General features: G+C 32.8%; 37 protein-coding genes (1 of these 37 cut by a window edge). 29 read left to right on the top strand and 8 right to left on the bottom strand.

Annotated elements, in window-relative coordinates; translation table 11 throughout:
* On the top strand, positions 1–3767 hold the 3' portion of the coding sequence (gene sasC / locus ACXQH5_RS09705; RefSeq protein WP_001050576.1) for an LPXTG-anchored aggregation protein SasC. The gene continues 2791 nt to the left of window position 1, outside the view; the window shows 3767 of its 6558 coding nt (coding positions 2792–6558); the start codon falls outside the window, past its left edge; the stop codon is at positions 3765–3767.
* Between the two features lie 116 nt (positions 3768–3883).
* Here sasC and ACXQH5_RS09710 read toward each other — a convergent pair whose 3' ends face one another.
* Positions 3884–5152: a BaiN/RdsA family NAD(P)/FAD-dependent oxidoreductase gene (locus ACXQH5_RS09710; protein WP_000285005.1), complete on the bottom strand. Its 1269-nt coding sequence runs from the start codon at positions 5150–5152 to the stop codon at positions 3884–3886.
* A 406-nt stretch (positions 5153–5558) separates the two neighbouring features.
* Between ACXQH5_RS09710 and ACXQH5_RS09715 the strand changes: the two genes are divergently transcribed.
* The 8 genes from ACXQH5_RS09715 to ACXQH5_RS09750 all read left to right on the top strand — a co-directional run bounded on the left by ACXQH5_RS09715 (position 5559) and on the right by ACXQH5_RS09750 (position 14602).
* Positions 5559–7220 (top strand): putative polysaccharide biosynthesis protein, encoded by a 1662-nt coding sequence (locus tag ACXQH5_RS09715; protein ID WP_000004343.1) that lies wholly within the window; start codon positions 5559–5561, stop codon positions 7218–7220.
* The gene (locus ACXQH5_RS09720) at positions 7217–7912 is read left to right on the top strand and encodes a pseudouridine synthase (protein ID WP_001217128.1); all 696 of its coding nucleotides are present in this window, start codon (positions 7217–7219) and stop codon (positions 7910–7912) included. The genes ACXQH5_RS09715 and ACXQH5_RS09720 overlap by 4 nt, the downstream gene beginning before the upstream one ends.
* Before the next feature lie 16 nt (positions 7913–7928).
* Complete coding sequence (locus ACXQH5_RS09725; protein ID WP_001051856.1) at positions 7929–8351, top strand: YtxH domain-containing protein; 423 nt, start codon at positions 7929–7931, stop codon at positions 8349–8351.
* Positions 8352–9027: 676 nt separating this feature from the next.
* On the top strand, positions 9028–10437 hold the full coding sequence (sapep, locus tag ACXQH5_RS09730) for an Mn(2+)-dependent dipeptidase Sapep (protein ID WP_000265417.1): 1410 nt from the start codon (positions 9028–9030) through the stop codon (positions 10435–10437).
* A 3-nt stretch (positions 10438–10440) separates the two neighbouring features.
* Entirely contained in the window at positions 10441–11289 is an 849-nt protein-coding gene (gene dat / locus ACXQH5_RS09735; RefSeq protein WP_000411085.1) for a D-amino-acid transaminase, read from the top strand.
* Between the two features lie 549 nt (positions 11290–11838).
* Complete coding sequence (locus ACXQH5_RS09740; protein WP_000434769.1) at positions 11839–12630, top strand: phosphotransferase family protein; 792 nt, start codon at positions 11839–11841, stop codon at positions 12628–12630.
* Positions 12631–12644: 14 nt separating this feature from the next.
* The gene (gene trmB, locus ACXQH5_RS09745) at positions 12645–13289 is read left to right on the top strand and encodes a tRNA (guanosine(46)-N7)-methyltransferase TrmB (protein ID WP_001266157.1); all 645 of its coding nucleotides are present in this window, start codon (positions 12645–12647) and stop codon (positions 13287–13289) included.
* A 470-nt stretch (positions 13290–13759) separates the two neighbouring features.
* Positions 13760–14602: a YtnP family quorum-quenching lactonase gene (locus ACXQH5_RS09750; protein WP_000689583.1), complete on the top strand. Its 843-nt coding sequence runs from the start codon at positions 13760–13762 to the stop codon at positions 14600–14602.
* Positions 14603–14724: 122 nt separating this feature from the next.
* On the opposite strand, the gene ACXQH5_RS09755 is transcribed toward ACXQH5_RS09750, so the two are convergent.
* Entirely contained in the window at positions 14725–15036 is a 312-nt protein-coding gene (locus ACXQH5_RS09755) for a PepSY domain-containing protein (RefSeq protein ID WP_000163826.1), read from the bottom strand.
* 86 nt (positions 15037–15122) lie between these two features.
* Between ACXQH5_RS09755 and ACXQH5_RS09760 the strand changes: the two genes are divergently transcribed.
* From ACXQH5_RS09760 to ccpA, 12 genes are all read left to right on the top strand, one after another.
* Positions 15123–16199, top strand: a complete 1077-nt coding sequence (locus ACXQH5_RS09760; protein WP_001024572.1) for a M42 family metallopeptidase — start codon at positions 15123–15125, stop codon at positions 16197–16199.
* 64 nt (positions 16200–16263) lie between these two features.
* Entirely contained in the window at positions 16264–16575 is a 312-nt protein-coding gene (locus ACXQH5_RS09765; protein ID WP_000811163.1) for a thioredoxin family protein, read from the top strand.
* Positions 16576–16674: 99 nt separating this feature from the next.
* A complete protein-coding gene (locus ACXQH5_RS09770; RefSeq protein WP_001091379.1) occupies positions 16675–17532 on the top strand; it encodes a DUF1444 domain-containing protein in 858 nt (285 codons plus the stop codon).
* A 28-nt stretch (positions 17533–17560) separates the two neighbouring features.
* The gene (gene ytpR, locus ACXQH5_RS09775; protein WP_001048371.1) at positions 17561–18157 is read left to right on the top strand and encodes a YtpR family tRNA-binding protein; all 597 of its coding nucleotides are present in this window, start codon (positions 17561–17563) and stop codon (positions 18155–18157) included.
* 20 nt (positions 18158–18177) lie between these two features.
* Entirely contained in the window at positions 18178–22002 is a 3825-nt protein-coding gene (locus ACXQH5_RS09780; protein WP_000118319.1) for a DNA translocase FtsK, read from the top strand.
* Positions 22003–22025: 23 nt separating this feature from the next.
* Positions 22026–23339, top strand: coding sequence for a UDP-N-acetylmuramate--L-alanine ligase (gene murC, locus ACXQH5_RS09785; protein ID WP_000150169.1), 1314 nt, complete (start codon positions 22026–22028; stop codon positions 23337–23339).
* A gap of 73 nt (positions 23340–23412) precedes the next feature.
* The gene (locus ACXQH5_RS09790) at positions 23413–23904 is read left to right on the top strand and encodes a DUF948 domain-containing protein (protein WP_000383814.1); all 492 of its coding nucleotides are present in this window, start codon (positions 23413–23415) and stop codon (positions 23902–23904) included.
* A 73-nt stretch (positions 23905–23977) separates the two neighbouring features.
* Positions 23978–25177 (top strand): hypothetical protein, encoded by a 1200-nt coding sequence (locus tag ACXQH5_RS09795; RefSeq protein ID WP_000193964.1) that lies wholly within the window; start codon positions 23978–23980, stop codon positions 25175–25177.
* 155 nt (positions 25178–25332) lie between these two features.
* Entirely contained in the window at positions 25333–25416 is an 84-nt protein-coding gene (locus ACXQH5_RS09800) for a hypothetical protein (RefSeq protein WP_031845115.1), read from the top strand.
* Between the two features lie 456 nt (positions 25417–25872).
* Positions 25873–26964 carry a bifunctional 3-deoxy-7-phosphoheptulonate synthase/chorismate mutase gene (locus tag ACXQH5_RS09805; RefSeq protein ID WP_000066378.1) on the top strand — a complete coding sequence of 364 codons (1092 nt, stop codon included), beginning with the start codon at positions 25873–25875 and terminating at the stop codon, positions 26962–26964.
* A 353-nt stretch (positions 26965–27317) separates the two neighbouring features.
* Positions 27318–27431, top strand: coding sequence for a hypothetical protein (locus tag ACXQH5_RS09810; protein WP_001788994.1), 114 nt, complete (start codon positions 27318–27320; stop codon positions 27429–27431).
* Between the two features lie 72 nt (positions 27432–27503).
* Complete coding sequence (gene ccpA, locus ACXQH5_RS09815; RefSeq protein WP_000219071.1) at positions 27504–28493, top strand: catabolite control protein A; 990 nt, start codon at positions 27504–27506, stop codon at positions 28491–28493.
* 97 nt (positions 28494–28590) lie between these two features.
* On the opposite strand, the gene ACXQH5_RS09820 is transcribed toward ccpA, so the two are convergent.
* Positions 28591–29760: an acetoin utilization protein AcuC gene (locus tag ACXQH5_RS09820; protein ID WP_001184008.1), complete on the bottom strand. Its 1170-nt coding sequence runs from the start codon at positions 29758–29760 to the stop codon at positions 28591–28593.
* Positions 29761–29784: 24 nt separating this feature from the next.
* A complete protein-coding gene (locus ACXQH5_RS09825; RefSeq protein WP_001016006.1) occupies positions 29785–30417 on the bottom strand; it encodes a GNAT family N-acetyltransferase in 633 nt (210 codons plus the stop codon).
* 168 nt (positions 30418–30585) lie between these two features.
* Here ACXQH5_RS09825 and acsA point away from each other — a divergent pair, with 168 nt between their 5' ends.
* On the top strand, positions 30586–32292 hold the full coding sequence (gene acsA / locus ACXQH5_RS09830; protein WP_000862098.1) for an acetate--CoA ligase: 1707 nt from the start codon (positions 30586–30588) through the stop codon (positions 32290–32292).
* 439 nt (positions 32293–32731) lie between these two features.
* On the top strand, positions 32732–34399 hold the full coding sequence (locus tag ACXQH5_RS09835) for a formate--tetrahydrofolate ligase (RefSeq protein ID WP_000149395.1): 1668 nt from the start codon (positions 32732–32734) through the stop codon (positions 34397–34399).
* 245 nt (positions 34400–34644) lie between these two features.
* Here ACXQH5_RS09835 and ACXQH5_RS09840 read toward each other — a convergent pair whose 3' ends face one another.
* The gene (locus tag ACXQH5_RS09840) at positions 34645–34734 is read right to left on the bottom strand and encodes a hypothetical protein (protein ID WP_000927785.1); all 90 of its coding nucleotides are present in this window, start codon (positions 34732–34734) and stop codon (positions 34645–34647) included.
* Here ACXQH5_RS09840 and harA point away from each other — a divergent pair.
* The gene (gene harA / locus ACXQH5_RS09845; protein ID WP_001032785.1) at positions 34733–37420 is read left to right on the top strand and encodes a haptoglobin-binding heme uptake protein HarA; all 2688 of its coding nucleotides are present in this window, start codon (positions 34733–34735) and stop codon (positions 37418–37420) included. The genes ACXQH5_RS09840 and harA overlap by 2 nt on opposite strands.
* A 129-nt stretch (positions 37421–37549) precedes the next feature.
* Entirely contained in the window at positions 37550–37642 is a 93-nt protein-coding gene (locus ACXQH5_RS09850) for a hypothetical protein (RefSeq protein WP_031761401.1), read from the top strand.
* On the opposite strand, the gene ACXQH5_RS09855 is transcribed toward ACXQH5_RS09850, so the two are convergent.
* Complete coding sequence (locus tag ACXQH5_RS09855) at positions 37622–38527, bottom strand: transglycosylase domain-containing protein (RefSeq protein ID WP_000184370.1); 906 nt, start codon at positions 38525–38527, stop codon at positions 37622–37624. The two genes, ACXQH5_RS09850 and ACXQH5_RS09855, sit on opposite strands and share 21 nt — an antisense overlap.
* A gap of 380 nt (positions 38528–38907) precedes the next feature.
* Here ACXQH5_RS09855 and tyrS point away from each other — a divergent pair, with 380 nt between their 5' ends.
* Positions 38908–40170: a tyrosine--tRNA ligase gene (gene tyrS, locus ACXQH5_RS09860; RefSeq protein ID WP_000186041.1), complete on the top strand. Its 1263-nt coding sequence runs from the start codon at positions 38908–38910 to the stop codon at positions 40168–40170.
* Positions 40171–40263: 93 nt separating this feature from the next.
* Here the strand turns inward: tyrS and ACXQH5_RS09865 are convergent, their stop codons facing one another.
* The gene (locus ACXQH5_RS09865; protein WP_001279341.1) at positions 40264–41538 is read right to left on the bottom strand and encodes a S1C family serine protease; all 1275 of its coding nucleotides are present in this window, start codon (positions 41536–41538) and stop codon (positions 40264–40266) included.
* Positions 41539–41709: 171 nt separating this feature from the next.
* Between ACXQH5_RS09865 and ACXQH5_RS09870 the strand changes: the two genes are divergently transcribed.
* The 3 genes from ACXQH5_RS09870 to ACXQH5_RS09880 all read left to right on the top strand — a co-directional run bounded on the left by ACXQH5_RS09870 (position 41710) and on the right by ACXQH5_RS09880 (position 45158).
* The gene (locus ACXQH5_RS09870; protein WP_000287588.1) at positions 41710–42327 is read left to right on the top strand and encodes a lysophospholipid acyltransferase family protein; all 618 of its coding nucleotides are present in this window, start codon (positions 41710–41712) and stop codon (positions 42325–42327) included.
* Between the two features lie 127 nt (positions 42328–42454).
* Positions 42455–43921: an N-acetylglucosamine-specific PTS transporter subunit IIBC gene (gene nagE, locus ACXQH5_RS09875; RefSeq protein ID WP_000276353.1), complete on the top strand. Its 1467-nt coding sequence runs from the start codon at positions 42455–42457 to the stop codon at positions 43919–43921.
* Between the two features lie 106 nt (positions 43922–44027).
* Positions 44028–45158 (top strand): HAD family hydrolase, encoded by a 1131-nt coding sequence (locus ACXQH5_RS09880; RefSeq protein WP_000721716.1) that lies wholly within the window; start codon positions 44028–44030, stop codon positions 45156–45158.
* Here the strand turns inward: ACXQH5_RS09880 and ACXQH5_RS09885 are convergent.
* Complete coding sequence (locus ACXQH5_RS09885) at positions 45119–45214, bottom strand: hypothetical protein (protein ID WP_031845114.1); 96 nt, start codon at positions 45212–45214, stop codon at positions 45119–45121. The genes ACXQH5_RS09880 and ACXQH5_RS09885 overlap by 40 nt on opposite strands.
* Positions 45215–45561: the final 347 nt, after the last annotated feature.

The following is a 45561-nucleotide window of genomic DNA, read 5'->3' on the forward strand; positions in this document are numbered from 1 at the left end:
CAAATACAAACATTTTAAACGCTAATACCAATGCTGATGTTGAACAAGTGAAGACAAATGCGATTCAAGGAATACAAGCAATTACACCAGCTACAAAAGTAAAAACAGATGCAAAAAATGCCATCGATAAAAGTGCGGAAACGCAACATAATACGATATTTAATAATAATGATGCGACGCTCGAAGAACAACAAGCAGCACAACAATTACTTGATCAAGCTGTAGCCACAGCGAAGCAAAATATTAATGCAGCAGATACGAATCAAGAAGTTGCACAAGCAAAAGATCAGGGCACACAAAATATAGTTGTGATTCAACCGGCAACACAAGTTAAAACGGATGCTCGAAATGCTGTAAATGATAAAGCGCGAGAGGCTATTACGAATATCAATGCTACACCAGGTGCGACTCGAGAAGAGAAGCAAGAAGCGATAGATCGTGTAAATACACTTAAAAATAGAGCATTAACTGATATTGGTGTGACGTCTACTACTGCGATGGTCAATAGTATTAGAGACGATGCAGTCAATCAAATCGGCGCAGTTCAACCGCATGTAACGAAGAAACAAACTGCTACAGGTGTATTAAATGATTTAGCAACTGCTAAAAAGCAAGAAATTAATCAAAACACAAATGCAACAACTGAAGAAAAGCAAGTGGCTTTAAATCAAGTGGATCAAGAGTTAGCAACGGCAATTAATAATATAAATCAAGCTGATACAAATGCGGAAGTAGATCAAGCGCAACAATTAGGTACAAAAGCAATTAATGCGATTCAGCCAAATATTGTTAAAAAACCTTCAGCATTAGCACAAATCAATCAGCATTATAATGCTAAATTAGCTGAAATCAATGCTACACCAGATGCAACGAATGATGAGAAAAATGCTGCGATTAATACTTTAAATCAAGACAGACAACAAGCTATTGAAAGTATTAAACAAGCTAACACAAATGCGGAAGTAGACCAAGCTACGACAGTGGCAGAGAATAATATCGATGCTGTTCAAGTTGACGTAGTAAAAAAACAAGCAGCGCGAGATAAAATCACTGCTGAAGTGGCGAAGCGTATTGAAGCGGTTAAACAAACGCCTAATGCAACTGATGAAGAAAAGCAGGCTGCTGTTAATCAAATCAATCAACTTAAAGATCAAGCATTTAATCAAATTAATCAAAACCAAACAAATGATCAGGTAGACGCAACTACAAATCAAGCGATAAATGCTATAGATAATGTTGAAGCTGAAGTAGTAATTAAACCAAAGGCAATTGCAGATATTGAAAAAGCTGTTAAAGAAAAGCAACAGCAAATTGATAATAGTCTTGATTCAACAGATAATGAGAAAGAAGTTGCTTCACAAGCATTAGCTAAAGAAAAAGAAAAAGCACTTGCAGCTATTGACCAAGCTCAAATGAACAGTCAGGTGAATCAAGCAGCAACAAATGGTGTATCAGCAATTAAAATTATTCAACCTGAAACTAAAGTTAAACCAGCTGCACGTGAAAAAATCAATCAAAAAGCGAATGAATTACGTGCGAAGATTAATCAGGATAAAGAAGCGACAGCAGAAGAAAGACAAGCAGCACTAGATAAAATCAATGAATTTGTAAATCAAGCCATGACAGATATTACGAATAATAGAACAAATCAACAAGTTGATGATACAACTAGTCAAGCGCTTGATAGCATTGCTTTAGTAACGCCTGAACATATTGTTAGAGCTGGTGCTAGAGATGCAGTTAAGCAACAATATGAAGCTAAAAAGCAAGAAATTGAGCAAGCTGAACATGCGACTGATGAAGAAAAACAAGTTGCTTTAAATCAATTAGCGAATAATGAAAAACTCGCATTACAAAACATCAATCAAGCAGTAACGAATAATGATGTGAAACGTGTTGAAACAAATGGCATTGCTACACTAAAAGGTGTACAACCTCGTATTGTAATTAAGCCTGAAGCACAACAAGCAATAAAAGCAAGTGCAGAAAATCAAGTAGAATTAATAAAAGATACACCACATGCAACAGTTGATGAATTAGATGAAGCGAATCAATTAATTAGCGACACACTCAAACAAGCACAACAAGAAATAGAAAATACAAATCAAGATGCTGCTGTTACTGATGTTAGAAATCAAACAATAAAGGCAATAGAGCAAATAAAACCTAAAGTAAGACGTAAACGAGCTGCGCTTGATAGCATTGAAGAAAATAATAAAAATCAACTCGATGCAATCCGAAATACGTTGGATACTACTCAAGATGAAAGAGATGTTGCTATTGATACTTTAAATAAAATTGTAAATACAATTAAAAATGACATTGCACAAAACAAAACGAATGCAGAAGTGGATCGAACTGAGACTGATGGCAACGACAACATCAAAGTGATTTTACCTAAAGTTCAAGTTAAACCATCAGCGCGTCAATCTGTTGGTATAAAAGCCGAAGCTCAAAATGCACTAATCGATCAAAGCGATTTATCAACTGAAGAAGAAAGACTAGCTGCTAAACATTTAGTAGAACAAGCACTTAATCAGGCTATTGATCAGATCAATCATGCAGATAAGACTGCTCAAGTTAATCAAGATAGTATAAATACTCAAAATATTATTTCAAAAATTAAACCAGCGACAACAGTTAAAGCAACAGCATTACAACAAATTCAAAATATCGCTACAAATAAAATTAATTTAATTAAAGCAAATAACGAAGCGACAGATGAAGAACAAAATGCTGCAATTGCCCAAGTTGAAAAAGAGTTAATTAAAGCTAAACAACAAATTGCTAGTGCAGTGACTAATGCTGATGTGGCATATTTATTGCATGATGAGAAAAACGAAATTCGTGAAATCGAACCTGTTATTAACAGAAAGGCGTCTGCTCGAGAACAATTGACAACATTATTCAACGATAAAAAACAAGCAATTGAAGCGAATATACAAGCAACGGTAGAAGAAAGAAATAGTATATTAGCACAGTTACAAAATATTTATGACACTGCTATTGGACAAATTGATCAAGATCGTAGCAATACACAAGTTGATAAAACAGCATCATTAAATCTACAAACAATACATGATTTAGATGTACATCCTATTAAAAAGCCAGATGCTGAAAAAACGATTAATGATGATCTTGCACGCGTCACTGATTTAGTGCAAAATTATCGAAAAGTAAGTGATCGTAATAAGGCTGATGCATTAAAAGCTATAACTGCATTAAAATTACAAATGGATGAAGAATTAAAAACAGCACGAACTAATGCTGATGTAGATGCAGTTTTAAAACGATTTAATGTTGCATTAGGCGATATAGAAGCAGTAATTACTGAAAAAGAAAATAGCTTACTGCGCATTGATAACATTGCTCAACAAACATATGCGAAATTCAAAGCGATCGCAACACCAGAACAATTAGCTAAAGTAAAAGTATTAATTGATCAATATGTTGCAGATGGCAATATAATGATTGATGAAGATGCGACATTAAATGACATCAAACAACATACGCAATTCATTGTTGATGAAATTTTAGCAATTAAATTACCAGCTGAAGCGACGAAAGTATCACCAAAAGTAATTCAGTCAGCTCCAAAAGTTTGTACGCCTATTAAAAAAGAAGCGACACATAAACCACGCAAAGTTGACAAAGAACTTCCAAATACAGGTTCTGAAGGAATGGATTTACCATTGAAAGAATTTGCACTGATTACAGGTGCGGCTTTGTTAGCTAGAAGACGTACTAAAAACGAAAAAGAATCATAATTAACGAAATGACCTTAATATAACGACACTTTTTAGTGAATCGGTTATATTAAGGTCATTTTTAATTGAATGAAAAAGTTGATCTACAAAAGAGAATCGAACCAAATTTTATACTATTATTCCATTGATGCATGTGAGTAATGACCGGCATATAATCCAGCGACATGTCCTGTTACGAGTGCACTTGTAATATTATAACCACCAGTATAACCATGAATATCTAATACTTCACCACATAAAAATAATCCCGGGACTAATTTAGACATCATTGTTTTAGGTTGAATTTCTTTAAGTGACACGCCACCGCCTGTGACAAATGCCTTATCTATAGGTAATGTCCCGTTTACCTTAAATTCAAACCCTTTAAACGTATTTACTAAGTCGTTCAATTGTTGATTTGATAAGTGATGTGATGTGGTATTTTCATCGATTCCAGCTTGTTCCAGCATGAACAGTAAATAGCGCTCTTCAATTAGTCCATGCAAGCTGTTTTTAATGATTTTATCTGGTGTGTCCGATAATAATGATGTGATGTGTTGTTTTAATTGTTCATGGTTTAATTCAGGAAATGCATCGATTGCCATAGAAATATGCTGTGTCTTTTGATTTTTTTGTTCTTTATAAACAAACTGACTACATCTTAATGTAGCTGGACCACTGATACCAAAATGAGTAAATAACATATCCATTTGATGACTGATGCGTTTTTTACCATTTTTCTTAAGTACTGACAATTCAACATCTTTTAAACTTAAACCTTTTAGACGATTGGATTTGATGAAAGGTTCAGCTGATGTAATTGGAACTTCGGTCGGGAATAACTCTGTAATGGTATGACCTAAACCTTGTGCGAACTTATAACCATCACCAGTTGAACCTGTTTGAGGGACACTTGTACCACCTGTAGCAATCACAAGTGAATGACTTACATAGCTGCTGCTTTGAGTATGTACAGTGAAAGTTTGGTCTGTATTAACTTCGATTCTACTAACAGCTTCTTCTTCTTTAATCGTTACATGTTGGCGTTCGATAGTTGTCACTAATGTATCAACCACGTCTTGTGCTTTGTTGGAGACTGGAAACATACGCCCGTGATCTTCTTCTTTTAATTTAACACCCCTAGACTCAAAAAAATCTATGATGGATTCATTATCAAAAATTGAAAAGGGACTATATAAAAATTTCCCATTTCCAGGAATGTTCTTAATAATTTCAGCATATGGTAATCGATTAGTTACGTTACATCTACCGCCACCAGATATTTTGAGTTTACGACCTAGACCTTTCTTTTTTTCAATGAGTAACACATTGCTACTTTGTTCGCTTGCAGCTACTGCCGCCATTAAGCCGCTAGGTCCGCCACCGATAATAATTGTTTGATACATATACGCTTCCTCCAAATTTGTTACTGGACATTCAATTGCTATTTTATAGTACTTTTTTAAACTTTGCTATATCTCTTGTGTTATGAGATGACAATTATGTTGAATATATTTATAATGTGAACTTCATAAAAATTGAAGATGTATGTGTATGATAAGAATGATTTTTCTACTGTTATGCGATGTTCATCTCAAATAGTAGTATAATGTTTATATGAAATTTCGTAATATTCTAATCAAAATCGAGTATTCAATGACAATGCGTTGATAATTTTGTTATGATAATTCATTGAATATACGACAATGAAATAAAGTTTTGTGATATATTCATAATAATGAAAAATGATTTTACAAAGAAATAGCTTTTAGTTTACAAAACTTTAATAAACATGAGATAGGGAGATTCGTAATGAGTGAAAGTAAAGAAATGGTGCGTGGAACCTTTTTAATTACCATTAGTATATTAATTACCAAGGTATTGGGCGTACTTTTTATCATTCCATTCAACTATTTAATTGGTGGACAAGAAAATATGGCGCCGTTCACATACGCTTATGCACCATATAATATTGCAATTGCAGTTGCGACAGCAGGTGTACCATTAGCAGCTTCGAAATATGTTGCGAAATATAATGCTATTGGGGCATATAAAGTCAGTCAGAAATTTTATAAATCGAGTTTTATTGTAATGAGTATTACCGGTGTTTTAGGTTTCTTGGTACTGTATTTCCTAGCACCTTATATTTCTGAATTAACATTAGCTAGAAATGTTCATGATAAAAACGGTTGGTCAGTCGATGATATTACTTGGATTATAAGAATCATTAGTATGGTTGTTATCTTTATTCCTGTATTAGCGACATGGAGGGGTATATTCCAAGGTTATAAATCTATGGGGCCAACAGCAGTGTCAGAAGTAACTGAGCAAATTGCACGCGTGATTTTCATATTAATTGGAAGTTATTTAGTACTAAATGTCTTTGATGGTTCTATTTTATTAGCCAATGGTATTGCTACTTTTGCAGCAGCAGTTGGTGCGATTATTGGTATATTCACACTCTGGTATTACTGGAGAAAGCGTAAGCATAATATTGATCGTATGGTCGAATCTGATTACACAGATATAGATGTGTCATATGGCAAGATGTATAAAGAAATTATTGCTTATAGTATTCCGTTCGTTATTGTAAGTTTGAATTACCCATTATTTAACTTAGTAGATCAATTTACACATAACGGTGCTTTATCTTTAGTTGGTATACCTTCACAGTTACAAGATATATTCTTTAATATGTTAAATATGTCAACTAATAAAATTGTAATGATTCCGACATCATTAAGTGCTGGCTTTGCAGTAAGTTTAATTCCTTATATTACTAAAACATTTGCAGAAGGTCGCTTACATGAAATGCATCATCAAATTAGAACATCTATTGGTGTATTAATGTTTATAACTGTTCCAGCTAGTATTGGAATTATGGCCTTGGCACAACCATTATTCACAGTTTTCTATGGTTACGATCCAATTGTATTAGGTCATGACCCTAACCATGATGGTAGTCGTTTATTATTCTATTATGCGCCTGTAGCAATACTAATTTCACTATTAAGTGTAACGGCATCAATGTTACAAGGTATAGATAAACAGAAATTAACAGTTTATGTTATTTTAGCTTCTGTAGTTATCAAGTTAGCGTTAAACTATCCATTAATTATGTTATTCCATACACCTGGTGCAATTTTAAGTACTAGTATCGCATTATTATTTGCAATTGGATGTAATTTCTATATTCTTAAAAAATATGCGAAGTTTAAATTCAGCTATAGTTGGATTCATTTTGCAAAAATATTCTTGTATTCATTTATTATGATGCTAGGTGTAGAATTAGTGTTCTTCCTTGCAAATCTATTCTTAGAACCTACTAAACTTGGTTACTTAATCATTATTATTTTAGGTGTTACAGTAGGTATTCTAATTTACGGTACAATCACAATTAAAACGCGTTTTGCGGACGAATTTTTAGGTGAAATTCCTGAAAAATTAAGACGTAGAGTTAGGTTTTTACGATGAGAATAGATAAATTTTTAGCAAATATGGGCGTCGGTACACGTAATGAGGTCAAACAGTTACTTAAAAAAGGCCTTGTAAATGTCAACGAACAAGTAATTAAATCACCAAAAACACATATAGAACCAGAAAACGATATGATATCAGTTCGTGGAGAATTAATAGAATACGTTGAAAATGTCTATATTATGTTAAATAAGCCAAAAGGTTATATATCGGCAACTGAAGATCATCATTCAAAAACCGTTATTGATTTAATACCTGAATACCAACATCTAAATATTTTTCCGGTTGGTCGTCTTGATAAAGATACAGAAGGGCTTTTATTGATAACGAATGATGGTGATTTTAATCATGAATTAATGAGTCCAAACAAACATGTTTCTAAAAAATATGAAGTTATTTCAGCAAATCCTATCACTGAAGACGACATTCAAGCTTTTAAAGAAGGTGTAACACTGTCTGATGGCAAGGTTAAGCCTGCAATATTAACTTATATTGATAATCAAACGTCACACGTAACAATTTATGAAGGAAAATATCATCAAGTTAAACGAATGTTTCATAGCATTCAAAATGAGGTATTACATTTAAGACGTATCAAAATTGCTGATTTAGAATTGGACAGCAATTTAGATTCAGGAGAATATCGTTTATTAACTAAAAATGATTTTGACAAATTAAATTATAAATAAAAGGGAGACGATTGATATGGCAAAAGGTAATTTATTTAAAGCGATTTTAGGTATAGGTGGCGCTGTAGCAGCTGTACTTGTTACACGTAAAGATAGTCGTGACAAGCTGAAAGCAGAATATAATAAATATAAACAAGATCCTCAAAGCTATAAAGATAATGCTAAGGATAAAGCGACGCAATTAGGAACAATTGCTAATGAAACAATTAAAGAAGTAAAAACAAATCCGAAAGAATATGCTAATAGATTAAAAAATAATCCAAAAGCATTTTTCGAAGAAGAAAAATCAAAATTTACCGAATATGACAATAAGACTGACGAAAGTATTGAAAAAGGTAAATTTGATGATGAAGGTGGCGCAGCACCAAATAATAATTTACGTATCGTCACTGAAGAAGATTTAAAAAAGAATAAAAATGCATTATCTGATAAAGAATAAGATGTGAGTAAGACAGAAATGATAAGGGAGTGGGACAGAAATCATATTTTCGCAAAATTTATTTCGTCGTCCCACCCCAACTTGCACATTATTGTAAGCTGGCTTTCCGCCAGCTACTATGTTGGGGCCCCGCCGGCAAGGTTGACTAGAATTGAAAAAAGCTTGTTACAAGCGTATTTTCATTCAGTCAACTACTGCCAATATAATATTGTAAACTATAGGACATTTATTAGTGTTTCAGGTTCTTTATCGTTAGTCATAGCTAATATGCATATAGAAAGAAGAATACATGAGTGAAATTCATGCATAAGAAATACTAATATCTAAAGAAAGCGTATTTCTTTATCTTTTAGAAATTCTCTATGTTGGGCCCGCCAACTTGCACATTATTGTAAGTTGACTATTGGCCAGCTTCTGTGTTGTGGCCCCGGGGCGCATTTTCTTTCAGTTAATTACTGTCAATATTAAATTGTGTGCCTAGCACATTGACTTATATCTCGAGCTCTTGATTTAAATATATAAATTAAAAAAGGAACAAAGCAGCTATTAATAATTTGTGTCATATCGATAGCATCGTTTTGTTCCTTTTTATTATTTTCTGACATCTTATTGTAGTTTTTATATCATTTCATGTAAAATAGAGTTTAACTTATAGAAAAAAGGAAGTCGATTTCGAATGTGGAAAGAAAAAGTTCAACAATACGAAGATCAAATCATTAATGACTTAAAAGGATTATTAGCAATTGAAAGTGTGAGAGATGATGCAAAAGCATCAGAAGACGCACCAGTTGGTCCAGGTCCTCGTAAGGCATTAGACTACATGTATGAAATTGCACATAGAGATGGATTTACAACACATGATGTGGATCATATTGCAGGAAGAATTGAGGCAGGTAAAGGAAATGACGTATTAGGTATCTTATGTCATGTTGACGTTGTTCCTGCTGGTGATGGATGGGATAGTAATCCGTTTGAGCCGGTTGTAACAGAAGATGCTATCATAGCTAGAGGTACACTTGATGACAAAGGTCCAACAATTGCTGCTTATTATGCAATTAAGATATTAGAAGATATGAATGTGGATTGGAAGAAACGTATTCATATGATTATTGGTACGGATGAAGAATCTGATTGGAAATGTACGGATCGCTATTTTAAAACAGAAGAAATGCCAACATTAGGTTTTGCACCAGATGCAGAATTTCCGTGTATTCATGGTGAAAAAGGCATTACAACATTTGACTTAGTTCAAAATAAACTTACTGAAGATCAAGATGAACCTGATTATGAATTAATAACTTTTAAATCTGGTGAACGTTACAACATGGTGCCTGATCATGCAGAAGCAAGAGTGCTTGTTAAAGAAAATATGACAGATGTTATTCAAGACTTTGAGTACTTTTTAGAACAAAATCATTTACAAGGTGATAGCACTGTTGATAGTGGCATTCTAGTTTTAACAGTTGAAGGTAAAGCGGTTCATGGTATGGATCCATCTATCGGTGTGAATGCGGGTCTTTACTTACTAAAATTCTTAGCATCATTAAATCTTGATAATAATGCACAAGCGTTTGTAGCATTTAGTAATCGCTACTTATTTAATTCAGATTTTGGTGAAAAGATGGGAATGAAATTCCATACAGATGTCATGGGTGATGTGACAACTAACATTGGTGTTATTACATATGATAATGAAAATGCGGGTCTTTTCGGTATCAACTTACGCTACCCAGAAGGATTTGAATTTGAAAAAGCTATGGATCGTTTTGCAAATGAGATTCAACAATATGGCTTTGAAGTGAAATTAGGTAAAGTCCAACCACCACATTATGTTGATAAAAATGATCCTTTTGTACAAAAGTTAGTTACTGCATATAGAAATCAAACAAATGATATGACTGAACCTTATACTATAGGTGGCGGTACTTATGCGAGAAACTTAGACAAGGGTGTAGCATTTGGCGCAATGTTTAGTGATTCTGAAGATTTAATGCATCAGAAAAATGAATATATCACTAAAAAACAGTTATTTAACGCAACTAGTATTTACTTAGAAGCAATTTATTCATTATGCGTGGAGGAATAATATATGGAAAAAATTTTTTTAAATGGTGAGTTTGTAAGTCCAAGTGAAGCAAAGGTTTCATACAACGACAGAGGATACGTATTTGGCGATGGTATTTATGAATACATTCGCGTATATAATGGTAAGTTATTTACAGTAACAGAACATTATGAAAGATTTTTACGTAGTGCCAATGAGATTGGTTTAGATTTAAATTATTCTGTAGAAGAATTAATTGAACTATCTCGTAAATTAGTTGATATGAATCAAATTGAAACTGGGGCAATTTATATTCAAGCAACGCGTGGTGTAGCTGAAAGAAATCATAGCTTCCCGACACCTGAAGTAGAACCAGCAATTGTTGCTTATACAAAGAGTTATGATCGTCCTTATGATCATTTAGAAAATGGTGTGAATGGTGTTACCGTTGAAGATATCCGATGGTTACGTTGCGACATTAAAAGCTTGAACTTATTAGGAAATGTATTAGCAAAAGAATATGCTGTGAAATATAATGCAGTTGAAGCAATTCAACATCGAGGCGAAACTGTAACTGAAGGATCTTCAAGTAATGCTTATGCAATTAAAGACGGTGTGATTTATACACATCCGATTAACAACTATATTCTTAATGGTATTACACGAATTGTAATTAAAAAAATTGCCGAAGACTATAACATCCCATTTAAAGAAGAAACGTTTACTGTAGATTTCTTGAAAAACGCAGATGAAGTTATTGTTTCAAGTACTTCAGCTGAGGTTACACCTGTTATTAAATTAGATGGTGAACCAGTTAATGATGGTAAAGTTGGCCCAATTACACGTCAACTACAAGAAGGATTTGAAAAGTATATAGAGTCACACAGTATTTAAAATTCTTTCATCATATTTTTAGATTAAATTACTTAAATTTATCAACTTTCGTAAGTGAATTATGTTATAATTTAAAACGAAGCTTAAAAGTGTTGTTTAGAAAACACATATTAGTAAAAAGTGCCATTTTGTTTCTCATTTTCAGTTGAAATATAATGATAAAAATTATAAAATTTTCTATGAGTTACAAATATGATGTGCATCATATTTTACTAAGTACGTAAATGTTACAGTTCATAAATTTATGCTAACCATGAAAATGGGATAGTAATTATTTTGAAAACTAGAGTTTATCGCCTACAAAGATTCAAAAACATGTAGTTTTAGACACGGTAACATTATATGTTATGGAAGCGACTTTAGAAGGTATGGTGTCAATGACAGACATATTGATTTAATTTAAGTTGTTTAAAGTAGGCATTAGTTGAGGATTTACAATAATTATCTGGACATAATATTTGTACCAGTATGGTGTTATAAATTAGAATATATGGCTCTTGAAAAACCTATTTCTAGAGCCATTTTCTAATTGAAAGTGAGGTGGACGAGTTGGAGCAGTTTTATCAATTAGGGTGGACACTTGATTCTGCAGGTGGTGCATCTGGCGAAGCATATATGGCTGAACAAGATGGACAAAAGTTGTTTTTAAAACGAAATTCAAATCCATTTATTGCGGCATTATCAGCAGAAGGTATTGTGCCCAAATTAGTATGGACGAAGCGCATAGAAACAGGCGAGGTTGTTACAGCACAACATTGGAAAAATGGCCGTGAACTATCTTCAAACGAAATGAAGCAAACAAGAGTTGCACATTTATTAAAGAAGATACACAATTCTAGACCTTTATTAAGTATGTTAAAGCGTATGGAAATGGAACCCATTACTCCTGAGATTATGCTTAATAAAATTAATGCCTCTTTATCAAGAGAAGTTTTAACACATCATATTGTGAGAAAATCATTAACCTATTTGGAAGAGCATATGCCGAGTTTAGATTCACGCTTTTTCACAGTTGTACATGGTGATGTGAATCATAATAATTGGTTATTATCTGATCGTGATGAACTGTTTTTAGTCGATTGGGAAGGCGCAATGATTGCAGACCCGGCAATTGATATCGGAATGCTGCTTTACAACTATGTTCCACAACAACAATGGTCTGAATGGCTTGAAACATATGGTGTTCAAGAGAGCTTGAATTTAAATAAACGTATGAAATGGTATACGGTAATTCAATCTATAGGTCTTGTTCAATGGTATGAAGAGCAAAAAAGATATAAGGATATGAACACTTGGCTTAAATTCCTAAATGAAGTTATGAATAGTAACATGTTTATTTAAGAGGAGAATAAAATATGAGAGTTCGATACAAACCATGGGCTGAAGATTATTTAAAAGATCATCCTGAATTGGTTGACATGGACGGTCAACATGCAGGGAAAATGACTGAATGGTTTGATAAAACGCAACCGATACACATTGAAATTGGTTCGGGTATGGGGCAGTTTATTACAACATTAGCTGCTCAAAATCCTCATATTAACTATATTTCAATGGAACGTGAGAAAAGTATCGTTTATAAAGTATTGGATAAAGTTAAAGAGATGGGTTTAACAAATTTAAAGATTATTTGTAATGACGCCATTGAATTAAATGAATATTTTAAAGACGGCGAAGTTTCGCGTATTTATTTGAACTTTTCAGATCCATGGCCAAAAAATCGTCATGCAAAACGACGTTTAACGTATCATACGTTTTTAGCGTTGTATCAACAAATCTTAAATGATGAAGGAGATTTACATTTTAAAACTGATAACAGAGGACTATTTGCCTACAGTTTAGAAAGTATGTCTCAATTTGGAATGTATTTTACAAAAATAAATCTAAATTTACATCAAGAAGACGATGGCAGTAATATTTTAACAGAATATGAAAAGAAATTTTCGGATAAAGGGTCACGTATTTATCGTATGGAAGCGAAATTCCATTCACAAAAATAAAGCACTTATGAGGGTATGTACACATACAATCATAAGTGTTTTTTCGTACTATAATGGTTCTATAGATAAAGATTCTATAATAAATCGGACTGATGGAAAAAAGTATTTTACTTTTCATCTGTCCGATTTTTTGATTTTGAATATAAAAAAAGCGCTATTGCCTCTGTAATTTAAAGTGACCAAACCTAAACTAAAGGAGACAATTGCGCCTATGAACAATGTTATACTAAATACCTTTGATTTGAAAGAATAAAGCTTGCATTTTACTTGGAAATTTTAATTATTAATTTAAAATTACAGTCCGATGGTTATGATGCATTTACATATAATATGATTGCATTAATCTTTATAAGTAGTTGGAAGTGTATTAGTGTGGGGCGTTTCGTTTTTGTTCGCATTTATGAATAGTGATATGATGTAATAAACACATGCTAATTGTAATAACGAATACAGAAAGAATAGGTGATGTTATGAAAATCGGGGATATATCTATTCATTATCTAAATGGCGGCAATACAAAAATGGATGGCGGTGCAATGTTTGGTGTTGTTCCGAAGCCGTTGTGGTCAAAGCAATACAATGCAAATGAACGAAATCAAATCAATTTACCGACACATCCAATTTTGATTCAAACGGCCCAATATAATTTGATTATAGATGCGGGTATTGGTAATGGTAAATTATCTGAAAAGCAATTACGTAATTTTGGAGTAGATGAAGAAAGTCATATAATTGCTGATTTGGCAAATTATAATTTAACGCCAAAGGATATTGATTATGTGCTAATGACACATATGCATTTTGATCATGCAGCCGGTTTGACTGATCAAGCGGGACATGCAATTTTTGAAAATGCGATTCATGTTGTGCAACAAGATGAGTGGCATGAGTTTATTGCACCTAATATAAGAAGTAAATCAACATACTGGGATAAGAATAAAGGCGATTATAGTAACAAGTTGATTTTATTCGAAAAACATTTTGAACCGGTTCCGGGTATCAAGATGCAACATAGTGGAGGTCATAGCTTTGGCCACACAATCATTACGATTGAAAGTCAAGGAGATAAAGCAGTTCATATGGGTGATATATTCCCGACTACTGCACATAAAAATCCTCTATGGGTAACAGCATATGATGATTATCCTATGCAATCGATTCGTGAAAAGGAACGTATGATACCATATTTTATCCAGCAACAATATTGGTTCTTGTTTTATCATGATGAAAACTACTTTGCTGTAAAATACAGCGATGATGGTGAAAACTTAGATGCATATATTTTACGTGAAACATTAGTTGATAATAACTAAAATAAAGATTTATTACTAAACAAATTTTCAAGAAAAAAATTGAGCCACATCCAATCTTACTAATTAGGGTGTGGCTCATTTTTAAGTTTTACGATCCAAATCAAATATGGATAAAATTCGTATTAACGCTCTACAATGTTAATGACTTCACCAGTATATGCATCTGCATAAAAATCATAATGAATATTTTGACCATTTTTAATAGTTGTAATTCCACCTTGATAAACTAAACGGTATTTATCAGTTTCAGGATGAACGAATGGTTCATAAACGATATATGAGCCTTTGACATTCATAAAATATGATTTTACTTCATTAAGTACTTTAACGGGATTATAGCGTTTACGATTAATAAATTGGATGATTGAAATGGTAGAAATAATTACAATGGCTACTGCAATTATTGTTGGAATTATATATTTCAGTTTAGTCATCATTTATGCTCCCTTGATTTCAAATTCATATCATTAGTTTACCATATTGAAGATGATATAATAACTTATAAGGAGTGAGAACTTTTATGAACATAAATAAAAAAGTAACATTACAACGAATTCAAACTTTAACTGAGCTTCATGGGGCACCAGGTTTTGAAGAGGAAGTAAAAAATTATATGACTCAGCAAATGGCGCCGTACGTAGATGAATTTATTGAAAATCGTATGGGTGGTTTTTTTGGTGTGAAAAAATCTAAAAATCCAAATGCAAAACGTGTAATGATTGCAGCACATATGGATGAAATTGGATTTATGATTACAAACATCACTAAAAATGGAATGATTCAATTCACAAATTTAGGTGGTGTTGCAAATGATATTTGGCAAGGACAACGCTTAGTAATTAAAAATAGAAATGGCGATAAAATTATCGGTGTTGTTTCTAATATACCTAAACATTTTCGTACTGGTAGTGAAGGTGCACCGGAAATTAAAGATTTAACATTAGATATAGGTGCTCAAAATGAAGATGAAGTGCGTGAGCGCGGAATAGATATAGGAGATACAATTGTACCTCACACGCCATTCACACAGTTATCTGAACATCGTTATAGTGCTAAAGCATGGGATAATCGTTATGGTTGTGTCTTGGCAATTGAAATACTAGAATTATTAAAAGATATAGAATTAGATATAGACTTGTATGTTGGCGCAAATGTTCAAGAAGAGGTTGGATTACGAGGTGCGAAAGCATCTGCAGAGATGATAGACCCAGACGTTGCATTTGTAGTCGATTGTTCACCTGCCAATGACGTTAAAGGTAATCAACCATTATCCGGTGAACTTGGTAAAGGTACGTTAATTCGCATAAAAGACGGTACAATGATTTTAAAGCCTGCATTTAGAGACTATTTATTAAAGTTAGTAGAAGCACATGACATTGAACATCAATACTATATGTCACCAGGTGGAACAGATGGTGGAGAAATTCATAAAGCTAATATTGGTATTCCGACTGCGGTTATTGGTGTATGTGCACGATATATTCATAGTACAGACTCAGTATTTGATATAAGAGACTATTTTGCAGCTAGATCTTTACTTTCAGAAGCCATTTGTAATTTAGATAATAATCAAATAGAAACATTACAATATAAATAATCGGGTAATAACAACTATTATCTCTAAATAGTTATATATAATCATTAATTAAGGAGACATAAAAATGAAACAACTTGAATCAGAACAACAATTTGAATCTTTAAAACAAGGTGCTACAGTATTTGAATTCACTGCAGGCTGGTGTCCAGATTGTAGAGTGATAGAACCAGATTTACCGGAATTAGAAGCGAGATATCCTATGTTTGATTTCGTATCAGTAGACCGTGATAAATTTATGGATATTTGTATTGAAAATGGTATTATGGGGATTCCAAGTTTTCTAGTATATAAAAATGGAGAACTGCTTGGAAGTTATATTGGAAAAGAACGAAAATCAATTGAACAGATAGATGCATTTTTAGCTCAATACGTGTAATTTAGACTAGAGAAAAACGGGGTAATACTCGTTTTTCTCTGTTACTATGTGTTGATTTATTGTAAACTATTATAAGGTGCGAAATTAGGAGTGTTACATATGAATACCTTTCAAATGAGAGATAAATTAAAGGAACGTTTAAACCATTTAGACGTTGATTTTAAATTTAATCGTGAAGAAGAAACTTTGCGTATTTATCGAACAGATAATAACAAAGGTATCACGATTAAACTTAACGCTATAGTCGCAAAATATGAAGATAAAAAAGAAAAAATTGTAGATGAAATTGTTTATTACGTTGATGAAGCTATTGCACAAATGGCAGATAAAACCCTTGAGAGTATATCATCTAGTCAAATCATGCCTGTCATTAGAGCGACTAGCTTTGATAAAAAAACTAAACAAGGCGTTCCTTTTATCTATGATGAGCATACTGCAGAAACAGCAGTTTATTATGCAGTCGATTTAGGGAAATCATATCGTCTAATTGACGAAAGCATGTTGGAGGATTTGAAGTTAACTGAACAACAAATAAGAGACATGTCTCTGTTTAATGTTAGAAAATTGTCAAATTCATTTACGACTGATGAAGTAAAAGGTAATATTTTTTATTTTATTAACTCAAATGACGGGTATGATGCAAGTAGGATACTAAATACTGCATTTTTAAATGAAATTGAGGCACAATGTCAAGGCGAAATGCTCGTAGCAGTGCCACACCAAGATGTGTTAATTATTGCAGATATACGCAATAAAACAGGATATGATGTGATGGCACATTTAACAATGGAATTTTTCACTAAAGGTCTAGTTCCAATTACATCATTATCCTTTGGATATAAACAGGGTCATCTTGAACCGATATTTATTTTAGGTAAAAATAATAAACAAAAAAGAGATCCAAACGTGATTCAGCGTTTAGAAGCAAATCGTCGTAAATTTAATAAAGATAAATAGAAATAATTGGATAAGGAGTTTTGTCATAATGAATTTATTTTACAATCCTAAATATGTAGGAGATGTTGCATTTTTACAAATTGAACCAGTTGAAGGTGAATTAAACTACAATAAAAAAGGTAACGTTGTTGAAATTACTAATGAAGGTAATGTTGTAGGTTATAATATTTTTGAAATTTCAAAAGATATAACAATTGAAGAAACAGGTCATATTAAATTAACTGATGAACTTGTAAATGTATTCCAAAAGCGTATTTCAGAAGCTGGTTTTGATTATAAATTAAATGCTGATCTATCACCGAAATTTGTAGTTGGCTACGTTGAAACTAAAGACAAACATCCTGATGCAGATAAATTAAGCGTACTAAATGTAAACGTTGGAAATGACACATTACAAATTGTATGTGGCGCGCCTAACGTTGAAGCTGGACAGAAAGTTGTTGTTGCTAAAGTAGGTGCAGTGATGCCTAGCGGTATGGTAATTAAAGATGCTGAATTACGTGGTGTTGCCTCAAGCGGTATGATTTGTTCAATGAAAGAATTGAATTTACCTAATGCACCTGAAGAAAAAGGTATTATGGTATTAAATGACAGCTATGAAATTGGACAAGCATTTTTTGAATAATTAAGGAAGGTAGTGAAAATATGAGCTGGTTTGATAAATTATTCGGCGAAGATAATGATTCAAATGATGACTTGATTCATAGAAAGAAAAAAAGACGTCAAGAATCACAAAATATAGATAACGATCATGACTCATTACTGCCTCAAAATAATGATATTTATAGTCGTCCGAGGGGAAAATTCCGTTTTCCTATGAGCGTAGCTTATGAAAATGAAAATGTTGAACAATCTGCAGATACTATTTCAGATGAAAAAGAACAATACCATCGAGACTATCGCAAACAAAGCCACGATTCTCGTTCACAAAAACGACATCGCCGTAGAAGAAATCAAACAACTGAAGAACAAAATTATAGTGAACAACGTGGGAATTCTAAAATATCACAGCAAAGTATAAAATATAAAGATCATTCACATTACCATACGAATAAGCCAGGTACATATGTTTCTGCAATTAATGGTATTGAGAAGGAAACGCACAAGTCAAAAACACATAATATGTATTCTAATAATACAAATCATCGTGCTAACGATTCAACTCCAGATTATCACAAAGAAAGTTTCAAGACTTCAGAGGTACCGTCAGCTATTTTTGGCACAATGAAACCTAAAAAGTTAGAAAATGGTCGTATCCCTGTAAGTAAACCTTCAGAAAAAGTTGAGTCAGATAAACAAAAATATGATAAATATGTAGCTAAGACGCAAACGTCTCAAAATAAACAATTAGAACAAGAGAAACAAAATGATAGTGTTGTCAAACAAGGAACTGCATCTAAATCATCAGATGAAAATGTATCATCAATAACAAAATCAACGCCTAATTATTCAAAAGTTGATAATACTATCAAAATTGAAAATATTTATGCTTCACAAATTGTTGAAGAAATTAGACGTGAACGAGAACGTAAAGTGCTTCAAAAGCGTCGATTTAAAAAAGCGTTGCAACAAAAGCGTGAAGAACATAAAAACGAAGAGCAAGATGCAATACAACGTGCAATTGATGAAATGTATGCTAAACAAGCGGAACGCTATGTTGGTGATAGTTCATTAAATGATGATAGTGACTTAACAGATAATAGTACAGATGCTAGTCAGCTTCATACAAATGGCATAGAGAATGAAGCTGTATCAAATGATGAAAATAAACAACCGTCAATACAAAATGAAGACACTGATGACACTCATGTAGATGAAAGTCCATACAATTATGAGGAAGTTAGTTTGAATCAAGTATCGACAACAAAACAATTGTCAGATGATGAAGTTACGGTTTCGGATGTAACGTCTCAACGTCAATCAGCACTGCAGCATAACGTTGAAGTAAATAATCAAGATGAACTAAAAAATCAATCCAGATTAATTGCTGATTCAGAAGAAGACGGAGCAACGAATAAAGAAGAATATTCAGGAAGTCAAATCGATGATGCAGAATTTTATGAATTAAATGATACAGAAGTAGATGAGGATACTACTTCAAATAGCGAAGATAATACCAATAGAGACGCGTCTGAAATGCATGTAGACGCTCCTAAAACGCAAGAGCACGCAGTAACTGAATCTCAAGTTAATAATATCGATAAAACGGTTGATAATGAAATTGAATTAGCGCCGCGTCATAAAAAAGATGACCAAACAAACTTAAGTGTCAACTCATTGAAAACGAATGATGTGAATGATGGTCATGTTGTGGAAGATTCAAGCATGAATGAAATAGAAAAGCATAACGCAGAAATTACAGAAAATGTGCAAAACGAAGCAGCTGAAAGTGAACAAAATGTCGAAGAGAAAACTATTGAAAACGCAAATCCAAAGAAACAGACTGAAAAGGTTTCAACTTTAAGTAAAAGACCATTTAATGTTGTCATGACGCCATCTGATAAAAAGCGTATGATGGATCGTAAAAAGCATTCAAAAGTCAATGTGCCTGAATTAAAGCCTGTACAAAGTAAACAAGCTGCGAGTGAAAGCAAGACTGCGACTCAAACCACACCATCATCAAGTACTGATTCACAAGAGTCAAACACAAATGCATATAAAACAAATAATATGACATCAAACAATGTTGAGAACAATCAACTTATTGGTCATGCAGAAACAGAAAATGATTATCAAAATGCACAACAATATTCAGAGCAGAAACCTTCTGCTGATTCAACTCAAACGGAAACATTTGAAGAAAGCCAAGATGATAATCAATTGGAAAATGAGCAAGTTGATCAATCAACTCCGTCTTCAGTTTCAGAAGTAAGCGACATAACTGAAGAAAGCGAAGAAACAACACATCCAAACAATACTAGTGAACAACAAGATAATGATGATCAACAAAAAGATTTACAGCCTACATTTTCAAATCAAAATGAAGATACAGCTAATGAAAATAGACCTCAGACGAACCAACCAGATGTTGCAACAAATCAAGCTGTACAAACATCTAAGCCGATGATTCGTAAAGGCCCAAATATTAAATTGCCAAGTGTTTCATTACTAGAAGAACCACAAGTTATTGAGCCGGACGAGGACTGGATTACAGATAAAAAGAAAGAACTTAATGACGCATTATTTTACTTTAATGTACCTGCAGAAGTTCAAGATGTAACTGAAGGTCCAAGTGTTACAAGATTTGAATTATCAGTTGAAAAAGGTGTTAAAGTTTCAAGAATTACGGCATTACAAGATGACATTAAAATGGCATTGGCAGCGAAAGATATTCGTATAGAAGCGCCAATTCCAGGAACTAGTCGTGTTGGTATTGAAGTTCCGAACCAAAATCCAACGACGGTCAACTTACGTTCTATTATTGAATCTCCAAGTTTTAAAAATGCTGAATCTAAATTAACAGTTGCGATGGGGTATAGAATTAATAATGAACCATTACTTATGGATATTGCTAAAACGCCACACGCACTAATTGCAGGTGCAACTGGCTCAGGGAAATCAGTTTGTATCAATAGTATTTTGATGTCTTTACTATATAAAAATCACCCTGAGGAATTAAGATTATTACTTATTGATCCAAAAATGGTTGAATTAGCTCCTTATAATGGTTTGCCACATTTAGTTGCACCGGTAATTACAGATGTCAAAGCAGCTACACAGAGTTTAAAATGGGCTGTAGAAGAAATGGAAAGACGTTATAAGTTATTTGCACATTATCATGTACGTAATATAACAGCATTTAACAAAAAAGCACCATATGATGAAAGAATGCCAAAAATTGTCATAGTAATTGATGAATTGGCTGATTTAATGATGATGGCTCCGCAAGAAGTTGAGCAGTCTATTGCTAGAATTGCTCAAAAAGCGAGAGCATGTGGTATTCATATGTTAGTAGCTACGCAAAGACCATCTGTCAATGTAATTACAGGTTTAATTAAAGCCAACATACCAACGAGAATTGCATTTATGGTATCATCAAGTGTAGATTCGAGAACGATATTAGACAGTGGTGGAGCAGAACGCTTGTTAGGATATGGCGATATGTTATATCTTGGTAGCGGTATGAATAAACCGATTAGAGTTCAAGGTACATTTGTTTCTGATGACGAAATTGATGATGTTGTTGATTTTATCAAACAACAAAGAGAACCGGACTATCTATTTGAAGAAAAAGAATTGTTGAAAAAAACACAAACACAATCACAAGATGAATTATTTGATGATGTTTGTGCATTTATGGTTAATGAAGGACATATTTCAACATCATTAATCCAAAGACATTTCCAAATTGGCTATAATAGAGCAGCAAGAATTATCGATCAATTAGAGCAACTCGGTTATGTTTCGAGTGCTAATGGTTCAAAACCAAGGGATGTTTATGTTACGGAAGCAGATTTAAATAAAGAATAATTATGAGTAAGGAGTTTTATATAATGACACACTATCATTTTGTCGGAATTAAAGGTTCTGGCATGAGTTCATTAGCACAAATCATGCATGATTTAGGACATGAAGTTCAAGGATCGGATATTGAGAACTACGTATTTACAGAAGTTGCTCTTAGAAATAAGGGGATAAAAATATTACCATTTGATGCTAATAACATAAAAGAAGATATGGTAGTTATACAAGGTAATGCATTCGCGAGTAGCCATGAAGAAATAGTACGTGCACATCAATTGAAATTAGATGTTGTAAGTTATAATGATTTTTTAGGACAGATTATTGATCAATATACTTCTGTAGCTGTAACTGGTGCACATGGTAAAACTTCTACAACAGGTTTATTATCACATGTTATGAATGGTGATAAAAAGACTTCATTTTTAATTGGTGATGGCACAGGTATGGGATTGCCTGAAAGTGATTATTTCGCTTTTGAGGCATGTGAATATAGACGTCACTTTTTAAGTTATAAACCTGATTACGCAATTATGACAAATATTGATTTCGATCATCCTGATTATTTCAAAGATATTAATGATGTTTTTGATGCATTCCAAGAAATGGCACATAATGTTAAAAAAGGTATTATTGCTTGGGGTGATGATGAACATCTACGTAAAATTGAAGCAGATGTTCCAATTTATTACTATGGATTTAAAGATTCGGATGACATATATGCTCAAAATATTCAAATTACGGATAAAGGTACTGCTTTTGATGTGTATGTGGATGGTGAGTTTTATGATCACTTCCTGTCTCCGCAATATGGTGACCATACAGTTTTAAATGCATTAGCTGTAATTGCGATTAGTTATTTAGAGAAGCTAGATGTTACAAATATTAAAGAAGCATTAGAAACGTTTGGTGGTGTTAAACGTCGTTTCAATGAAACTACAATTGCAAATCAAGTTATCGTAGATGATTATGCACACCATCCAAGAGAAATTAGTGCTACAATTGAAACAGCACGAAAAAAATATCCACATAAAGAAGTTGTTGCAGTATTTCAACCACACACTTTCTCTAGAACACAAGCATTTTTAAATGAATTTGCAGAAAGTTTAAGTAAAGCAGATCGTGTATTCTTATGTGAAATTTTTGGATCAATTAGAGAAAATACTGGCGCATTAACGATACAAGATTTAATTGATAAAATTGAAGGTGCATCGTTAATTAATGAAGATTCTATTAATGTATTAGAACAATTTGATAATGCTGTTGTTTTATTTATGGGTGCAGGTGATATTCAAAAATTACAAAATGCATATTTAGATAAATTAGGCATGAAAAATGCGTTTTAATATGTTTATAATAGAGTAGTATGGGTATTTATTATTAATGACATTATTACATGTTAATTAGGAGGCGTTTTTAATGGATTGGATTTTACCAATTGCTGGAATTATCGCTGCGATTGCATTCTTAATTTTATGTATCGGTATCGTAGCTGTATTAAATTCTGTTAAGAAAAACTTAGATTATGTTGCAAAAACACTTGATGGTGTAGAAGGTCAAGTTCAAGGTATTACTCGTGAAACAACAGATTTACTTCATAAAGTAAACCGTTTAACTGAGGATATCCAAGGTAAAGTAGATCGTTTAAACTCAGTTGTAGATGCTGTTAAAGGTATCGGTGACTCAGTACAAACGTTAAACAGCTCTGTAGATCGTGTAACAAATTCAATTACACATAATATTTCTCAAAATGAAGATAAAATCTCACAAGTTGTTCAATGGTCAAATGTTGCAATGGAAATTGCAGACAAATGGCAAAATAGACACTACCGTCGTGGAAGTGCAAATTACAAAGCTAATAATGTAGCAACTGATGCAAATCATAGCTATACTTCTCGAGTAGATAAATAATTAATAATTAAACAAATGCACTTAAATGAGGTTGTTACTTATTTAAGTGCATTTGTTATAGGAGGATATACAAATGACGCAGCAACAAAATAATAAAAGAACATTAAAAAATAAACACACTTATCAAAATGAACCACTACCGAACCGTAAAGATTTTGTTGTTAGTTTTATAACTGGCGCGCTTGTTGGTTCAGCTTTAGGCTTGTATTTTAAAAATAAAGTTTATCAAAAAGCAGATGATTTAAAAGTCAAAGAACAAGAACTGTCGCAAAAGTTTGAAGAAAGAAAAACGCAACTTGAAGAAACGGTTGCCTATACAAAAGAACGTGTTGAAGGATTTTTAAACAAATCTAAAAATGAGCAAGCGGCATTAAAAGCACAACAAGCAGCGATAAAAGAAGAAGCAAGTGCAAATAATTTAAGCGATACATCACAAGAAGCACAAGAGATTCAAGAAGCTAAAAGAGAAGCACAAGCAGAAGCGGATAAAAGTGTGGCTGTATCAAATGAAGAGTCAAAAGCATCGGCATTGAAGGCACAACAAGCAGCGATAAAAGAAGAAGCAAGTGCAAATAATTTAAGTGATACATCACAAGAGGCACAAGAGATTCAAGAAGCTAAAAAAGAAGCACAAGCAGAAGCGGATAAAAGTGTGGCTGTATCAAATGAAGAGTCAAAAGCATCGGCATTGAAGGCATCGAAAGAAGAGTCACAAGCTGAAAGATTAGCAAACGCTGCAAAACAGAAGCAAGCTAAATTAACACCAGGTTCAAAAGAGAGTCAATTAACTGAAGCGTTATTTGCAGAAAAACCAGTTGCTAAAAATGACTTGAAAGAAATTCCTCAATTAGTTACTAAAAAGAATGATGTATCAGAGACAGTTAATACAGATAATAAAGACACTGTTAAACAAAAAGAAGCTAAATTTGAAAAGGGTGTTATTACACGTAAAGCTGATGAAAAAACAACTAATAATACAGCTGTTGACAAGAAATCAGGTAAACAATCTAAAAAAACAACACCTTCAAATAAACGAAATGCATCAAAAGCATCTACAAATAAAACTTCAGGTCAGAAAAAGCAACATAATAAGAAATCAGCACAAGGTGCTAAGAAACAAAGTAGTTCAAGTAAGTCAACTCAAAAGAATAATCAAACTAGTAATAAGAATTCAAAAACAACAAATGCTAAGTCATCCAATGCATCAAAAACGTCAAATGCTAAAGTTGAAAAAGCTAAAAGTAAAATAGAAAAACGTACATTTAATGACTAAGATTACTAAAATCGTTTAATAATCAATCATAGCAGTAAGCTATGTATTATATTTTTAAAAATTGAATTTCAAAATAAAAGGTAGGCATTCAGGTGCTTACCTTTTTTGATATCATCAGTTTATTTTGAAAGGCAACACGATCATTCCATGTATTTATGTTGTTTGTAACATCGTTAGATTACAATAGTGATAGTGCACATTTTAAGCTGAAGATGGAAAAATATTCGATAATCAAATAAACAATGAATCTTAGAAGGTACAATGACGTTCACTAATTCAAATATAGCCGCATATGTTGTTGAGTGACGTTCACTATAGATTTATATTAATATACAAAGGTTGTTAATTTTTATTAAGCGTTAGGTTGTAAGTATTAGATTTTTAGATTTATAATAGACATCAGAAACGAAAATTTTTCTTAAAAGCATAAATGTCTATTCAAAATAAGCTATAATGGTAACACAAATTAAATCAATCATCATTGGGTATTTAATATCAAAATACAATAAAAATTTTCCAACAAAAGCCAAAAAAACATAAAATGGTAGTCTCGAATCATATAATTAGAAAATTAATTATTTTCTGTCAATTTAGGGTTGAACTATACATATGATATTGTTAGAATATTTTTTAACATTATATTTTATTGCTTTAAAGTGGAATATACTTGAAATAATTCGTAGAGGTGAGTAAGGATGAGTAATAAATTAGAATCATACAGAAGTGAGATTGTCTCACTGAATCATCAAATTTTAGATTTATTATCTAAACGTGGTGAACTAGCACAAAAAATTGGGGAAGAAAAATTAAAACAAGGTACACGTATCTATGATCCACAACGCGAAAAAGAAATGCTTAACGACTTAATTGATAGCAACAAAGGACCATTTAACGATAATACAATTAAGCAATTATTTAAAGAAATTTTTAAAGCCTCTACAGATTTACAAAAATCTGAAAATGAAAAACACTTATACGTATCTCGTAAGTTGAAACCTGAGGATACGATTGTAACATTTGATAATGGGGGTATTATTGGAGATGGCAACAAATCATTTGTATTTGGACCATGCTCTGTTGAATCATTTGAACAAGTAGAAGCGGTAGCTAAAAATTTACATGCCAAAGGTGAAAAGTTTATTCGTGGCGGTGCTTTTAAACCACGTACATCGCCTTATGACTTCCAAGGCCTAGGTGTTGAAGGACTTAAAATACTTAAACAGATTAAAGATAAATATGATTTAAATGTAGTTAGTGAAATTGTAAATCCTAATGATTTTGAAGTAGCCGACGAATACTTAGATGTATTCCAAATTGGTGCACGTAATATGCAAAACTTTGAGTTATTAAAAGAAGCTGGGCGTACGAAAAAGCCTATTCTATTAAAACGTGGTTTATCTGCTACAATCGAAGAGTTTGTTTATGCAGCTGAATACATTGCTTCACAAGGTAATCAAAACATTATTTTATGTGAACGCGGAATCCGAACTTATGAAAAGGCGACACGTAACACTTTAGATATTTCAGCAGTACCAATTTTAAAACAAGGTACACATTTACCAGTCATGGTAGATGTTACGCATAGTACAGGTCGTAAAGATATCATGTTACCAACTGCGAAAGCAGCATTAGCAGTAGGTGCTGATGGAGTTATGGCTGAGGTGCATCCAGATCCATCTGTTGCACTTAGTGATGCGGGTCAACAAATGGATTTAGATGAATTCCAAGCATTTTATGATGAATTAAAGCCTTTAGCTGATTTATATAACGCTAAAAAGTTAAAATAATATTCCAAGGAAACTATAGACTACTTAACTAATATGTCATGTTGAAGTAGAATATTATCTTTGAATTGACAATTTTAAACTAGTAGCCATTCTAAGAGTATATTACTTTTAGAGTGGCTATTATTTTTTGTAAAAAAATAAAGGCTATACTACACTTAACGATTGTTATAATATTTCGACACTTGTCCAATTTCACAATTATTAAAGAATATGACTGATAGCAGTAATTAAAATTATGACTATGAATTATCTGTAAATATAATAGATTCACACATTTGTTACTGAAATGTGAACATTTTTTAACAAATGTAATTGATATTTGAAAAGGCTTTCTCAAAATATTACAATTAAAAATGAAAAAAGTTTATATAAAATTAAAATATATCGTTCGTTATCATTTAGCGTTTGTTTTTATTTCAAGCTTTTCGCTAAATTTTTCCAAACAAAAATATGTTACTGTAAATTAAAATATGGTAAACTATGAAAATGAAATGAAAACATGTTATTATAATGAATAAAACGTTTACAAGGAGGAAATTATGACAGTTACTATATATGATGTAGCAAGAGAAGCGCGTGTCTCTATGGCCACAGTGTCGCGTGTTGTTAATGGGAACCAAAATGTTAAAGCAGAAACTAAAAATAAAGTTAACGAAGTCATTAAGCGTTTGAATTATCGTCCAAATGCTGTTGCTAGAGGTTTAGCTAGTAAAAAGACAACAACAGTAGGTGTGATCATTCCAGATATATCTAATATCTATTATTCACAACTTGCTCGTGGACTTGAAGATATTGCAACAATGTATAAATACCACTCAATTATTTCAAATTCAGATAACGATTCTGAAAAGGAAAAAGAAATTTTTAATAACTTATTAAGTAAACAAGTTGATGGTATTATTTTCCTTGGTGGTACAATTACTGAAGAAATGAAAGAATTGATAAATCAATCATCTGTACCTGTAGTAGTATCAGGAACAAATGGTAAGGATGCACATATAGCATCTGTTAATATTGATTTTACTGAAGCTGCGAAAGAAATTACGGGAGAATTAATTGAAAAAGGCGCTAAATCATTTGCTTTAGTAGGTGGAGAACATTCTAAAAAAGCTCAAGAAGATGTTTTAGCAGGTTTAACTGAAGTGTTAAATAAAAATGGTCTTCAATTAGGTGATACATTGAATTGTTCTGGTGCTGAAAGTTATAAAGAAGGCGTAAAAGCTTTTGCCAAAATGAAAGGTAATCTTCCAGATGCTATATTATGTATCAGTGACGAAGAAGCTATTGGTATCATGCATAGTGCAATGGATGCTGGTATTAAAGTTCCAGAGGAATTACAAATTATTAGTTTCAATAATACACGCTTAGTTGAGATGGTTAGACCACAACTTTCTAGTGTTATTCAACCATTATATGATATCGGTGCAGTAGGGATGCGCTTATTAACAAAATATATGAACGATGAAAAGATAGAAGAACCGAATGTAGTTTTACCACACAGAATTGAATACCGAGGAACTACAAAATAAATTCACAAAATTAGGCATTCATCTAACGACTCGACTTATACGGGTGTTGGAAGAATGCCTTTTATTTATCTTTTAAAATCGTTGCAGATTAGGTGACTTATTGACGAGTAGATTCGTACCAACTCGCTATATGTAAAGCTAATTTTTTATTTTTTTCACTAATTTCTTTTGTGCGGGGAACATAGGTATAATCATTTAAACGATCTTCCCATCTTTTAGGTAATAATTCAGATGAATAATGTTTCCATTTATTAATCCATTCTAACGGTAAATAACCACTTTGAATTGGTTGATCAATTAAACTTAAGAATACATGACTCCATGCACGTGGTACGACTCTCCAAATATTGTAGCCTCCGCCACCAAACATAATTACCTTTCCATTCGTATAAGTATCAGCTAAATATTTTACAAAATATGGAATTTCATATAATGAATGTAACGTACAATTTAGATGAGTTAGTGGATCACGATAATGTATATCGACACCATTTACGCTTAGAATAATATCAGGTTTAAAACTCTTTACGACAGGCTCAACTGTTAATTTAAAACACTCCAAAAATGATGCATCTTCTGTATACGGTTCAAGTGGGACATTTACAGTGTGCCCATAGCCGATATCTTCACCGCGCTCAGTATAGTGACCAGAGCCTGGGAAAAGAAATTTTCCGGTTTCATGGATAGAATAAGTAGTAACATGGTTATCGGCATAGAAACTCCATTGTGTACCATCTCCATGATGTGCATCGGTATCTATGATTAAAACGCGTTGATTGTATTCTTTAGCTAAGTATTGTGCGGTAATTGCAATATCATTGTATATACAAAAACCACTTGCTCGACCAGGTTGAGCGTGATGCAAACCACCACCTAAGTGACAACCATTTAATACTTTGCCTGACATAATAAGATCTGCTAAAGTTAAAGCGCCTCCAACAATTGTGGCACTATGGCGATGCATATGCTTAAATTGACCATTCTCTTCATCATTTAATCCATATTTCTTAGCCTCATCTTCACTGATAATGCCATGTGAAGCATGCTTAATAGCTTCGACGTAATCATATTTATGAATTAACATTAATTCGTCATCTGTTGCAATTCTAGGTTGTACTATTTGTTCTGGAGACAATAAATTTGCATTCAAAAGTAGCTCTGTTGTTAATTTTAAACGCATTTGATTGAAGGGATGTTGGTCATGAAATCGATATTGTAATAACTTATCTGAATAAACATATGCAGTTTTTGATGAATGTTGTTGCATATAATCCCTCCGATATTCCAAAAATTAAAAGAAAAACCGATTCATATATCGAATATCATCAAACGCTTGTTGCTGTTCTAATGTAATATTTTTGCCAATTCTTGCCATTAAACAATTAGCTGGATGACTTGTTATTTCTGGATCATCTGTAGCGAATATTTCAAGTCCACCAGTTGCCATTAATCGCTGCATTAATTTTTTATAGTCAAATACATCTAACTTTGAATTTTTTAAATCCCAATGCCAGTAATATTCTGTAGTTATAACGATATAATCCTCGAATTCTGGTGGAGAAAGGCTAAGTTGTATTAGCTTTTCTGCAAGTTGTAATTGCCTAAAATTGATGCTGACTTCAATTGCCCCCAATTCGATTAAATATGGAAGGTTACCTGTAGACCAGCGCTCAATTTCATCAGGATAGTGGAAAGTGACATACCCCACAATGAGTTGATCTTGGCGAGCAACATAAATTCTACCTTCTGGTAATGTTGTAATTTCTAACAAAGCTTCATACTGATCTTCAGCATCTCTAAATGCGGTTAAATGCGCATCGAAAGTAAGCGCTTTCAAATCTTCGTATGTTAAAGGACCTTCAATAACAAATTGCTTGTCATGAATGTAATAATCTTCGGATTGATACGTCTTTAAATGATTCATATTTTCAACTCCTCAATCGACGTCGTGATTGTATTAAATTCATTATATAGAAAATTTACAATAATTAATACTAGAAAAAGGATAAAAGTAAAAATTTTGAATAATTAGAAATGTTATGTATAATATTGAGAAAGAAAGCGTTTTCACATAACAAAGGGGGAGTTTCAAATGAAAGTCGAAGTTTATAAAGGAGCGCAAGGCAAACATAACCTTAAAGATTATGAAGAAACATATAATACTTTTGATTGGAAAGACGTAGAACAAGCATTTTCTTGGAGTGAAACTGGAAAAATGAACATGGCATATGAATGTATAGATCGCCATGTAGATCAAGGATCAGGGGATAAAATAGCGTTAAATTACAAAGATGAGCACAGAAAAGAATCGTATACTTATAAAGATATGCAACGGTTATCTAATAAAGCAGCGAATGTTTTGTCTGAACATGCAGAAGTTGACAAAGGTGACAGAGTATTTATATTTATGTCTCGTACACCTGAACTATATTTTGCGTTGTTAGGTGTTTTAAAAATTGGTGCAATTGTTGGGCCGTTATTTGAAGCATTTATGGAAAAGGCGGTTGCGGATAGATTAGAGAACAGTGAAGCTAAAGTGTTAATTACTAATAAGGCATTGTTACCTCGAGTACCTGTAGATAAATTACCGAACTTGAAAAAAATTGTTGTCGTAGATGAGGATGTAGAAGACAATTACATAGACTTCATTAGTTTGATGGAAACTGCTAGCGATGAATTTGACATTGAATGGTTAAAGTCAGATGATGGTTTGATTTTACATTATACATCAGGTTCTACTGGGCAACCTAAAGGTGTATTGCATGTTCAACAAGCAATGTTAGTGCACTATATTTCTGGAAAATATGTATTAGATTTACAAGAAGATGATGTTTATTGGTGTACAGCAGATCCAGGTTGGGTTACAGGAACATCTTATGGTATTTTTGCACCATGGTTAAATGGCGCTACAAATTGTATAGCTGGTGGTCGCTTTTCACCAGAACACTGGTATAGTATGATTGAAGATTTTAAAGTGACGATTTGGTATACGGCACCAACAGCTTTAAGAATGTTAATGAGTGCTGGTGACGATATTGTTGAGAAATATGACTTGTCATCGTTACGTTCGATTCTATCAGTAGGTGAGCCCTTAAATCCTGAAGTTATAAAATGGGCGAAAAAAGTATACGGTTTAACGGTGTTAGATACTTGGTGGATGACAGAAACAGGTGGACATATGATTGTTAATTATCCAACGATGGACGTCAAGCTTGGCTCAATGGGCAAACCATTACCTGGTATTCAAGCTGCAATTATCGATGATGCAGGTAATGAATTACCACCAAATCGAATGGGCAACCTTGCTATAAAAAAAGGCTGGCCATCAATGATGTATCGTATCTGGAAGAATCCAGAAAAATATAAGTCATATTTTATTGGAGACTGGTATGTATCTGGTGATTCGGCATATAAAGATGAAGATGGTTACTTCTGGTTCCAAGGACGTGTTGATGATGTAATTATGACAGCTGGTGAACGAGTTGGACCATTTGAGGTTGAGTCTAAATTGGTTGAACACGAAGCAGTTGCCGAAGCAGGAATTATTGGTAAACCTGATCCGGTTCGCGGTGAAATAATTAAGGCGTTTGTTGCACTGAGAAAAGGATATGAACCAACAGACGAATTAAAAGAAGAAATTCGTTTATTTGTTAAAGAAGGTTTGTCGGCACATGCAGCACCACGTGAAATCGAATTTAAAGATAAATTACCTAAAACACGCTCAGGTAAAATTATGAGACGTGTATTAAAAGCTTGGGAATTAAATTTAGATGCAGGGGATTTAAGTACAATGGAATAATGACATGAATGTTTTTGAAGATTTCTTTCTAAGAATAAAGGGAGACAACATATTTCATGTTAATGTTTAAATATTAGTTTACTTTATGATAAGCAATATAAAGAGCTGTTAACTTGTGTCATATTATTTCGTAGAAAGCATTTGAAAATGATGACATAACAATAATGGCATATCTTTATATTGCTTTTTATTTTTAATATGACCTTTGGAATATGACTATTTTAAATAATAGAAAAATATAGTTATCAATAGTATCAAGCGCTAAAAGTTGTATAATACAAAACTTTAATAAGTGAATTTATTGCAAAAATGAAAGCGCTAACCCGATTTAGTCGACAAGTTTTTAACAGTTCGTTATTATATGAATGTAAGTAAAAATTTCTTAGCTACAACTTACATATTTAAAATGCATAAAATAAACAAAAAGGGGCGAAAAAAGTTGACTCATTTATCAGATTTAGATATTGCGAATCAATCAACACTACAACCAATTAAGGATATTGCTGCATCGGTAGGCATTTCAGAGGATGCATTAGAACCTTATGGTCATTACAAAGCTAAAATCGACATTAATAAAATTACGCCAAGAGATAGCAAAGGGAAAGTTGTTTTAGTAACTGCAATGAGTCCAACACCAGCAGGTGAGGGCAAATCAACAGTTACTGTTGGTTTAGCTGACGCATTTCATGAGTTGAAGAAGAACGTTATGGTAGCGTTACGTGAACCTGCCTTAGGACCAACTTTCGGTATTAAAGGTGGCGCAACTGGTGGTGGTTATGCGCAAGTCTTACCTATGGAAGATATCAACTTACATTTTAATGGGGATTTCCATGCGATTACAACTGCTAATAATGCATTGTCTGCGTTTATAGATAATCATATTCACCAAGGTAATGAATTAGGAATCGATCAAAGACGTATTGAATGGAAACGTGTATTAGATATGAATGATCGTGCACTTAGACATGTAAACGTTGGGTTAGGTGGACCTACAAATGGTGTACCACGTGAAGATGGCTTTAATATTACAGTAGCGTCTGAAATTATGGCGATTTTATGTTTAAGTAGAAGTATTAAAGACTTAAAAGATAAAATTAGTCGTATTACTATTGGTTACACTAGAGATCGCAAGCCAGTTACAGTTGCAGATTTAAAAGTGCAAGGTGCACTTGCAATGATTTTAAAAGATGCAATTAAACCAAACTTAGTACAATCAATTGAAGGGACACCAGCATTAGTTCATGGTGGACCATTTGCGAATATCGCACACGGTTGTAACTCAATTTTAGCAACTGAAACAGCACGTGATTTAGCTGATATCGTTGTAACGGAAGCTGGATTTGGTTCAGACTTAGGCGCTGAAAAATTCATGGACATTAAGGCACGTGAAGCTGGATTCGACCCAGCAGCAGTTGTAGTTGTAGCAACGATTCGTGCATTAAAAATGCATGGTGGTGTAGCAAAAGATAATTTAAAAGAAGAAAATGTAGAAGCAGTAAAAGCAGGAATTGTTAATTTAGAGCGTCATGTTAATAATATTAAAAAATTCGGTGTAGAACCGGTTGTTGCAATTAATGCATTTATACATGATACCGATGCAGAAGTAGAATATGTAAAATCTTGGGCTAAAGAAAATAACGTACGAATTGCCTTAACTGAAGTTTGGGAAAAAGGTGGTAAAGGTGGCGTTGACTTAGCAAATGAAGTATTAGAAGTCATTGATCAACCTAATTCATTTAAACCTTTATATGAATTAGAATTACCATTAGAGCAAAAGATTGAAAAGATTGTGACTGAAATCTATGGCGGTTCAAAAGTAACGTTTAGCAGTAAAGCGCAAAAACAATTAAAACAATTTAAAGAAAATGGTTGGGATAATTACCCAGTATGCATGGCGAAAACACAATATTCATTCTCAGATGATCAAACGTTGTTAGGTGCACCATCAGGATTTGAAATTACAATTCGTGAATTAGAAGCGAAAACAGGTGCAGGATTTATCGTAGCATTGACAGGTGCAATCATGACTATGCCTGGTTTACCTAAAAAACCAGCAGCATTAAACATGGATGTTACTGATGATGGTCATGCAATTGGGCTATTCTAATACATCATGGCAATTGTTTAATAAAGTTAAGTAATTAGTTTAATAGACCGGACTGTTGGAGATGCATTATTTCAGCAGTTCGGTTTTTTTGCTGTGCTAAAAATAGATTCAATTTGGCGAATCTAACGGCAATGTTTGAAGGTGGTTAATAAATGTATTTGAAGATAAAAAGTGTGCTTGAAGAATAGGGAAGCGATGCAATGGATATTCATATTAAAAATTTTTAATAAAATAGGTTGCAATATTTAATTGGGATGCGCTACAATTAACACTAATAATTGATATTGATAATTATTATCAATTAAATACAATCTTATAGGAGTTGTTAACAACATGAACAAACATCACCCAAAATTAAGGTCTTTCTATTCTATTAGAAAATCAACTCTAGGCGTTGCATCGGTCATTGTCAGTACACTATTTTTAATTACTTCTCAACATCAAGCACAAGCAGCAGAAAATACAAATACTTCAGATAAAATCTCGGAAAATCAAAATAATAATGCAACTACAACTCAGCCACCAAAGGATACAAATCAAACACAACCTGCTACGCAACCAGCAAACACTGCGAAAACCTATCCTGTAGCGGATGAATCACTTAAAGATGCAATTAAAGATCCTGCATTAGAAAATAAAGAACATGATATAGGTCCAAGAGAACAAGTCAATTTCCAATTATTAGATAAAAACAATGAAACGCAATACTATCACTTTTTCAGCATCAAAGATCCAGCAGATGTGTATTACACTAAAAAGAAAGCAGAAGTTGAATTAGACATCAATACTGCTTCAACATGGAAGAAGTTTGAAGTATATGAAAACAATCAAAAACTGCCAGTGAGACTTGTATCATATAGTCCTGTACCAGAAGACCATGCCTATATTCGATTCCCAGTTTCAGATGGCACACAAGAATTGAAAATTGTTTCTTCAACTCAAATTGATGATGGAGCTGAAACAAATTATGATTATACTAAATTAGTATTTGCTAAACCTATTTATAACGATTCTTCACTTGTAAAATCAGATACAAATGATGCAGTAGCAACGAATGATCAATCAAGTTCAGACGCAAGTAATCAAACAAACACGAATATATCTAATCAAAATACATCAACGACGAACAATACTAGTGATCAACCGCAGACAACGACCAATATGAGTCAACCTGCACAACCAAAATCGTCAGCGAATGCAGATCAAGCGTCAAGCCAACCAGCTCATGAAACAAATTCTAATGGTAATACTAACGATAAAACGAATGAGTCAAGTAATCAGTCGGATGTTAATCAACAGTATCCACCAGCAGATGAATCACTACAAGATGCAATTAAAAACCCGGCTATCATCGATAAAGAACATACAGCTGATAATTGGCGACCAATTGATTTTCAAATGAAAAATGATAAAGGTGAAAGACAGTTCTATCATTATGCTAGTACTGTTGAACCAGCAACTGTCATTTTTACAAAAACAGGACCAATAATTGAATTAGGTTTAAAGACAGCTTCAACATGGAAGAAATTTGAAGTTTATGAAGGTGACAAAAAGTTACCAGTCGAATTAGTATCATATGATTCTGATAAAGATTATGCCTATATTCGTTTCCCAGTATCTAATGGTACGAGAGAAGTTAAAATTGTGTCATCTATTGAATATGGTGAGAACATCCATGAAGACTATGATTATACGCTAATGGTCTTTGCACAGCCTATTACTAATAACCCAGACGACTATGTGGATGAGGAAACATACAATTTACAAAAATTATTAGCTCCGTATCACAAAGCTAAAACGTTAGAAAGACAAGTTTATGAATTAGAAAAATTACAAGAGAAATTGCCAGAAAAATATAAGGCGGAATATAAAAAGAAATTAGATCAAACTAGAGTAGAGTTAGCTGATCAAGTTAAATCAGCAGTGACGGAATTTGAAAATGTTACACCTACAAATGATCAATTAACAGATTTACAAGAAGCGCATTTTGTTGTTTTTGAAAGTGAAGAAAATAGTGAGTCAGTCATGGATGGATTTGTTGAACATCCATTCTATACAGCAACTTTAAATGGTCAAAAATATGTAGTGATGAAAACAAAGGATGACAGTTACTGGAAAGATTTAATTGTAGAAGGTAAACGTGTCACTACTGTTTCTAAAGATCCTAAAAATAATTCTAGAACGCTGATTTTCCCATATATGCCTGACAAAGCAGTTTACAATGCGATTGTTAAAGTCGTTGTGGCAAACATTGGTTATGAAGGTCAATATCATGTCAGAATTATAAATCAGGATATCAAGACAAAAGATGAGGACACATCACAAAATAACACAAGTGAACCGCTAAATGTACAAACAGGACAAGAAGATAAGGTTTCTGATACAGATATAGCTGAAAATAGCAGCACTGCAACAAATCCAAAAGATGCGTCTGATAAAGCAGATGTGATAGAACCAGAGTCTGACATGGTTAAAGATGCTGATAATAATATTGACAAAGACGTGCAACATGATGTTGATCATTTATCCGATATGTCGGATAATAATCACTTCGATAAGTATGATCTTAAAGAAATGGATACTCAAATTGCTAAAGACACTGATAAGGGTGTTGATAATAGCGTTGGAATGTCATCTAATGTCGATACTGATAAAGACTCTAATAAAAATAAAGACAAAGTCATACAGATGGATCATATTGCCGATAAAAATAAAGTTAATAATAATACTGGAACTGAAACAAACATTGATACAATGCAATATCATCCTATCAGTACTATCAAAGTTACTGACAAAAAAACAACTGAACATCTGCCGAGTGATATTCATAAAACTGTAGACAAAACAGTGAAAGCAAAAGAAAAGGCTGGCACACCATCGAAAGAAAACAAACTTAGTCAATCTAAAATGCTACCAAAAACTGGAGAAACAACTTCAAGTCAATCATGGTGGGGCTTATATGCGTTATTAGGTATGTTAGCTTTATTCATTCCGAAATTCAAAAAAAATCTAAATAATTAACTGGATATAGCATATGTATGATTAACTTTGTAGACAATGTGAAAGCAATTAAATTATAAACTATTGATTGGTTTAATGGCTTTCCTTTAGAGTATTTAAAATAAAGAACAGCAGTGAGAAATTTTCTAATTGAAAATAATCTTACTGCTGTTTTTAATATTTGGATGCATTGTTGTGGTTACTTTAAAAAGTGAGCATCAATTAACGCTTTTTTCGATTTAACAAATGTGATTTAATATCATATTTTAATGCGTCGTTGTATTCTTTTTCAGTGATTTGATCTTCGATTAACATACGCTTTAATACATAATGTTGTCTTTGGATACTATATTTCAAATCTTTATCTGATTTTAACGTTCCATCTTTTTCGTAGGGTGTATAGCCATATGGGCTTTGCAACAAACCGATAAGGTATGCAGATTGTGCAATTGATAAATCTTTTGGTGGAATACCAAACAAACTATATGAAGCGGATGCAATTCCGGAAATATTAGCGCCATTATAATCTCTACCGAAGGGAACTATATTTAAATATGTATATATAATTTCATCTTTTGAGAGTAGGTGTTCTAATCTAATTGCTAGGCGAAGTTCATTTGCTTTTCTACTATATGTTTTTTCGTTGGTAAGAACTTGATTTTTAACAAGTTGTTGTGTAATTGTGCTACCACCTGAACTTTGATCAGTATTAAAAATATCTTGTATCATTGCTCTTAAAATTGCCTTTGGTAAGATGCCATCATGTTTATAAAATAAAGTGTCTTCAGATGACGTTAATGCTTTAATGACATTTGGACTTGATGTTTTAGGGCCTATAATGAGTGAGTTTTGAGAATGGTTATACTCATATAATAAATTTTTGTTATTATGATCTAATAATTCATCGCCAGGTATTTGTCGAACTTTTTTTATTAAAGCATCATCTGATAATGAGTCGGATGTTTTAGTTAAATGATGAAAATATAAAGACATCGCAATCACAGCGATAGCAACGATGGCAATGAAAATCATAAATATAAAAACAATGACATGTTTGATAGCTTTATATATCTTTTCAAAATGATATATACGATGATTCAATTGATGATTGTTGTCTTGATTCGTCATCTTTAACCTCCTAAATTACGTATAGTATACCATATTTAAGCAATTTGACTTTTATTTTAACGTTAATTATAATTAGAGAAAATGCATAAAGAATAGGATAAAAGGACAAGTAATATTATTTGAAATCATCAGAGAGCTAGTGGTCGCTGTGAACTAGTGTTTTTAATAATATGAATACACCTTTATAACTAACATGTCCTACGTTTATTAATGAACGTATCATTAATAGAGTGAACATTATCTTATGATTATGTTTAAGTTTGGTGGTAACGTGCAATCGCGCCCTTACATATTTGTTGTAAGGGTTTTTTTACGTTCAAAAACCTTTAAAGTATTTTAACAAGTATTCAATAAATAATTATAAATAGGAGGAAATAATAATGACGAATGTATTAATTGAAGATTTAAAATGGAGAGGTCTTATTTATCAACAAACTGATGAACAAGGTATTGAAGATTTATTAAATAAAGAACAAGTGACGTTATACTGCGGTGCTGATCCAACGGCAGATAGCTTACACATTGGTCACTTACTACCATTCTTAACATTAAGACGTTTTCAAGAACATGGACATCGTCCTATCGTTTTAATTGGCGGTGGTACAGGTATGATTGGTGATCCATCAGGTAAATCAGAAGAACGTGTGCTACAAACAGAAGAACAAGTAGATAAAAATATCGAAGGTATTAGTAAGCAAATGCATAATATTTTTGAATTTGGAACAGACCATGGTGCAGTGCTTGTTAATAATAGAGACTGGTTAGGACAAATTTCATTAATTAGCTTTTTACGTGACTATGGTAAACACGTCGGCGTTAATTACATGTTAGGTAAAGATTCAATCCAAAGTCGTTTAGAACATGGTATTTCATATACAGAATTCACATACACGATTTTACAAGCTATTGATTTCGGTCATTTGAATAGAGAATTGAATTGTAAGATTCAAGTAGGTGGATCAGATCAATGGGGTAATATCACAAGTGGTATTGAATTAATGCGCCGTATGTATGGTCAAACAGAGGCATACGGTTTAACTATTCCGCTTGTAACTAAATCAGATGGTAAGAAATTTGGTAAATCTGAGTCAGGTGCTGTTTGGTTAGATGCTGAAAAAACAAGTCCTTATGAATTTTATCAATTCTGGATTAATCAATCAGACGAAGATGTAATTAAATTCTTAAAATACTTTACTTTCTTAGGAAAAGAAGAAATTGATCGCTTAGAACAATCTAAAAATGAAGCACCGCATTTACGTGAAGCTCAAAAAACATTAGCTGAAGAAGTAACTAAATTTATTCATGGTGAAGATGCATTAAAAGATGCAATCCGTATTTCACAAGCATTATTTAGTGGTGATTTAAAATCATTATCAGCGAAAGAATTAAAAGATGGATTTAAAGATGTGCCTCAAGTGACATTATCAAATGACACAACAAATATCGTTGAAGTCCTTATTGAAACAGGCATTTCTCCTTCTAAACGACAAGCACGTGAAGATGTTAACAATGGTGCGATTTATATTAATGGTGAGAGACAACAAGATGTTAATTATGCTTTAGCACCAGAAGATAAAATTGATGGCGAATTTACGATTATTCGTCGCGGTAAGAAAAAATACTTCATGGTTAACTATCAATAAATATAATTGCATAGCTCAATAAATTAGAGCCTACTCATTACATTCTTAGGAATGAATATGAGTAGGCTCTTAATGTACTTTTCTGTCTGTAAATTATCTAAAGAAATCTCTATCGCCTTGGCCAGGTGATTGACGTTCTGATCGGCTTTGACGTTTTGGTTGTTCTTTTTGTTGTTTTAATTTCACTTTAACTTCTTTTGTTTTACCATCACGGATAACGGTAACAGTGACTGATTCACCAGGTTTTTTATTTTCATATAAATAGCTTCTTAAATCAACATCATCTTTAATTTTCTTGCCATCAATTTCTGTAATAATATCACCTTTTTTAAGATCAATATCACTATCAGCTTTTGCGACATAAATACCGTCTTCGCTATCAGTATGAAGTTGCTCGCGCTCTTCTTCAGGAATATCTTTCAAATTAATTAAACCAATACCAATCGAAGGGCGGTCAATTTTACCATGTTTTACAAGTTGTTCAATTGTTACTTTAACTTCATTACTTGGAATGGCAAACCCGATACCTTCAACTTGTGTCGCAGCAATTTTCATTGAGTTAATACCAACTAAATTACCATTAATATCTACTAATGCGCCACCTGAGTTACCTGGGTTAATAGCAGCATCTGTTTGAAGAACGCTGACTTTTGTATTGCCACCAGTTGTCTCAGCGTCAATAGTACGTTCACTTGCTGAAATGATACCAGATGTTACAGAGTTAGCAAATTGTAATCCTAATGGGTTACCCATTGCGAATACGCTATCACCAGTTTGTACTTTTGAAGAGTTGGCAAATTGAATCGCTTTAATACCTTTTGTATTTTCAATTTTAAGTACAGCAATATCAGTTACTGCATCTTTACCAACTAATTTCGCTTTAACTTGTTTTTTATTATGTAATTGGACTCTAATTTCATTTGCGCCATCAATAACATGATTGTTTGTAACGATATAAGCTGAATTGTTGTTTATTTGATAGATGACACCTGAACCTACTCCGGCTTCAGATGGTTTAGATGATTTGCCTTTTAATAAGTCGTCTACACTTGATGCTTTTTGCATGTTAATAACTCCAACAATTGTAGGGGAGACAGATTTTATCATTTCATGAACGGTACCGAATTTCTTGCTTTGACCGTCTAATTGATTGCCACCTTTATTATTTGTTGTCTGGACAGTTGAACCATCTTTATTTAAAATTGTACTATTTAATACTTTGCCTATACCAAGTACTAGAAGTGCACCAATGATTCCAGCAATCAATGCAACGATGACTGTTTTAAACCATGGAAATTTAGGTCTTCTGTATCTAGGTGTTTGGCTATGGTTTGTTGTAGAATGATCTGTATGATTAAAATCTGACATACTTAACCTCCATTATATGATTTATATATGCTTTAATTATGTCTTTTTTTTATAATTATTGCTAGTAATACACTATACAACTTTAGATGTATTTTCAGACTATCTTGTTCTAGTAAAAATATAGTGATAAAATCTAGTTGTTATAAACAAATAAGTTAAGTAGGTGGCACAATGTATTCAGTGATTAGTAAGATTTTGAATTTCATTTTAGTTAAAATGTCAAAATCATTATACGTAATCGGTAAAGATAATATTCCTAAGGATAGTAAATATGTCGTAACTTGTACACATGAAAGTTATAACGAAGTCATTATGCTAGGTATGGCATTATATCCTAATCAAATTCATTATATGGCTAAAAAAGAATTATTCAAAAATAAATGGATTGGTAAATTTTTAACGTCTTTAAATGCATTTCCTGTAGATCGTGAAAATCCAGGACCTAGTACTTTAAAACGTCCAATCAATTTGTTGAAAGATAATAAGACAGTTGGTATCTTCCCAACAGGTTCTCGCACATCGCAAGAAGGTGCACCTTTGAAACGTGGTGCTTCAACAATTGCCATGTTAAGTAAGTCACCAATATTACCTGTTGCTTATGTTGGTCCTACTAAGATTCACGGTCTTTTAACAGGACAAGCATACATAAATATTGGTAAACCAATCGATATTAACGATTTACCTAAAGATTTAAAACGAAACGAGCGTATCGATTATATTACAAAAGAGATTGAAACACGAACAGCAAAGTTACAACAAGAATTGCATGAAATTGTAAAAAGTTTATAAAATAACTTGAGGTAGAAATATAGCTGGTTAGTAAGCCTAGGTGACTATAACGGAGTATCGAAGTAGTTATTCTAGTTACATTAGTAATCTTTATATTTCTACCTTATTTTAAGAAGGATGACATTCAATGTATAAATTTTTCCAAAATTTAGGGCGTTCGTTAATGTTACCAGTTGCCATTTTACCGGCTGCAGCAATTATTGCCGGAATTGGTAATACGTTAAATGCACTTCATGCGGCGCCGAAAATCGCAATGTTCTTTACTACGGTAGGTACTACGATTTTAGAGCAATTAGGTATTTTATTTGCAATTGGTGTAGCTATAGGAATGGCAAAGAAAAATGATGGTGCAGTCGCGCTTGCAGCTGCGTTAGGATATTTTTTAGTTACAGTTGTATTATCACCAATGAAATTAGCGCCTTTATTAGGAATGAAAGCTTCGGAAATAAATTCAGCTTTTGAAAAGATGAATAATGGCAATGTCTTTGTTGGTATTGTAATAGGTTTAATAGCAGCTTATGCATACAATAAGTTTAGTGAAACAGAATTACCATTAGCATTATCATTTTTTAGTGGTAAACGTCTAGTTCCAATTATGACTGCATTTTACTGTACATTTTTAGTTGTCATTTTGTTATTCTTATGGCCACTACTTTATTCATGGATTGTAAAATTTGGTGAATCTATAGTTGGTTTAGGATCATTTGGTGCTTTCGTATATGGTGTTGCCAACAGATTATTAATTCCTACAGGATTACATCATGCACTGAATAGTGTGTTCTGGTTTGATACGATTGGTATTAATGATATTGGTAAATTCCAAAGTGGCAAAGATGCTATAAAAGGTATTACAGGACGCTATCAAGCGGGATTCTTCCCAATCATGATGTTCGGTATTCCAGCGGCTGCGTTAGCAATGTATCATACAGCTAAAACTACTCAGAAAAAGCAAGTTTACGGTTGGTTCCTAGCGAGTTCAGTTGCAGCATTTTTCGTTGGTGTTACAGAGCCGATTGAGTTTGCATTTATGTTTGTTGCGCCAATCTTATATGTTGTTCATGCGTTATTAACAGGATTATCTTTATTTATCGCAGCTACATTCCATTGGACAGCTGGATTTTCATTTAGTGCAGGTTTGATAGATTATGTGTTATCACTAATTAATCCGGTATCAAATCATCCATTGATGTTGCTTGTTCAAGGTGTTGTATTCTTCATCTTATACTATGTGATTTTCCGTGTAGTAATCCAAGTATTTAACTTAAATACGATTGGTAGAGGTGAAAATGAATTAGTTGATCCAACAGTTGTAAAAGATAATATTGCTCCTGGTGAAAATGATATTAAACAAAGTAAATATCATAATCATGCTATACAAATATTAGAAGGTTTAGGTGGTCAAGAGAATATTGTTAATTTAACTAATTGTGCAACAAGGTTGCGTCTAGAGTTAAAAGACACATCTATTATTGATCAACAGAAGATTAAAAACGCCGGTGCAGTTGGTGTTACTGTTAATGGTAAACATTCAACTCAAGTTATTGTCGGTACACACGTACAGCAGATTGCTGATGAAATTGAAAAACATTTATAAAATTTAAATAGCTAAAGCGCAAATCTAACTTCAATAGGGTTTGCGCTTTTTTTAGTCAAATAGTAGAATGATTTATATCTGAATTTTCAGAAATGGAGTGGGGATTGTGAAGAAAATTTTATTTGATGTTGATGGCGTTTTTTTAAGTGAAGAACGTTGTTTCGATGTCTCTGCATTAACGGTATATGAATTATTAATGGATAAGTGTTATTTAGGTCTTCATTCACATATAGATTGGGAAACTTTGACTGATAACGATATACAAGACATTAGGAATCGAATTTTTCAAAAAGATAAGATTTTAAACAAATTAAAATCGCTAGGGCTGAATTCAAATTGGGATATGTTATTTATCGTTTTTAGTATTCATTTAATTGATATTTTGAAAAAGTTATCACATGATGAAATTGAGGCATTCATGTATCAAGATGAGCCTGTCAAATTGAAGTTGCAAAATATAAGCACAAACTTAGCAGACCGTTTTAATTTAAATGAACAACTACCTTTACAATTTTTGGATAATGTAAAAGTTGGTAAAAATAATATTTATGCTGCTTTGGAAGAGTTTGCAATAACAGAGTTACATGTTTCGGATGCTACTTTATTTAGTTTGAAGGGTGCATTATGGACGTTAGCGCAAGAAGTTTATCAAGAATGGTATCTAGGATCGAAGTTGTATGAAGAGGTTGAAAAGAAAATAGCACGAACTACTTTTAAGACAGGTTATATTTATCAAGAAATTATTTTGAGACCGGTAGATGAAGTTAAGGTACTTCTGAATGATTTAAAAGGTGCTGGTTTCGAATTAGGTATTGCAACAGGTCGTCCTTATACTGAGACTGTTGTGCCATTTGAAAATTTAGGATTGTTACCATATTTTGAAGCTGATTTTATTGCAACAGCAAGTGATGTTTTAGAAGCAGAGAATATGTATCCGCAAGCACGACCATTAGGAAAGCCGAATCCTTTTAGTTATATCGCAGCTTTATATGGTAATAAACGCGATAAATATGAATCTTATATCAATAAGCAAAATAACATTGTAAATAAAGATGACGTATTTATAGTAGGCGATTCGTTAGCTGACTTATTAAGTGCTCAAAAAATAGGTGCAACGTTTATTGGAACATTAACAGGTTTAAAAGGTAAGGATGCTGCAAGTGAGTTAGAAGCGCATCATGCCGACTATGTTATTAATCATTTAGGTGAACTTAGAGGTGTACTAGATAATTTGTAATTTGATTGTTGTTTGACAGCATAACTTGAAGTGAATAATTGAACCAAAGGTTTCATATTGAGTTACAATGAAATTAATAATGAAAAAATGCCAAGAAGCAACAGGCTGGGACATAAATCCCTAAAAAAACAGCAGTAAGATAATTTTCAATTAGAAAATATCTTACTGCTGTTCTCTATTTATACAATACTTCGTATTGAATGGCTTCGCTTTCCTAGGGTGCCGTCTCAGCCTCGGTCTTCGACTGGCACTGCTCCCTCAGGAGTCTCGCCATTAATACTACGTATTAACATGTAATTTTACTTTGAAATACTTTAAAAAATAAGACACTTTGCCCAACTTGCACATAAATGTAAAATTCAATAAAATGAATTTTCTGTGTTGGGTCCCTTCGTATAATTTA

This window comes from Staphylococcus sp. SA22, from assembly GCF_054165785.1.

Coding starts and splice junctions, on each gene's coding strand:
- ACXQH5_RS09710 (WP_000285005.1), bottom strand. CDS start 5,152: ATGTATCAAACAATTATTATCGGTGGCGGACCTAGCGGCTTAATGGCG.
- ACXQH5_RS09715 (WP_000004343.1), top strand. CDS start 5,559: ATGAGTGAAAGTAAAGAAATGGTGCGTGGAACCTTTTTAATTACCATT.
- ACXQH5_RS09720 (WP_001217128.1), top strand. CDS start 7,217: ATGAGAATAGATAAATTTTTAGCAAATATGGGCGTCGGTACACGTAAT.
- ACXQH5_RS09725 (WP_001051856.1), top strand. CDS start 7,929: ATGGCAAAAGGTAATTTATTTAAAGCGATTTTAGGTATAGGTGGCGCT.
- sapep (WP_000265417.1), top strand. CDS start 9,028: ATGTGGAAAGAAAAAGTTCAACAATACGAAGATCAAATCATTAATGAC.
- dat (WP_000411085.1), top strand. CDS start 10,441: ATGGAAAAAATTTTTTTAAATGGTGAGTTTGTAAGTCCAAGTGAAGCA.
- trmB (WP_001266157.1), top strand. CDS start 12,645: ATGAGAGTTCGATACAAACCATGGGCTGAAGATTATTTAAAAGATCAT.
- ACXQH5_RS09750 (WP_000689583.1), top strand. CDS start 13,760: ATGAAAATCGGGGATATATCTATTCATTATCTAAATGGCGGCAATACA.
- ACXQH5_RS09755 (WP_000163826.1), bottom strand. CDS start 15,036: ATGACTAAACTGAAATATATAATTCCAACAATAATTGCAGTAGCCATT.
- ACXQH5_RS09760 (WP_001024572.1), top strand. CDS start 15,123: ATGAACATAAATAAAAAAGTAACATTACAACGAATTCAAACTTTAACT.
- ACXQH5_RS09765 (WP_000811163.1), top strand. CDS start 16,264: ATGAAACAACTTGAATCAGAACAACAATTTGAATCTTTAAAACAAGGT.
- ACXQH5_RS09770 (WP_001091379.1), top strand. CDS start 16,675: ATGAATACCTTTCAAATGAGAGATAAATTAAAGGAACGTTTAAACCAT.
- ytpR (WP_001048371.1), top strand. CDS start 17,561: ATGAATTTATTTTACAATCCTAAATATGTAGGAGATGTTGCATTTTTA.
- ACXQH5_RS09780 (WP_000118319.1), top strand. CDS start 18,178: ATGAGCTGGTTTGATAAATTATTCGGCGAAGATAATGATTCAAATGAT.
- murC (WP_000150169.1), top strand. CDS start 22,026: ATGACACACTATCATTTTGTCGGAATTAAAGGTTCTGGCATGAGTTCA.
- ACXQH5_RS09790 (WP_000383814.1), top strand. CDS start 23,413: ATGGATTGGATTTTACCAATTGCTGGAATTATCGCTGCGATTGCATTC.
- ACXQH5_RS09795 (WP_000193964.1), top strand. CDS start 23,978: ATGACGCAGCAACAAAATAATAAAAGAACATTAAAAAATAAACACACT.
- ACXQH5_RS09800 (WP_031845115.1), top strand. CDS start 25,333: ATGTTGTTTGTAACATCGTTAGATTACAATAGTGATAGTGCACATTTT.
- ACXQH5_RS09805 (WP_000066378.1), top strand. CDS start 25,873: ATGAGTAATAAATTAGAATCATACAGAAGTGAGATTGTCTCACTGAAT.
- ACXQH5_RS09810 (WP_001788994.1), top strand. CDS start 27,318: ATGAAAAAAGTTTATATAAAATTAAAATATATCGTTCGTTATCATTTA.
- ccpA (WP_000219071.1), top strand. CDS start 27,504: ATGACAGTTACTATATATGATGTAGCAAGAGAAGCGCGTGTCTCTATG.
- ACXQH5_RS09820 (WP_001184008.1), bottom strand. CDS start 29,760: ATGCAACAACATTCATCAAAAACTGCATATGTTTATTCAGATAAGTTA.
- ACXQH5_RS09825 (WP_001016006.1), bottom strand. CDS start 30,417: ATGAATCATTTAAAGACGTATCAATCCGAAGATTATTACATTCATGAC.
- acsA (WP_000862098.1), top strand. CDS start 30,586: ATGAAAGTCGAAGTTTATAAAGGAGCGCAAGGCAAACATAACCTTAAA.
- harA (WP_001032785.1), top strand. CDS start 34,733: ATGAACAAACATCACCCAAAATTAAGGTCTTTCTATTCTATTAGAAAA.
- ACXQH5_RS09840 (WP_000927785.1), bottom strand. CDS start 34,734: ATGTTGTTAACAACTCCTATAAGATTGTATTTAATTGATAATAATTAT.
- ACXQH5_RS09855 (WP_000184370.1), bottom strand. CDS start 38,527: ATGACGAATCAAGACAACAATCATCAATTGAATCATCGTATATATCAT.
- tyrS (WP_000186041.1), top strand. CDS start 38,908: ATGACGAATGTATTAATTGAAGATTTAAAATGGAGAGGTCTTATTTAT.
- ACXQH5_RS09865 (WP_001279341.1), bottom strand. CDS start 41,538: ATGTCAGATTTTAATCATACAGATCATTCTACAACAAACCATAGCCAA.
- ACXQH5_RS09870 (WP_000287588.1), top strand. CDS start 41,710: ATGTATTCAGTGATTAGTAAGATTTTGAATTTCATTTTAGTTAAAATG.
- nagE (WP_000276353.1), top strand. CDS start 42,455: ATGTATAAATTTTTCCAAAATTTAGGGCGTTCGTTAATGTTACCAGTT.
- ACXQH5_RS09885 (WP_031845114.1), bottom strand. CDS start 45,214: ATGAAACCTTTGGTTCAATTATTCACTTCAAGTTATGCTGTCAAACAA.